Raw genomic sequence first — 57,671 nt, 5'->3', positions numbered from 1 at the left:
TTGCTGTCTAAAATCCGGTCCGGTATCTATTACGATGCTCTTCCCATCCACATCCAAATGGACAGATGTGCGTAATCTCTTGTCTCTAAAATCTAAAGAAGAACACACTTCACAATGGCAACCTATTACGGGTACCCCTTGTGAAGTGCCGGTTCCTAAGAATGTTATCCTCAAAGTTTGAGCTCAGTTTGTTGGAGTTCGCTAAGGAAGTCCTGGTTTTTTTTGTTGGAAAAATCCTTAGGATTAAACTTCAGTTCTCTGAGAATATCCAAAAGGGTATTAATTTTTCCCTCAGTAGTATAGTATTTGTTGACGATGACAATGTTTGTGTCATTGAGTATACAGTAACCTGATTTGAAATTTCCTTTCTCATATCGGAGTATGAAATCGGATTCCGCAAAGAGGTTTTCCAACTTGTCAAGGTAGGATTTGGTATACTTTACGGCCATTAATTACTTAGAGATGTGCTTTTTGACAGTAGCCAAAAGGTGGTCATAATCTAATGGCTTTTGCACATAATCATTTAGACCTGCCTGTTTAAAGTCATCCAGGGTGTAGTTTTTATAGTTTCCAGTGATGGCAACAATAGGTACATTGGATTTGGATTTGTCCGGCAAGGCTCTGATGGCTTTGGTACATTCAATTCCGTCCATTTGAGGCATATTAATGTCCATTAAAATCAGGTCAAAATCTTCATTTTCCAACTTGGCCAATACCTGCTTACCGTTTTTAACAGAAGTAATGTGAAAATTTTCAAACATTAAGACGTTTCTAGTCAAATTTATGATGACTGAGCTATCCTCTGCTACCAATACTTTTTTAATATCGCTCATTCTTTAATTCCTATTATTTATAAAATGGATTGCTTGTCACTAAAATAATCCCGAAAGTTATCCAACAATTGTTTAAGCTTCAAGTGTTCTTGTGAAATATTATCAAAATTAGAAGTTTTGATGTTCTTTTCAAAAGATGCACTGAAATGGTAAATCTTATTGGCTCCTAAAGTCCCGGAATTACCCTTAATTATATGCAATTTTTCACCTATTTCCTTGTAATTTTTACTATCTATTAAATTTTTAATGTCAGAAGTCAGATCTTCCGCCTCTTCTATAAAATCAAGATATACTGTTTTGATGTTATCAGGAGTATTATATTTCAACAATTGTTTAACGATTTTCTCATTAAGTTCCTCAGGTTCTTGAGGTGCTACTTCTTCTTCCTGAACAGTTGAATGCGAGGAGATGGCCCCTTCAGGCTGAAGGTGCTGGAATATGGTTTCCAATAGATTTTTAGGCTTAATGGGTTTTGCAATAAACTCATCAAAGCCGGTTGCAATAAAATAATCCCGATCACTTTGGTCCGAGTATGCGGACACCGCAATGATGGGGGCTTCCGATAAATGTTCGTTCTTGATTACCTTTAATGTGGATATACCGTCAAGCTTGGGCATCTGAATATCCATCAGAATGATATCAAATTCCTTTTCTCTAAGTTTATCCAATGCCACTAAGCCATTTTCGGCTGTTTCAAAAAGGTAATTATGTCGGATGATGTTCTCGAAAACCTTTCTATTTAAAGCATTGTCATCAACAATGAGCACCTTTTTATCTTTCATCATCTAGTTTTTGTAATTTTGCGGCAGAGTTTCATAAAAATAATTTATACCAATTGATAGATACCGCCAAGTTTTTAATTGTCGTAGCTGGTCCGACTGCCGTTGGTAAAACGGATATGTGCATAAAAATAGCCAAAAAATTTAATACTTCTATTATTTCATCCGATAGTAGACAATTTTTTAAGGAAATGGAAATAGGAACAGCCAAACCTTCCAAAGAAGAGCAAGCGCTTGTCTTTCATTATTTTATAAATTCCCTATCCATCCATGAGTCCTATGATGTCAGGAAATTTGAGCAAAATTCCCTAAAACTTTTAGAAGAATTATTTGAAATAAATGACTGTGTGGTCATGACCGGTGGGTCGGGGCTGTATCTGGATGCTGTATGTAAAGGATTTGATGAAATGCCAGAAATACCCTCTGAAATCAGGGGGAACTTGAATCAACTGTTTCAGGATAAAGGAATAGAAGTACTTCAAAAGATGCTGAAGGAAGTGGATCCCGATTATTATGGAACAGTCGATCTCCATAATCCTCAACGCCTGATTAGGGCATTGGAGGTCTACCAAGGAACGGGCAGGCCTTTCAGCAGCTTTCGCCAGAAAAAGACTGTCGATAGACCTTTTAAAATCATAAAAATTGGTCTGGAAAGGGATAGGGAGGTCCTGTATGAGCGAATTAACTTGCGAATGGACCACATGATAGCGCAGGGGCTTTTTGAGGAGGCTGAAGAGCTTTTCCCCTTCAGGCATTTAAATGCCTTGCAGACCGTTGGGTATTCGGAAATCTTTCGGTTTTTGGAAGGGGAATATGACAAAGAGGAGGCAGTTCGTCTTTTGAAAAGGAATTCTCGCAGATATGCGAAAAGGCAGTTGACCTGGTTTAAGAAAGATCCAGAAATGGTGTGGTTTTCTCCTGATGATTTGGAGGGGATTTTAAAATATATCGACCGTCAAATGGATTGACGGCCGCTTATTTTTGCCACAAAGCTGTAGGGCTTTTTTTTCAAAAGCCTATTATACTGATAAAGGAAAAGCTTGGATTGGGAGAGATACTGCTTGGCTTCGCCCCTTCGATCCTTCTCCTGTTTGAGGTAAAGGTCTTCCATGCTTACCAAATTTGCCCTCGTTGGCTTCATAGGTTCTTTGATGGCCAACTGCTCCTTGAGTAAATAAAACTGCTCTTCGAAAGCCTTTTGCTTGTTTTTAAGACTGTTTTCTACAACCATGAAAAACAAAAAGATAAATCCTGCCAATGTCAGGAAAATAGGGATAAAGCCCATAGGGTAATTTAGATGCTTAGGATTTCTATTAATTTAAGATAATCTTTTTTCAGTGGTTTGTCTTTAGTTATACAGTCGTTGAAGTCGGTATAGACCACCTCCTCATGAATAATTCCGGCCATGCAGTTAGTTTTGCCTTGCATGAGACCTTCCACAGCGGCCACTCCGCACCAGCTGCCCAAAATTCTGTCTTTTGCCGTAGGATTTCCTCCCCGTTGAATGTGGCCCAAGGTAGTCACTTTAAAGTCTAGATTCTCATTGTTGATGTCTTTCTTGACCTTTTCCATGATTTCGGCAGCCCCTCCTTCTTCATCGCCTTCTGCCACCACCACAATACTGGAAGTTTTGGTTTTTCGAAGTCCTTTCAGAGATTTGACAACATCTTGGATGGAGGTTTTAGTTTCAGGAACCATCACAAGTTCTGCACCACCGCCTATGCCGCACTCCACGGCGATATAGCCACTGTCACGGCCCATCACCTCAATAAAGAATATTCTGTCATGAGCAGCAGCCGTGTCCCTAACCTTATCAATAGCTTCCAATGCAGTATTAAGTGCAGTGTCAAATCCAATCGTAAAATCAGTTCCGTAAATATCATTATCAATTGTACCAGGGCACCCGATCACCGGTATACCGAATTCCTTACTGAGTATCTGTGCACCAGTAAAGGTACCGTCTCCACCTATGGCAACCAGACCTTCAATGCCATGCTTTTTTATTTGCTCGTAAGCCTTCTTTCTCCCTTCCCCGGTTCTGAACTCTTCACTTCGAGCAGACTTTAATATGGTACCTCCCCGTTGAACTATATTGCTTACCGAGTGAGTGTGCATTCTCTTGATGTCTCCGTTTATCATGCCGTCGTAACCGTACATGATTCCATATACTTCCAAGTCGTGATATATTCCTGTCCGTACAACGGCGCGGATGCATGCATTCATTCCTGGTGCATCTCCTCCGGAGGTAAATACTGCGATTTTCTTCATGCTTAATAGGTTTTCTAAGCTTAAAAATAAAGATTTATCCTTATTATAAGTAGGGGGGAGACGAAAAGTTTTAAGCTACGAAGCTATAGTTGATTTCTCACAAGTGGTTATTTAGTATCTTTGAGTATGCAAGAATTAAAAAAGGTTCTTATCATCACTTATTACTGGCCGCCTAGTGCCGGTTCGGGTGTTCAGCGTTGGCTAAAATTTTCCAAATATCTGCCAGATTATGGTTGGGAGCCGGTAATTTTTACTCCAGAAAATCCAGATTTTGAATTAAAAGATACAAGCCTTTTCAAGGAGGTGCCAAGGAATTTAGAGGTTTTGAAGTTTCCGATTTGGGAACCTTATGGCATTTTCAGAAAACTGAAAGGCGGATCAATTAAAGACCCTTCCAAAATTTTGGAAAAAGGGGATAAGGGAATTGTGGACCGGATTTCAATTTGGATGAGGGCCAATTTGTTAATTCCCGATCCCCGCATGTTTTGGGTAAAACCATCCGTGAGTTATCTTACCGATATTTTAGGGAAAAATAAAATCGATACGGTCATCACCACAGGACCACCGCATAGCCTGCATCTGATTGGGAGAAACCTGAAAAGAGCAACAGGGGTGAAGTGGGTGGCGGATTTCAGGGATCCTTGGAGTAGTTGGGAATTCTTGGACACTTTGCCCATGACTCCCTTTGTAAGAAAAAAGCATGAAGAGTTGGAAAGGTCAGTTTTGGAAGAAGCTGATCGGGTAATCACCATATCTCCAACGTTTCAGGAAGAGATCAAGGCCATCTTCCCCAGAGGAATTGATCTTATAACCAATGGTTTTGACCAGACGGATTTGCCTCGTGGTTTTACGACAGCACCTGCAATTTCCAAAGGGCTAAAAATCGTATACACCGGAATTATTGATGCTATTCGAGATCCTTTACCATTTTTGAAAGCCCTGAGAGCGGCTTTTGATGGTTCCGCGATTCCGGTGGAATTGACCCTCGTGGGAAAGGTCAGCGATAAGGTCGTTCATTTTGTTGAGTCGGATGACTGGTTGGCAACTCATGTGCATTTGGCCGGATATGTAAGTCATGAAGAGGTGTTTGAATATTATGAAAAGGCCAATTTGCTATTGCTGATTTTAACCAAAACAAAAAATGCCAAGGGGAACATTCCCGGGAAGATTTTTGAATATATGGCTACGGGACGACCGGTAATTGCTATAGGTGACCCCAATGGCGACTCGGCCCAAATTCTAGAAGCAGCCAAAGCCGGAATGGTCTTTTCCCACGAGGAAGTAAAAGATATTGAAAGCTTCTTGATCAAATTTGCGCAAGGAGATATTGATATCCAAGCGGGCGGTGAAGTGAAGAAGTATGACCGAAAGGAATTGACGCATCAATTGGCTGGTTTGCTGGATGAGCTTTAAGGTTTAAGCCTTCCCAAAGCATTCAAGATCATGTTTTTCCCTTCAGGGGAAGGATTGAACAACAATATTCCTACAGCATAAATTGCAGTAATCACAACAGACCTTATCACCATATCCAATAAAACGTTTTCCAGGGTAGGCAACAAAAACATTGGCAGGAAGTAAGCAATTAAACCGACCACTATAACTTTGGCCAAGTCCCAAGTAAAGGGTGTAAAGTGAAGCTTGACCTTGATGTAATAATATTTCAACAGGTTGTAAAAGAACATAGCCACAAAGGAGGCAAATGCGGCCCCCTCGATCCCGTAGGAGGGAATCAGCAATAAGTTGAGTAAAATTACCACCAAACTCATCAGTAGGGTGGAGGTGATGTTGAATAGATAATATTTACTGAAGACAATGATTTCTCCGTTTACAGAAAAGATCACATCCGAGAGCTTGCCTAATCCAATGAGCAATACTACCCATTTGCCAGCTTCATAGACCTCACGCTTTGGTACAAAATGATAAAGGTTGTCGATGTTGGCCCAGAGGCCGATGAAAAGCAGTAGGCATATGATCAGCTGGTTGACAGCTACTTTTTTGTACAGTTGATGAATCTGGTCCAGTCTTCCCCCTGCAAAACTTTCGGCGATGACGGGCATTACCACTTGGCTGATAGCCCTTCTTGGCATTTCTATCACCACAGCTATAGAAAATCCGATGGTATAAATAGCATTGGCATCCAAGCTGATCATGGCAGCAACCATTAAGCTGTCAATCTTCATGATCAGGATTGCACCTGCGGTTCCCAAAAATGTGATCAGGCTGTATTTTAGAAACTCACCCTTGAAGGCCTTCGAAAACACCCCGAAGTTGAATTTCAGCTTGAACAAGTTTCTTTGCAACATATAAATTACCATGAATCCCACGGCAATCAAATAAAGCAAACCTAGTCCCATCATTAGCTGGTCAAAGGTGATCCAGCCTAAAACAAACATGACTACCCATCCACTTACCAGAATTCGCACCAGAACTTCTCTAATAAAAGTAGGTACAGCCACCTTCATAAATGATCGCATAAAGGCATCCAATATCGTATGGATGACAGAAAAAAGCGTGATCATCAACACCACTCCCAGATAATCGATCACCTCAGGGGAATTGACAGCATAAGCCCGAATTACATCGTCTTTGAAAATTAAAAACAAAAAGGCAACGGCAACAAATCCTACTATGCACCAAATCAGGCTATAGGTAAAAAATGTAAATCGATATTTTTTGACCTGCGGATAAAAACGGGTAATACCATGTCCGAGCCCCAATTGTGCGAAGGGCACTAAGAGCAAGGCCATATCTTGAATCGTACGAAATGCTCCAAATTGGCTGGGGGTGAAAGCAAATGGTAGTAACCAAAGGATATTCACATAGCCAATCAGCACTCCAATATAGGAGCTGATGGTGGTCAGAATACTTTGCTTGGCGATTTTACCCATGGGAAAATAAAAAGTTAAAGATAAGCAGCTTCACCGGAAAACCTGAAGCAGGGCATTTTTTCGATCCTCATAATCATAATGGGTTTTGACCCTCAGTGGGGCCAATAGCCGCAAGGTTTTCCAGTCCGAAAGGTTTGCCGCGTCCACTAATTTAATGAGGGCCGCGGTATCTTTTTTCTCCAAAATAAAGCCCGTATCACCAATGATCTCGGGAATGGCACCCACCGCAGACCCGATAGGGATGCACCCGCTAAGCATGGCTTCTGCCAAGGCGTTGGGAAATCCTTCCGACATGGAAAGTTGCAGATAGAAACGGTGCTTGTTATAAAGGTTGTGGAGTTCTTTTTGGCTTAATTTTCCTAGCACCTTGATGTTGGGCAAATCAGTTTTGTAGGCTGAATCACCCACCACAGTGAAGGTGGCTTCTGGATAGCGTTCCGCCAATTCTTCAATCAGGTCTATCCCTTTGATCACAGCCCGATTGGTTTTGGAAATGCCTGTGGCCACAGTAATGTATGTTTGGGGGTTCCGCTCAAAGCCAAAGTCTTTCCAAAACTCGCTAGAGAAACCATTGTGGATCACTTTTATCGGAGTTTTAAGGCCTGGAATCAAATTTTTCAACCCCTGTGCATGTGGGATTAAAGGTGAATATTGATAATTCTGTTTGACCAGACCTTCGGCTACCGGTAATATCTTCGTGCAATTTCTGAAGCTATACTCGGTGAACTGTCTCAGGATGTTTTTTCGATAATTCCCATAGTTAATAGCCGGCATGTTCATGGCATCCGTTCCTCCGCATTGGATAAAAACCTTTTTGCGGAAAAGCTTTCCAAAAATGACAGGTAGATAACTGTGGTACCCTGCGAAAAAACAGAGATAGTGGGTCGTCTTGGGTAAATAAAATAACAGCTGCAAAGCCTGCCAGACAAAGTAGAAGGGTAGTTTGACTGGGCTATCTGTAAATTTAAGTGGCTTGATGGAAAAATGGGGCTCAATCATTTCCACATCTCTTTCGGTAAATGCGGTCTTGACCGGATAAGTATAAATAATCATTCTTTAAAGCTCAGGCAAAAATTCAAAATAACAATACCATCACAGCCAGCAAAGAAAGGATCAACATCGCAATGAAAGCCCATATGAACATGGTGGTCTGGGCTACCTCTTGCCGCCTGTCGTTTTGCCAATCTTTTAATTCCTCGTATACTTCCGATGTACCCGAAAAATGCCGGGCATCCCCTCTGTAGGCTTGGTCTTTATAGGGTGTTCTGATTTGTCTCAGTTTGCGGTTGTCATCAAACTGATCTTTACCCTGCTTGGCAAATCCGGCTCCTCCTGTCATAAAAAATTAATTTAGTCCGTTTCTGATCTTTATGCTTAGTCGTTCTCTAAAAACCGACCATTTGTTTCTCAATGTAGCTTTTTCTAGCGGTTTTTGCGACCTCAATACAAAATATTGATAATCGTTTTCCTCATAGAAAATACTATAGGTTTCCATTTTTTCCAAATAAAAACCGTTTGCACTGATGTTTTTGATCAATTCTCCAGTATCCAAAGGTTGATCGATCACCTGGAGCTTTTCAGGTTCATTATTCATCATCCACTCCAAAAAACGCGGGGCGGGGATGTTGATGAAAATCACTGAATCCTTATGGCTATGCCTTTTTATGGTTTCAAATAATTTGAAATGCTGATCCACTGGGATATGCTCCAAAACATCGGGGAAGACAAAAAAGTCATACAGGTCCTCCTTTAGAAAATCCTTCATATCGGAAACTTCAAAGGTGAGATTCTTGCAATCCGCCCAGAGTTTTTTTGCTTTTTCGATACTTTCCGGACTTATATCCACGGCCAGTACTTTTCCTTTATTTACTTTTTTGGCAATCAACTGGCTTACCGTCCCGATACCACAGCCGACTTCCAAAACCTTATGGTCGGTTTTCAATCCAGCAGAGACGAGTTTGTCCAAAATGTGCAGGTGGCGGGAGTTTACACCCCTTTTTTCCTGTTCTGTGACAAACTGATCATAATAGCTAACTATTTTATCTTTCTCTACCATGAGATACCATAGGTTTAATTGTCAAAAATATTCCAACTACCAGCAACATAATGATCACATATTGGAAGATGATCATAAGCGGTTTGGTAGTGTAGTAGGAGCTAGGCTCAAATTTGAATCTAACCTCAGAATTGCCCTCTGGCAGGTTAATAGCCCTTAAAACATAATTTGCCCTTAAGATTTCGGTCTCCTGACCATTTACAAAAGCCTTCCAACCTTCTGGATAATAAATTTCTGAAAAGATTGCAACTCCAGGTTGGTCAGCGTCCACATTGTAAACAAGTTCATTCGGGCTATAGTCAAGAAGCTCCACTGAACCTGATCCCGCATTAAAAGTGCCAAACTCTTGGGAGTTAATGACGGCCGTATTACCCAGTTCGGAATTCTGAAGCGCACCTAATTCATCCCGATTGGAGGTGACTGGATAAACTGTTTCAGGGAACCAAGCGGCCCCTTTGGCAAAGTCATTTCTGAACACCTGATTTTCTGAAGCGCCAAAGTAGAAGTATTTGGCATTAAGCATATTTAAGGCATTCAGGCTTTCAAAATTGAAGTTCCCTTCTTGGGCCTGCTGGATAAAGCCCTGCATCTCATAGGACAATACTTCATCAATTAGATCCTGATACCTGCGCATTTTGGCTCCATGATACCCACCGATACTGTTGAATCTGTAACTGGTTCTTGCTTCGTTGAAAGGATTTTCCAGGTTTAATACCCTATAATATCCTTCATCCGCCATTATCCGGTTATCAGCAGGGGTAGGCTGGAAAAATTCCGCACTTGGGTCGTTGACAAAGCTGTCGTTGTCAAGATACCTTTTATTGATGAGCCAAATGTCTGCCAGGATTAGAAAGGCTATTCCAGTGGTGGCATAGACTGCCTGAATCTTGCATTTCAAAAAGGCAAAAACCAACCCTGTAGATAGGGCGATGAATATAAAACTTCTCCAAGCATCAGCACTCAACATGTTTTTTCGGTCTTCACGGATAGCATCAACTAGCCAATCTGGTAAATACTGATCAGAAGGGGATCGGAAATCAAATATACCTGGGAGTAACGCAAATAGTAGCGCCAACCCTCCTGTGACTCCAAATGCGAAAAACAACTTAGGCACAACCTGTGGATGTTCCCGGTTGTTCATATAGGACTCAAGCCCCAAAGCCCCCATCACAGGGATGGAAAAAAGTGCCATTGACAAGGCCATAGTTACAGCCCTGAACTTGTTGTAACCAGGGAAGTAATCGAACATGGTGTAATTGAACCAAGCCAAGTTTTTTCCCCACGCTAGCATGAAAGATAAAATGGTAATGACAAGAAAGATGTATTTGAACCTTCTGGGACCCCATACCATACCCATGACAAACATGAAAATTAAAATGGCCCCTCCATAAATAGGTCCGCCAGTGCCCGGCTGATCACCCCAATAAGTTGGAGCATTTCTCACAAAATCCCGTACCTGGCTACCTTGAGCACCTTGTCTTCTAAGAGCTTCTTCCGAGGCGGAACCTTCACCGAGGTCTTCTCTGCTGCCTCCTCCATAGAAATTCGGAACCAAGAAGGTTAACGTTTCCAGTTTTCCTTGGGACCAATTGAAGGCGTAATCTTTTCCCAAGCCAGAACCTGTGGCCTCAGCCGTTTCTAGGGTTGCTTGGCCTCGGATGGAATAATCCCCGTACTCATAAGTTGTTGCAAGTCTTCCCGAATTGGCCAGGATGGCAAAAAGGGCCCCTACTATTAAAAAGGCCATTGCTTTACCAAGCGCGGGTAGCTGTTTTGTTTTGATAAAAGAGATTATCTGGCCAAGTCCATAGATCAAAACAATCAATAAAGTATAATAGGTGATCTGGAGATGATTAAACTTAAGCTGTAACATCAAAGCCAAAGCGAACAGTGCTGTACCAAGGATAATCCGCTTGGTAAAAGCCATGTGTATACCTGCCAAAATTAGCGGGATCAGGCAAATGGCCCATATTTTAGCATTATGCCCAGCTTCTAGACTAATGATATGAAAGGTATTGAAGGAGAAGGACCAAGCTCCTCCAATGCTGATGCTGGAACGGACCCCAAAACTTAGGAGAAGTATGTACATCCCGACCATTCCCATGAAAAGTGAATTGATAGGGTGGGGTAAGCCAAGGGTCAAAATTTTAGTAACCACATTGGTGATATCTCCTGGAAATTCGGTGCTGATCAGATAAGCAGGCATACCGCCAAACATGCGATTTGTCCAAAGGGCATCTTCCCCAGTGGCTTCTCTATATTCCAAAACCTCCTTTGCAGACCCTTCCCACTGCAAGATGTCGTTTTGGAACATCATTTTACCATCAAAAACAATGGGGGAAAAATAAACAACTACTATCAGGTAAAAAGAAATGATACCCAGCAGGTGGGGCAGCACTTGGTGTTTGAAATCAATCTGCATGCAGGATTAGTTTTAATGCTTTTGGCGTAATAAGCATGCAAATTAATCATTTCAGGGTATTTTTAATAGGGATGATGGGGAAAGTAGAATTATAGCCTCTCTTCTTAAAAGCAAAAAAGCGCAGAAATTAGATTTCTGCGCTTTTTTGAATTAGGCCTTTACATGCCTTTTATTCATTTCATCCACCAGTTGGCGGTTAAGTTTTCTTTCTCTTTCGAGGGTGTTTTTTCGGTGTTGCTCAAACTCCTCTTTTGTTTCTTCTAATGTCCTGAGTGTTTCCGAAGTGACCTTATGACTTTTATTGAATTTGAAAAGGAAGAACAAAAGGGCCATTCCCAAAACACCTACTATTCCCCACATCAGGTTGTTGTAATTTGATTTGTGAATAGGCATGCCCAAAAATGCAAAATTGTCTTTGGCGTCGATGGCTGCGTTTTTCTCAGCCTCTGCCGTGACCATCTTTTTTTCCATCTCAGCTAATTGGGTCTTCTGAGTGGCCAATTCCTTCTGCACGTCCACGATCTGCACTTTATAAAAATCTAAGGAGTCGGTGATGTTTTTCTGAATTTTATCAAGGTTTGTTTTCTTGACCACTTTGTACTCTTGGTAATTGTTTGAAATCGAGTTCAAGTATTCAAACTGACTGGAGATTGTACCGCTGGTAAGGCTTCCTTCCTGTTCGGACTCCTGCGCTACGGCCACAGATGCCATCATACAACAAGCTAGGGTGAGGTGGGTAAATTTTTTCATGCTAAATATTTTGAGGTGTTTTCTTAAAGGACTTATTAAGTTTTAACACGAGTTTAACCCATTTATTGCTTATTTAAAAAAAAAGAAAGAGAAAAATTGAGCGTTATTTTGAGGACTAAAGTTTTGTATGATTTAACCGTGAAATTGCTGTTTTTTTTCGATACAGTTAATGGGTCAAAAAAAGTAAGGCATATACAAAAAAGCCTCATTCTTTTAAATAAAAAAAGTTTTTTGATCCCTGACCGACGGCGAAGGGTTCAAAAAACTTTTATGAAATAGTTTTTATTTTTCTGAGGTTAAGTATAAAAATCAGTTAGCTACACTGTCCGAGTAGCCACCATATTAGTGCAAAAATGATAAGTGTACTGATGCAACCTCCTCCAAGCTTGCTGGCGCCCCATCCGGCTAGTAGTCCTTTAAATAAATTACCCATAGGTTAAACGTGTTTTAGTGGTTTTATAAAAGTTTTAAGAAAAACATTCCTTTATATAAGAGGAGCTACCGCGTTTTTGTTTTAAGAAATTTGAGAATTTCGCAATTCCTTAGGACGCTAATGATATTTCTCCCGTATAGGGGTCATAATTCTATAAGGCTTTCTAAAAACGGTCTTACTAGAGGGTGTTAGTTTTTTGGTTTTTTCGATCAATTCTCACTTATTTTTTAGGGCCACCTTTTGGGGTGGCTTTTTCTATTTCTATCTTTGTCCAGAAAAGTTAGCCTTTTATGGCCCCGAATGAATATATATTTTTATTTTTGCAGTAAATAGACTAAATCAGCATGTTTGATAACCTCAGTTATAAATTAGATAAAGCTTTTAAAACCCTAAAAGGGTCCGGTACCATCACCGAAATCAACGTAGCCACTACTGTAAAGGAAATCAGAAGGGCGTTGATAGATGCGGATGTCAATTATAAAGTAGCCAAAGAAGTAACTGATTCAATCAAGGAAAAAGCACTTGGTCGTGATGTATTGATCTCTGTGTCCCCTGGTCAGCTTTTGGTGAAAATAACACAAGAGGAACTGACGGATTTGATGGGTGGCTCTAAGGAGGATATCAGCCTAAAGGGTGATCCTTCCGTGGTGTTGATTTCTGGTCTTCAAGGGTCAGGTAAAACGACTTTTTCAGGCAAGCTTGCCACGCATTTGAAAAAGCAAGGACGTCAAGTACTTTTGGTGGCCTGTGATATCTACCGTCCTGCGGCCATCGACCAGCTGAAAGTGCTCGGTGAGCAAATCGGTGTGGAGGTTTATGCCGAACCGGAAAACAAAAACGCTTTAGAAATTGCCGAAAGAGCAATTGCATATGCCAAAAAGTCGGGCAAAAAGACGGTAATCGTCGATACCGCGGGTCGCCTAGCTGTGGATGAGCAGATGATGAACGAGATTTCCGAACTAAAGGAGAAACTCAACCCATCTGAAACATTGTTTGTAGTGGATTCCATGACGGGTCAGGATGCTGTTAACACTGCCAAGACATTCGACGAGCGCTTGAATTTTGATGGGGTTGTGTTGACTAAGTTGGATGGTGATACTAGAGGTGGTGCTGCCATTTCCATCAGACACGTAGTCAATAAGCCGATCAAGTTTATCTCTACTGGTGAGAAAATGGAGAACCTGGATGTTTTCTATCCAGATAGAATGGCTCAGAGAATCTTGGGTATGGGAGACGTCATTTCCCTTGTGGAAAGAGCTCAGCAGACTTTTGATGAGGACGAAGCCAAAAGAATCAACGCCAAGATCAGGAAAAATCAGTTTAATTTTGATGACTTCCTTTCGCAATTGGAACAGATCAAGAAAATGGGTAACCTTAAAGATCTGATGGGAATGATTCCGGGTATGGGTAAGGCTATCAAAGGGCTTGATATTGACGATGAGTCTTTTAAGCCAATTGAGGCAATCATCAGAAGTATGACACCTGCGGAAAGAAATCAGCCAGATCTGATTGACGGAAGCCGTAGAAAAAGGATTGCTGATGGTAGTGGCCGCAGTATTCAGGAAGTTAACAACCTTATGAAGCAATTTAGCGACATGAGGAAGATGATGAAGCAAATGAACAAAATGGGCGGAGCCCAAAATGCACTCAAAGCATTGAATCCCAAAATGGGGAAAAGATAAAGAATTAAAAAAGGCCAATCGTGAGATTGGCCTTTTTGTTTTTATTGTGCTGGAACTTCTTCAGCATTTTCCTCAGGGTCATAGTATATGTCAAAGTTCAGGTCCGCTTGGTCCACTTCCATTAGTTCAACGGCTTCTTCTTCCGTAACCGCTCCTCTTTCTACCAATTCGGCCATGATGTCCATCTGCTGCTCGTAGGGAGCCAAATCCTGATGTAATTTGTTAAACTGCTTTACCAACTCTTGATCGGAATACTCGGCATATCTATCCTTACGTGCCTGTTTGATCTTGTTTTTTTGTTCTATCATCAGAGTTTCCTTTCTTTCCATCATGCGGTTATTGTACCGCTCCAAAAACTCATCTGCAGCTTCAGTTCCATAAAATGGGGTTTCTTCATATGTTACAGTTTCCTGTTCGCCATCAGGGTGGATGACCACATAAGAATCTTGGTCGTCGATCATATATTCATCCCCAGTCTGGGTATCCACAATTCTGTCGTTTTCATATTCAAACCTATCCTCTTCCGATTGTTGTTGAGCACAGGAAAATAGTATGGCAACACTGAATAGGCTCATTATAATCTTCTTCATTTTAGTTTCTGTTTAGGGTTAATAAATTGTTTTATCGTTTTTTTCCTGCCATAGGTTAAATGCCTTGTTAGCATCATCCATGGTAACTTTGATCATGGGAATACTTCGGCTGGAAGGTTCTACTTCTAGTTGTTCGTAAATAAAGGCGTCATCGAATCCGGCTTGAGCAGCATCAAACTTGTCGTTAGCAAAATAAACGCGGTCCGGACGTGCCCAATAAATGGCACCCAAACACATTGGGCATGGCTCACATGAGGTGTAAATGTCACAACCATTTAACTGGAAATCGTTTAGGTGCTTGCATGCTTCTCGGATGGCCACTACTTCGGCGTGGGCGGTGGGATCGGTAGTTGAGGTTACGCTATTGCTCCCTTCGCCGATGATTTGTCCGTCTTTGACCACTACACAGCCAAAGGGGCCACCTTTACCGGACTCCATGCCTTGTTGGGCAAGATCCAGCGCATATTGCATAAATTTCTGTTGTTCTAATGACAAACTCATACTTTAACTCTTAGATATATAATACCAATATAATTGAATTTTGGTTGCAAATATCATTTAAAGTGGTCGGAATATGCTTTTACCGCAGCATTATAACCACACATGCCGTGAACACCACCACCGGGGGGAGTGGAGGATGAACAAATATATACCTGCTTGTTAGGTGTGTTGTAAGGTGAAAAACTTGCCACAGGGCGTGTGAAGAGCTGGCTGATGTCTTGAAGTCCACCGTTGATATCTCCACCGACAAGGTTAGGATTCCAGGCCTCCATTTGGGAAGTAGTTTGGGCGTTTCTCGCCAAAATGATATCCTTAAATCCAGGGGCCGCTTTCTCAATTTGCGCTTCAATAAATGGGGTCATATCGGTTTCGTCCCCGTTGGGAACATGGCAGTAAGCCCATGCAGTATGTTGACCTTTAGGTGCTCTAGAGGAATCGAAGATGGTGTGCTGGGCCAGTAAAACGTAAGGGTCAGGAGAAACATAACCTTTTGCACCTCTTCTGGCGCTGTTTTCCATTTCTTTAGTTGAGTACCCAAAATGAATAGTCCCGGCCTTTCTGCATTCCTCGCTCAGAAAAGGAATAGGCTCGCTTAATGCCCAGTCAATTTTGAATACTCCTTTTCCATATTTATAATTTTCCAGCCTTTTTCTATAATCCTCGCCCATATTAGTTCCCTTGATTTTTAGCAACTGTTTTGGAGTAAGGTCGAAAAGGTAAGCTTGTGCACGCGGAAGCTCCTCAATATATTCAATAAGACTGTCCCTGAAAATTATTCCACCCAAGGACCTGTAATAAGCTGCTAAGCTTTCCGCAATGTTTTTTGCTCCACCCCTTGGAAAGGGCCACCCATACTTATGTGCGACTCCATGTAGCACAAGTCCAAATGATGCAGATGCCAGCTTGGTCAAGGGTAATGTGGAGTGTGCTGCGGCCCCGTAGAAAAAGGCTCTTGTTTTTTCTTCTTTGAAAAACAGTTTTGAAAACGTTGTTACCGGCAAAAGGGCACTCATACCGAAGCGGGCCATTTTGATAGGGTGATTGGGTATGTTCAAAGGGCTGAGGATGTCCTCCTCCAGATCTGCCCAGTTTTCTGTCAACCAACTCATCATATCGAAGTAAACCTCTTGGTCCCTTCCCAGCTGCCTTGCGGTCTGATCAATGTCTTGATAAGCTGCCACGCTCGTTCCATCAGCAAACGGATGAGCGAATGGAATATCCGGATAAACCCATTCCAATCCATACTCATCTAAGGGTAAAGTTTTGAAGAAAGGGGAGGCCATGCCCAAAGGATGGATGGCAGATCCCAGGTCATGGATGAACCCCGGGAGGGTGAGCTCTCCCGATCGGGTGGCACCGCCTACCTCGTCTGCCTGCTCGTATATAGCTGTTGAAAGTCCTTTTTGTTGGAGATAGATTGCGGCGGCCAAGCCATTGGGACCGCTACCTACTACTATTGCATCCAGATGTTTGCTCATGCTAAAATGTTTTTCAGAAATGTTGTTCAAAAAAGCCGGGCAATTTACAAATCCCCATTAAATCGAACATTCGAAAGGTACGATTGTTTGAATAGGAAAAAGAGCAATATGACTTTTCAAGATGTAGACCAGGATTTGACAACCGATGTGTTGATAATTGGGGCTGGTGCTGCGGGCATCCGTACAGCTGTTGCCCTCAAGCAAGCAGGGGTGGATTGCCTTTTGGTTTCCAAGCGGGAATTTGGCGACGCCCATACCAAAATGGCCGCCGGAGGAATCAACGCCTCACTTGGCAATCTCGACCCGGAAGACAGATGGGAGATCCATGCTGCCGACACGCTCAAGGAAGGACACTTTGTAAATGATCCCAAAGCCGTTGAGCTAGTTTGCAAAAATGCACCCCAAGCCATAGAGGAGCTTGCCCAATGGGGCTGCCCATTTAATACAACTGAAGAAGGGAAAATCAATCAACGTTTTTTTGGAGCGCAGTCCTTTAGAAGGACCTGCTATGTGGGAGATCATACAGGAAAAGCCATTTTAGATACCCTAGTCCAGAAAGCCAAAGATATGGGGATTAAATGCCTTGATGGGAAATATGTTTTTGAACTTTTAAAGGAAAATAACAAAATCATAGGTGCTTTAGCGCTGGATCAGAAAGAAAAGCAACTTATCAGGTTTGCCAGTAAATACACTGTCATAGCGGCTGCGGGGTATGCGTCTATATATAGCCGTTCCTCTTCCCGAAAGGATGAAAACCTTGGAGATGCCATGCGGCTTGCTCTTAGAGCTGGAGCGAAACTCAAGGACATGGAAATGGTGCAGTTTCACCCCACCGGCATGGTAAAGCCAGAAGAGTATGAAGGTAAGCTTGTAACCGAGGCAGTCAGAGGAGAAGGCGGACATCTGCTCAATGCGGATGGTAAGAGATTTATGGAAAACTATTCCCCAGAAATGATGGAGTTGGATGCCCGTGACGAAGTAGCCCGAGCAATAGCAAAGGAAATAGCCAAAGGAAATGGAACAGAGGACAAAGGGGTTTTTCTTGACATTTCACATAAAGAGGAAGATTTCATCAAAAAGAAACTGCCTGATATGTACGAAAGATTTGAATCTCTTGGAATCAACATAGCGGAAAAAGCTATGGAAGTGGCGCCCACTAGTCATTATTCTATGGGAGGGTTGGTAATTGATTTTGAAAACGGTTATACAGGTGTTCCGGGACTTTATGCTGTAGGGGAGGCTGCTTGTGGATTGCATGGGGCTAATAGGCTTGGTGGTAACTCTCTGATTGAAACTGTGGTGCTAGGAAAATTGACAGGCGAGGGGCTCAGTAGAAAAATTCTGGAAGAGAGTAGTGAGCAGAAAAACAATTCGGTAAAAGAAAAAAACTTCAAGCCAAGTAGTTTTCCTTGGCAAACCCAGCCAGAGGAGATTATAGAGGAAATCAAATTGTTGATGTGGGAACATGCCGGCATTATTAGAACAGAGGAAAACCTTAATAATGGCCTTCAAAAACTAGAAGAGATAGAGATAGGTATGAAAGAGAATGCGGTGGAGGCCAAAAGTCTTGATTTTCAAATTAAATGGAAAAATCTGGACCTGTTTACCGTGCTGGAGGTTTCCAAATTGGTAGTAAAAGCTGCAAAAGAAAGAAAAGAATCACGAGGTGCCCATTACCGGGATGATTTCCCTGATAAATCGGAAGATTGGAAAGTGAACCTTATATGGGGATTAGATGAGGAAGGGGGGCTTCAAATGCAAAAAGCAGAAATTCCATCCATTTCTAAAAAGGTTCAGGAGGCATTGGATGAAGGGCATTCGCTAGACTATCATCAGTTGGAATAAAAAAAAGCCTTGGGTCATCCCAAGGCTTTTTTTTATTTGTAGCAGACTTTTTTGACTGCCTCTATAGTTCTCTTCACATTTGGTAAGGTAGCTTCAATGTATTGCGCTGCGTAGCTCAAAGGTATATCCATGCTGTTTACCCTCAACACAGGGGCATCTAAATAATCGAAGGCACTCTTCTGAATGTTGAAAGCCAAATCAGTAGCAAGCGAAGCAATTGGGTTAGCTTCTTCAACTATTACACATCTATTAGTTTTCTTCACAGATTCTATGATAGTGGCATAATCGATAGGTCTCACCGTTCTTAAATCAATTACTTCTGCCTCGATGTTGTCTTTTGCTAGTTCTTCTGCAGCTTCCAATGCCACTTTCATCATTTTTCCAAAAGAGACAATGGTTACATCTTTACCTTTTCTTTTTACTTCAGCTACGCCGATTGGAAGTAGGTATTCGCCTTCAGGAACTTCACCTTTGTCACCATACATCACTTCTGACTCCATAAAGATCACAGGGTCATTGTCCCGGATAGAGGCTTTAAGAAGTCCCTTGGCATCATAAGGATTGGAAGGAACCACTACTTTTAACCCTGGAGTGTTAGCAAACCAGTTTTCAAAGTTGGAAGAGTGTTGAGCACCCAATTGGCCAGCGCTTCCGGTTGGTCCGCGGAATACGATAGGACAGCTATATTGTCCGGCTGACATGGAATAGATCTTAGCAGCAGAGTTGATGATCTGATCAATTGCTACTAAAGAAAAGTTGAAGGTCATGAATTCGATGACAGGCCGGAGACCGTTCATGGCGGCGCCTACACCCAACCCAGCAAAACCAAGTTCGGCAATAGGGGTGTCGTACATCCTTTCAGGACCAAATTCGTCCAACATACCTTGCGTCACTTTATATGCCCCGTTGTATTCAGCTACCTCCTCGCCCATGACAAACACATTTTTGTCACGTCTCATTTCTTCGGACAAAGCCTCTCTTAATGCTTCTCTAAATTGTATTTCTCTCATGTAACAGCCAAAATTTATGGGCGTAAAAATAGAAAGTTAATCGGCAATTCACAAGTTAATTTCAATTTCCATAGCCTTTTTGAGGCATTTATGTCAATCTGGGAATTACCTTGGCTTTCTATGAAATCAAGATTGGGTAAATGATACTGTTTTGATATTGACAAACTCCTTGATACCCAATTCGGCTAGTTCACGCCCATATCCAGATCGCTTTATTCCACCAAAGGGCAGGTAAGGGCTGGACGCCACGAGTTCATTAATAAAAACTGCACCGCTTTCAATCTGTCCTGCCAATTCATCTGCTTTGTCCATATCCGAAGTCCATAGAGACGAACCCAAACCATAGGGAGAGTCATTAGCGATCTTAATAGCTTCTTCTTCTGAATTTATTTTAAATATTGTGGCAACCGGACCAAACATTTCTTGGTGATATGCAGGCATGTCCGGAGTGATATCTGAAATAATATAAGGTTTAAAAAGTGCCTTTCCCTCTTCTGGTCTACTTCCTTCTAATATAACTTTAGCTCCCATGGCTATACTTTTATTGACTTGAGCAAAGAGTTCCTCCGCCAGGTCAGGTCTTGCCATGCAGCAATAATCAGCATTTTCATCAAACTGATCTCCTTGTTTCAATCCCTCAATTTCCTTTTTGAAAACTTCCACAAACTTGTCATAAACCTTCTTATGAATAATAAATCTTTTGGCCGCAATACAGCTTTGCCCAAAATTTATCATTCGTGATTTCGCTGCTGTTTTTGCTGCTTTTTCCACATCAGCGTCAGCCAATACGATAAAAGGGTCGCTTCCGCCCAGTTCAAGTACGGTCTTTTTCAACACCTCCCCAGCATGGGAGGCAATAATCTCTCCGGCTTTTTCGCTTCCAGTGAGGGTCGCGGCTTTTACAGAGGGGTGTTGGAGGATTGATTTGACCTTGTCGGAAGAAATCAGAAGTGTCTGAAAACAGCCTTTAGGGAATCCCGCCTCCTCAAATATCTCCTCAATAGCCAATGCGCATTGAGGAACATTGGATGCATGCTTGAGAATTCCTGTGTTGCCGACCATCAGGTTTGGTGCGGCAAATCTGAAAACCTGCCAGAAAGGAAAATTCCAAGGCATTACTGCTAAAATCACTCCCAAGGGATTGTATTTAAGCTTAGCTTTTTTGTCGTCCGGGAGGTCCAATGGTGAGTCGGCTAAAAACCCTTCAGCTTTTTCCGCATAATATCGGCAAACCCATGCGCATTTCTCAATTTCAGCTACTGACTCCTTCAGCATCTTCCCCATTTCCAGTGAAATGAGCTTGGCATAATGCTCTTTCTTACTTTCTAGAATATCAGCAGCTTTATTAAGAAAATGGGCTTTTTCTTCAAATCCGATTTTTTTCCACATTAAAAATGTGTCTTGGGCCCGTTCTACGGTTTCTTTTATTTGATGGTCACTGTGAGGGTTGTATATTTTTAAAGTTTTTCCGGTGTAGGGGTTGATGGATTTCATATTATTAGGTTTGTGGGTGAATGATTTTTTTGCCTTGCTGATGCCAATGCTTAATTCCTCCTTGTAACACGAAGACTTTTTTGAAGCCCATGGTTTTCATGAGTCTAGCTGTCGGTATAGTTTTATCTGCAGACCCGCAATAAATATAATAAGCAAGATCTTTTCGAAGGTAGGCCAATTGCTCCTCAAAATGCTGGTCATGGTAATCTATAAAGATTGCGTCTTTTAAATGTCCATTCTTCACCTCCTCCGGAGAACGTATGTCGATTAGGATAGATTCTGGATGCTTTGAGTAACCGATTTCAAACTCATCGGGGCTGAGGATTTTTTCTTGGCTCATAAAGCCCGAATGACATCCGCCGATAAGCAGAAGCAACATAACTGTATAAGTTCCAAGCCAAGTTTTCATGGTTAATCGGTAAAAATTGTGAGCAATTGTATTTTAAGTCAGCGGCAGCTAGATAGGAGCATAAATAATTCCAAATATCCCCGATTGCTCCTTCAATAAGGAATATTTCCAAATAGGGCGAAAATATAATTTCAGCATATATTTATAACTTGCGGATAAACCAACATTGTTTGAAAATGGGTAAATTAATTGGATTGATTTCGGATTCCCACAGCTATATCGATGAGGCGGTTTTGAGGCATCTAGAAGATGTAGATGAGATATGGCACGCTGGAGATATCGGGGACTTGAAGGTAATTGAACAATTGCCGAAAGGGAAGGGGTTGAGGGTTGTGACTGGTAATATTGACGATAATTTCACTAGAGCGGCATATCCTGAAGAGCAGCTTTTTGAAGTGGAAGGGGTTAAAGTCCTTATGATACACATTGGCGGGAAGCCGCCCAGGTATGCAAAAGGGGTCAAACCTAGGATCAAGCAAACCGCTCCGAAACTTTTTGTTTGCGGACATTCCCACATACTCAAAATAGAATTTGATCAATCGTCAAATGTTCTCTTTATGAATCCCGGTGCAATTGGTATACAAGGTTTTCACCAAGTCAGGACGCTTCTTAAATTCGAACTCTCGGAAGGACAGATAAAAAACTTAAGGGCAGTGGAGCTAGGGAAGAGAGCTCAAGCCCGAATTAATCAATAAAAAAGGCGACACCTTAGGTACCGCCTTTTTTATATCTTTTTTACAAATAAAGCTTATTTGTCGAAATCTTTTTTCAATTCTTCAATATCAACATTTTTGATTACTGGCTTAGCATTCAATTGTTTGATCTTGATAACTCTCGTTTTTTGAGATTGTCTCTTTCTTTTTAGTTTTCTTTTTAAAGTAGTAACAGCCATATCGATATCTGTTTATGAGTTTCCAAATTTGAGGTGCAAAGATAAGAATATCTATCAAACAATGAACGGATATGCCCAAATAAATCAGGGATTTTCATTAGCTAGTGGAGAAAAATGCCTGAATTCATCTTTATCTCACAATTCCAGCTTTAAACACCAACATAGCAAAACGAATATTCTCCTTCAATTTTCATAACTTTGGGCAAAATAAACGACAAATGAGCATTCAAAAACCGACTTTGCCTAAAGGGACCCGTGATTTTGGGCCTCAAACAATGGCTAAAAGGAACTATATACTGGAGACAATTAAATCCACTTTCAAACTTTTTGGGTTTCAACAACTAGAGACTCCAAGCATGGAGAATCTATCGGTCCTGACCGGAAAATATGGAGATGAGGGGGACCAGCTTTTATATAAAATTCTAAATAGCGGAGATTTTTTGAAAAAGGTATCTGCCGAAAAACTCGCCGAAGGACCTAACACAGTTCTTCCTTTGGTTGCAGAGAAGGGACTAAGGTATGATCTTACCGTCCCTTTTGCCCGCTATGTGGTTATGAACAGGAATGATATCGTTTTTCCTTTTAAAAGATTCCAAATCCAGCCTGTATGGAGGGCAGACCGTCCACAGAGAGGGAGATATAGAGAGTTTTATCAATGTGACGCTGACGTTGTAGGTACAGACAGTTTGGTATGCGAAGCCGAAATCATCCTAATGATAAAGCGGGTTTTTAGTGCGTTACAACTCACTGACTATAGCATTAAAATCAATAACCGAAAGATTCTGACCGGCATATCTGAAGTGATAGGGGAGCCTGGACGAGAAAGCGACCTTTGTGTTTCAATAGATAAGTTGGACAAAATCGGTTGGGAAAAGGTACAGGAAGAACTCGAACAAAAAGGGTTTTCTAAGGAGTCAATTGATAAATTAGGGCCTATTATCGATATGAATTCCAGGGACAAGTTTGAGTTTTTGCAGATTTTTCTGGCTAGCAGTGAAGTAGGATTGCAAGGCTTGAATGAATTGCGCGAGGTTTTTGAGCTCCTGAAAAGCTTTGGAGAGGATGATGAATTTGTGGATTTTGACGTGGTATTAGCCCGTGGGCTTTCCTATTATACGGGTGCAATTTTCGAAGTAAAGGTCAACAATGTATCCATTGGCTCCGTGAGTGGAGGAGGGCGTTATGACAATCTTACGGGGGTGTTTGGTCTTGAGGGTGTTTCTGGAGTTGGTTTTTCTTTTGGAGTGGACCGACTTTATGATGTGTTGGAAGAATTGGAGCTATTTCCTGAGGAAAGCTTAAAATCCACCACCTTGATGGTCGCACACTTTGGTGAAGATGCCCTGAGTCATGGGCTGAAAGTGCTGACTGAAGCCAGAAAGCTTGGGATCAGCGCTGAAATTTTCCCTGATGATGCCAAAATGAAGAAGCAGTTTAATTACGCGGATAAAAAGAACATCCCTTTTGTAATCATCATCGGTTCGGAAGAAATCAAAAGTGGAGAAGTGACGCTCAAAAACATGCAATCGGGTGAGCAAAGACAGATTGGGCTTCAAGATGCCTTGAAGCAAATAAGTCAATCAATCTAGGAAAAACCAGTTTGTTACCATAGTAAAAAAGCCCTTTTCGATTTCTGAAAAGGGCTTTTTTAATTATGATTAAGCTATTTTTTTCAGTTTACTTCGACTATGGAGTTTATAGGGATATGGATTCCTCCTTTGAGTGTGATAAATTGGTCACCTACCGACCATACGGTGGTCTCTACGCAGTATGCATTCTCTTCACGGTCTTCAAAAATAATGTTAACCTTACTCTGAAGAAGGTTCCCTAGTGTCAGTGCCCTTAGTAGATCCGCTGCACGAAATTTTTTAGACTCGGGGCTGTCCAAGACCTCCCTACGACTAAATCGTAAACCTCTGATGTGCTCCTTGTCAATTTTAGCGATGGTTTTCATGGTGTAAAAGAAATTTTTGAGTTCTATTCCTAATACGTATATAAGTCGATTTTATTGTAAAAAGTTCTTAATTAGATATATTATATTTTAATATTTATAAAATAGATATAATATATTGTAAATCTATGACATTTCCTATGATAGGAAAATTGTGTGTAGTAAAATCTGATGTAAAAACAATTATCTTTGTAAAAAAAGCAGATAGGATATGTTCGACTTTATGAATATCATGAATAAGGTGAAAGAGGCCCAGGCGAAAATGAAGGAAACGCAGGCCCAATTGGTCAACGTGACCGCAGAAGGGGAGTCCGGGGCAGGTATGGTCAAAGTCACCGTCAATGGTCATCGAAAGGTAATTGACATGACCGTGGATGAATCCCTTATCAATCCACAGGACAAGGATATGCTCAAGGATTTAATTGTGGCAGCCACCAACAAAGCTTTTGAAGCTATAGATGTGAAAATCAAGGAAGAAATGAAAAATGCCACGGAAGGCATGATGCCAAACATCCCAGGAATGGATTTCGGCAATATGTTTTAATGAAGGCGGCTATTGTTATTCTTAATTACAATGGGAAGGAGATGCTTGAGCGTTTTCTTCCCAATGTTATAATTAATTCCATTTTCCCCATCATAGTGGCAGATAATGCTTCAACTGATGGTTCCTGTGATTTTTTAGCTAAGTCTTACCCTGAGTTAGAGATTTTGAATAATAGTCAAAACCTCGGATATGCTGGTGGTTATAATGCTGCTTTAGAGCAACTCAAGGGGAGGTTTACTTACTATATTCTTTTAAATTCTGATGTTGAGGTAAACGCTGGGTGGGACTGTAAGCTTATTCACTTTTTAGACCAAAATTCCTTGGCAGCAGGGGTCCAGCCTAAGATATTATCACATCAAAATCCAGAAAACTTTGATTATGCAGGTGCTTGTGGAGGATTTTTAGACAGTCTTGGTTACCCTTATTGTCGTGGAAGAATACTTAACACCATTGAGAAAGATGAGGGGCAGTACGATGAAATTCTAGAGGTGGACTGGGCATCCGGAGCCTGTTTGGCAATACGAACCAATGTTTTTGAAGAGTTTGCTGGATTTCGAGCTGATTTTTTTGCCCACATGGAGGAGATTGAACTATGCTGGAGAATCCGAAAAAAGGGAATGAAGCTATACTGTCTTCCTCAAAGTACGGTTTACCATTTGGGCGGGGGGACGCTTAGTAAAACCAATGCGTACAAAACCTATTTAAATTTCCGCAACAGTATTTTAATGTTGTATTTGAACCTGGACAGAAAAGGTTTTCGAAACGTTTTTTGGAAGCGATTACCTTTGGATATGATTGCTGGGGTACATTTAATGTTTAGCCAAGGATGGGCACATTCCCTGGCAGTATTCTGGGCTTACCGAGATTTTTTCAAAATGCGGCGCAGAATGGCCAAAGACAGCCTTTTGGCATCAAAATTGGTAAAGGGAAGTTCGGGAAGAAAAGTCCTTTCCATAATTTTGACATATTATTTTCAGGGAAAAAAGAAATTTAGTCAGTTGGGATTAGTCAAATAGCACTGGGTTGTTCATCTTGCGGAAATACTTTCGTACTTTCATTAGCATAGCCATGGATACGTAAAAGATTACTGGGGAGCCTAATGTGATAAATGAGGAGTAGATGAAAAACAGTCTTATGCTATCTATTGGGAAATTCAGCCTTTCACCTAACTTAGAGCAAACCCCAAATGCTCGATCTTCAAAGAATATCTTGATTTTTTCCATGATAATAATGGTCTGATTATAATAAATCAATTTGATTTTATCGGGAATATAATAAATAATCGAATAAACCAACAACAATGTTTATGAAAAAGGCAACTTTTTTGACAGTGATGGGTGGGGCTATTGTCCTATCCGCCTGCACCAACGTGCAGTCCGTCATCAAACGCTCAGCGGATCAGCAGCTCCAAGTCCAACCTAATCCCTTGGTGCTAGAAGGCGACTCTGTCAAATTTGATATGGAAGCCCAGCTTCCTCCTAAAATGCTGAACAAGAATTTTAAATATACCCTCCAACCGGAATTTCAATACCAAGGTAAAATTCAGCCCATATCCGACAATATGGAATTTGACGGTGCTGAGATAAACAATAAGGAACAGAATGCTCAACAAAAATCATTTGCGTTCCCATACAAGGATGGAATGGAAACAGGAACCCTAAAGGTGGAAGGTCGTGCGACACACAAAAAGAAAGGTGGGTCTGCTTCTACTGAAGGAGTCAGGGTGGCTGAGGGAATCATTACGACCTCAAGGTTGGCCAGAATCGGTCAGGTGACAGAAGAAGGGGGAATCCCAAATATGGGGCTCTACATGGGGCACGATTACGAGGCAGCCGATGAACTTGAACCCACTGAGGTGGAGTTTTTCTTCCAACAAGGCAGCGCCAACCTTAGATCAAGTGAGGTTAATTCTGACCGAGGGAGTTATCTGAAAGCTTTCATCGCAGATAACAATGTGACTAAAACGGTGACAATCACCGGTACCCACTCTCCTGAAGGGTCAGAAAGGGTGAATAGGAACCTTTCCAAAAACAGAGCCGAGGCAATTGAGCGTTTCTATAGAAGAGAGATGGAAAAATTCGATTATCGTGACGAATCCAAAGATGTACAGTTTATCCTTAAGCCTGTGGTGGACGATTGGTCTGATTTCAAATTGCTGCTAGAAGATTATAATCAATTAAACGAGAGTCAAAAAGAGGAGTACTACGAAATTATCGATGGATCAGGTGACTTTGACAGCAAAGAAAGACAAATGCGTCAATTGTCAACTTACAAAACTGTTTTCAACGATCTTTATCCAAGAATGAGGATAGCGCAAACAGAGATCTTGACGACTAAAGATAAAAAGTCAGAGGCTGAGATTTCGATCTTAGGTTCCAGAATCTCCAGAGGGGATGTGCAGACGGATACCTTGTCAGAAGCTGAGCTTGCCTATGCTGCAGAAATCAATCCAAGTTACTCTGCGAAGGAAAGCCTATACAAAGCCCAAGTAGAAACCTATGACAGTCCAATGTCGCACAATAACCTTGGTGTGGTTTACTTGAACCTTGCAAATAGATCAGCATCCAAATCGGAAAAGGATGAATATCTTAGAAACGCGATTAGAGAGTTTGAAGCAGCAAATGCAGATGAAGAAAAAGCATATGCTATGCATAACCTTGGACAGGCTCACCTCATGTTAGGTGATTACGAAACGGCGTACAAATATATGTCTGATGCTTCTACCAAGGATCAAAGCGAGGAATTTACTCATATAAACGACGCCACACGCGGTGCTGTCGATATCATCAATGGAGATTACAAATTGGCAACCATCAGGTTGAACAATGCTCCTGAGAACGAAACTAACCTGTTTAATAAAGGGTTGGCCTACCTATTGACTGAAGACTACAGAAATGCGGTAAATGCCTTTGAGGAAAGCGTCATGGTCAACAGAGATTTTGGGTATGGTTTTTATGGCTTGGCAATTGTCGCAGCCCGAAGTGGCAATGAGGAGGTGATGTACGAAAACCTTCAAAAAGCTTCAGAAAGAAGTAGCGATTTGAAAAGAAGAGCAGCCACGGATCCTGAGTTCAGAGCTTACAGGGATAATTCTTCCTTCAGAGAAGCGATCAGATAAAGAGATAACTAAACCAAACAATGTAAACCGACAACCCCATGGGTTGGCGGTTTTTTTTATTAATAATGTTTGGGGTTTAAAGTTTTTTCAAAAAGGGGATTTTGAATTATATAAGATTATATCTATATTAAATATTCAACTTAAAAGAAAAACGAAATGGTAAAAAGTTATCAAGGAGTTCGAGTAGTTGAGGATAAGAAAAAATCCCTTCAGCCTATTTATGTGAAAGATTACATGACCACCAACTTGATCACCTTCAATCCTGAGGACAGTATTGACAAGGTGGTGGACATCCTTACTTCCAAAAGGATTTCAGGGGGACCAGTGGTGAATGATTCAGGCAAATTAGTTGGAATAATTTCCGAAGGTGATTGCCTCAAGCAAATTATTAAGGGAAAATATTCCAATACGCCAGACTTGGGAGGAAAAGTGGCCGACCATATGTCAACAGAAGTGTTGACCATGAGTCCTGAGCTTAGTATTTTCGACGCAGCTCAGAAGTTCCTCACCCTTAAAGTAAGAAGATGTCCAGTGATGAGAGACGGAGATTTAATCGGTCAGATCAGTATTAGTGACATTATCAAGGCGGTTCAGGATTTAAAATCTACCACTTGGTAAATAAGTGAAGAGGGGATGGGCTCAAATATATCCTACCAATTTATAAACGAATAGTCCAGCCCATTCCTTAAACATTTTTTGCCAAACCATCAACGAATCGGGTGCAGGCTGAAAGATAGATTTAAAGTTGGCCCCGCTATCCGAGCCGTAATAATCCACCGGATAGGTTTCAGTGATGAGTCCTACCTTATCAAAACATTTTTTTGATCTAGGCATGTGAAAGGCCGAGGTAATCAATAAGTAGGTTTTGTTCACATCATATCCTTTTTCTATCAGGGTTTCCTTTGCAAAAAGGGCGTTTTCTCTAGTGTTGACCGCTTGGTTTTCTATTATTACGTCTTCCCTGGGGACTCCTGCCGTATACATGAAGTTGGCCAAAAGATCGGCCTCCCGGTTGCTGTTGACATTATAGAATCCCTCTCCACCAGTGATTAATATTTTGTTGATTTTGCCCTCCTTGTAAAGTTGCATGGCATGTGTTGCCCTATCTGCTCCCCGGTCAAAAAACGTCCGGTCATTTGCCGTCTTGTTGATATTGGTGACACCTGTAAGTACAATTCCCACTTCGTAGGTAGGTAGCGTGGCAATTTCTTTGAATTGGGGCTCCCAAGCATTCATCATTTTATTGGATAAAAACCGGTTGCTCATCAACAACAGTAAGAGAAGGGAGGCCCACAACAGTTTTCGACCAATTGGTTTTTTGACCCAAACCATTCCCAAGATAAAAAGAATGAGAATGATGGTGAGCGGAAGTATGAGGAAGCTGAAAATTTGGGATAAAAAGTAAACCATGCCTATATTTTTTGTGCAAAAATAAAAAATTATCTCAAGTTCTGATTTAATAATACGGCAACCAAGGATTTTATTCACCGCCAAATAAAATTAAACAAAGTCATCTAGTTGTGGTGTAGCGATTTACTTCACTTTTTTGTAAATTTATGGAATAATCGGATACGTTATGCATGAACTGGATTTGCCACCATTTATATTGATGGGATGGAAGATTGCCGGAGGGATTATCCTGATATTTTTTATCATAGCTCTAGTCATGATTCTCAATAATAAATCCCTGCCCACTCGGGAAAAAATGCTTTGGATGTGGGGCTCCTTCCTTTTACCGATCTTAGGACCATTACTCTTTATCGTATTGGGTAGGTATGGGAAATGAATTATTGAGACATTGACTGTCTCGACGAATGACAATCCTCGCGAATGGGAGAGAATTTAATTAACTTCGACATTCAAATTTATCAGGAGTTCAATGTCGGAGAAGCCATTCATCATTTATAAATCCTCTGCTGGATCGGGGAAAACCTACACCCTAACCAAAGAGTACCTTAAACTTGCATTAGCCCACCCTTATGCCTTCAAATCCATCCTGGCCGTAACCTTTACCAATAAGGCTACTCAGGAAATGAAAGAAAGAATCTTGGAAGTTCTTTCCAGAATGAAAATTGAAATCCGGCCTGAAGAGGATCTAGACAGAACATTGCTAACTCACTTCCAAATCAATGCTCCCGAGCTACAAGAAAGGGCAAAGCGAACCTTGCTGGCTATTCTGCACGATTACGGCAGCTTTTCAGTGAGCACCATCGACAGCTTTTTCCAAAAGGTGGTGAGGTCTTTTGCCAGAGAAATTGACCTTCAGGCCAAATTTGACGTCGAGCTTGATCAGGATGCTGTTCTTTCACGAGTTGTGGATAGGATTATTACCAAGGTGATGGAGGACCCGCTATTGCACAAATGGCTGGTGGATTATGCCCATGAGCAGGTGCAGGAGGGTAAAAGTTGGGACATTAGGACTGGCATACAAGGTCTGGGAAAACAGTTGTTCCAAGAAGGATTCAAGCAATACCAGCAGGATATTAAGCTTTTTCTCTCCAACCCCCAAAATGTGGCGGATCTGAGAAAGTTTATCCATGCCCAGAGGGGAAAGCTTGCCGAGTATTGCTGTGAGTTGAAAGAGGAGGCTACCCGTATCCGCACCGAGAATGGCTTGGAATGGACGGACTTCAATGGGGGTGGGCGCTCCTTTGCCCGAAGATTTGAGGATTTAGGCGCCAAACCATGTCCCGTTCCAGTTTTGACAGATGCCCAGTCGAAAATGATTGACAACCCAGATGCCTGGGCTACCAAAACCAGCAAACAAAAAAATGCTATAGAGACTGCCTTCCATGCTGGATTGGGAAGAATCCTCTCCGAAATTAATACCCTAACACGCAGCTGGAATACTCTAGAGGCGGTAAGGAAAAATTTTTATGTATACGGGATTTTCAAAAATCTCCTTGAAGAGTTGGTTGAACTCAAAAACGATGAGAACATCTTGCTCATTTCTGATGCTAATGACTTTTTGAAAGAAATTACCAAGGAAAATGAAGCGCCTTTCATCTATGAAAAAGTCGGTAATCAATACCAACATTTTCTAATTGATGAATTTCAGGACACCAGTGGCTTCCAGTGGGAGAGTTTCAAACCTCTATTGGAGAATTCACTTGCCGAAAATAAAACCAACCTTTTGGTGGGGGATGTGAAGCAGTCTATTTATCGCTGGAGAGGTGGTGAATTAAGGTTACTTTTGGAGGAAGTGGAGCGACAAATCGGATCTGTTAAAATCAGGGTGGAAAATCTCGAAACCAATTTCCGTAGTCTTCCCAATATCATCAATTTCAACAATACAGTATTTTCCCAATTGGCCGGCATGCTTAAGTCGACCTTAGAGGAAAAGTATGGGGTAGAGGCGGCAGGGATTCTCGGCAGAGCCTATGAGGATGTAGTTCAGAAAGTGTCTGACCGAAAGTCAGAAGTGCCGTTTAAAGGTAAAGTTCGCATGGAGTTCATTCAGGAGGACAAGGAAGCCGAAGAAGGGGGCAGCGAGGCTCAGATGCTTCAAAAACTCCCACAGGTGGTGATGGAGCTTCAGGATAGGGGCTATGCTTTGAAGGATATCGCTTTTCTTGTCAGAAGAAAATCAGAGGGGGAAAGAATTGTCCATAACATGATGCAGGCCGCCCAAGATTTTCCGGAATATAGATTTGACGTTTTATCCGATGAAGCCATGTATTTGGGACAGTCCGCTTCCGTCAAGGCACTGGTTGCCGGTATGAGGTACATTTTTGATCCCGAGGATATGGTAGCCTATACTTCGATGTGGTATTTTCGCGGGGTGATTTTTGAGAATGAGGTTTCTCATGAATTGTTTAGCGTAGAAGATTTGCCCTCCGAGCTTGAGCCCAAGGCAGCACAATTGGGCCAGAGGATGCCTGAATTTTTGCAGATGCCGTTATCCGAAATGCTGGAAGAACTAATCCAAATCTTGGACTTGGCCCAGTCCGGCAAGGAGAAGGCTTATATTTCTGGGTTTAAGGAAGCTGTATTCGATTTTGTAGGAAAAAATAGAGCTGACTTAGCAGGCTTTTTGGAATGGTGGGAGGAAAACCAACAGAAACGGACGGTAAAGATTCCCGAAAACCATGATGCCATGCGGATTTTGACTATTCACAAGTCCAAAGGTCTTCAATATAAAGTAGTCTTAATGCCTTATTTGGACTGGACCATATTTGATACCAGCAAGGATAACATTCTTTGGAGTCCATTTGAGTTGGAAGGTCTTCCATCCACGATTATACCACTTTCTCTCAAAAAAGAATTGGCCAATTCGGCCTTCGAGCAAGTCTACGCAAATGAGGAAATCATGGCCTACCTCGATACGCTAAACATGGTATATGTCGCCTTGACAAGGGCCGAGGAAGTCTTTTGGTCTTTCACGGCCTATAAGGAGGTAAAGAAAACGACCTCCTTAAACTCACTGGGCATTAATTTGCAGCTTCTTTTGGAAAATGGCAGCATGAAAGACGCAGCAGTTGACCTTCCAGTTTATTTTGACGGAGAGTCAAAGGTTTTTGAATTTGGTGAATGGGGTGATAAAATCAGTTCTCCCACCATCAAAACCGCTCCTTCAGATTTAAGGTGGGACTATACACCATGGCAAACTCTCTTGAAAGTCCGTCAATTGGACCAAAACCTAGAAGGCTCTGATCTTTTGGACCAAAAAAGAAAATATGGTTTGCTGATCCACCGATTATTGGAAAACTCCAAAACTCGGGAGGAGGCTTTGCAATGGATCGACGCCTATTGGTTCGAGGGGGAAATTACCCAAGATGAAAAGGGAATACTCCAAAACCAGTTGAACACACTTTTTGGCCAGGAGCTTTTCAAAGGGTGGTTTCAAGGTGAGGGGGTGCTTTTAGCCGAGCAAGGTATTATTTTGCCAGGCGGAGAATTGCGAAGACCGGATAGGGTGATTCTAAAGGATCAAGAGGCCATTGTAGTCGACTTTAAAACCGGAGAAAAGAAAAAGTATTACCAAGACCAGGTACAGGCTTACATGGAGCTTGTCAGTGAGATTACCAAGTTGCCAACAAAGGGTTACTTATGTTATCTGGAGTCCGGAGAAATCATAGAAGTTACACTCGTCGGAAAACAAGGGCAGCTTTTCGGTTAATTAGCCCAATTCATCAAAAATTTATGCACAGTTTCTTAAGAAATACAGCTCAAGATATATTACAGTCTTACCCTTCACTTAAAGAGGTGACCGTGGTGCTTCCTAATAGGAGGGCAGGACTTTTCTTTACCCAACATTTGGGCAAAATAATAGATAAGCCTCAATGGCTGCCAGAGGTCAAAACTATCGAGGACCTTTTTTACGGATATGCTGGCAACAGACCTGCTGACAACCTAACCTTGATTTTTGAATTATATAAGGTCTACAAGAAAATCCATCCGGCCCCCGAGGACTTTGACAGGTTCTATTATTGGGGAGAAATGATCCTCAAGGATTTTAATGATCTAGACCAGTTTCTCGCTGACGCGGAAAAACTGTACCGTGATCTTTCTGAAATTAAAGTCATTGAAACTGATTTAAGCTATTTGACTGAAAATCAAATTCAGCTTATAAGAGAATTTTGGAAATCTTTCAACTTGCAGGACAAAGGGCATCAGGATAAGTTTTTGAAGTTTTGGCAAATGCTTCATGGATTATATTTGGCTTTTAAGGAGGAGTTAGACCAGAAAAAGCTTGCCTATGGAGGGATGCTTTATAGGCAAGTCATAGAGTCTCTGGAAAGCATACCCAAACCTGAAAGACAATTCGTCTTTGTTGGTTTCAATGCATTTACGAAAACTGAAGAAGTACTGCTGAAGCACTTTATCAAAAAATTTGATGCCAAAATTTATTGGGATCTGGACGCATACTATATCCAGGACCAGCATCAGGAGGCAGGGTTGTTTTTTAGGGAATATATGAAGGATCCGGTATTTGGCCCAACATTTCCAGACACCCTTCCAAGTGAAATAGCCAGCAGAAAAGCCAAAATCAAAACCTATGCGATACCATTGAAGGTAAACCAGTCCAATCTGGTAGGGAAAATTTTGGAGGAAATCAGCGGTGAGGAATCGCTGGAGGAGACCGTGGTGATATTGCCAGATGAGCAACTGCTCTTTCCGACCCTACACGCCATGCCGCCAAATATCGACAAGATTAACGTGACGATGGGGTATCCAGTTAAGAACGCGCCAGTTTACGCATTTTTGGAGGGAGTACTGGATTTACAGAAATACACCAAAATTGAGGATGAGAAGATTTTGTTTTACCACAAACCTGTTCGGGATCTATTGGCCTCACCCTATCTTCAGCATGAAAATACCAAAGAGGTTCAGGAGTTGCTCAAAAGCATCCAAGAAACCAACTTGGTATATGTGCCGCAAGACCTTCTAGCCAAAGTCAACAGTTTTTTCAAAATGCTTTTTGTCAAACTGACTCCTCCAAAAATATTTTCCTATTTGGGAGAGGTGATCAAGAGATTGCACAAGCAGGCTACCGAGGAGGCATTGCAGAAAAGCTACTTGATGCAAACTTATAAGCAGCTGAACCGATTGGGCGAGATTCTTTCCGATCAGCAAGATGTGGAGGTAAGCATAGATTTTTTCATACGGATTTTCCGTCAGGTGTTTCGAGAAGTCAAGCTCCCCTTTGAGGGCGAGCCTTTGGCAGGTTTGCAGGTGATGGGGGTACTTGAGTCAAGAAACCTTGATTTCCGCCGAGTGATCATTTGCAATATGAATGAGGAAAGCTTTCCTCCAGGTGGGGGAATGAACTCCATGATACCGTTTAATCTCAGGAGAGCCTTCGGGCTGCCTGTACAGGAGCAGAATGACGCCATTTACGCATATACCTTCTACAGACTCTTGCACAGCGCAGAGGAGGTTCATATGATCCACACCACAGCGGGGGATCAGGGGAAGGCTGGAGAGAAGAGCCGGTATATTCAACAGATGGCAGAAGAAATGGATTGGACCAACAGGAGTATGGACGAAGAGGTAGTATTTGTCCCAGTCGATCTTTCCAAATCGCAGGTCATCTCCATTCCCAAAAATGAAAAGATCTATCAAGCTCTGGAAAGGTATGTCTTGAAGGGTGCCGGTGAAAGGGTCACCGCCTTTTCACCGTCTGCCCTGAATGTGTGGTTGGACTGCAGACTGAAATTCTACTTAAGGTACATTGCGGGAATGGATGAAAAGTCCGTGGTGAATGAGGAAGTGGACCCTGCGGTTTTTGGCAACTTGGCTCACCTTAGTCTTGAGATTCTCTACCAAAATTATATCGAAAGGAAAAAAAGCGCTGTAATAGAAAAATCAGATTTCGAAAGATTGAGGGAATTGGTGTTCCCGTCCATCGAAAAGGCCATACGCAAACAGTACTTCCTTGAGGATAACGCCGAGGTCAAGCTCAACGGTCAATTAGCTATAGCCCGCGATGTGCTTCAAAAGTATGTGTTGGGAGTCTTGGCCATCGATGAGAGTACCGCGCCGTTTGAAATCATTTCCCTTGAGGCAGAAAAGAAGTATAGAACAGCCGTGGTAATCCAAACACCGTCAGGTATAAGAAGTGTGGCAGTTGGCGGAATCATTGACCGCGTGGATCGGGTTGGGGAAACGGTCCGATTGATTGATTATAAATCGGGAACGGATAAGAAAAGCTTTCCCGACATTCCGTCGCTTTTCGATAGGCAGCTGAAGAATAGAAACAAGGCGGCCATGCAGACCTTGTTGTATGGGCTTCTATATAATTCTAAATTTCCTACAGAAAGCAAACCCTTGAAACCGGCAATTTTCAACTTAAGAGAAATCTTCAAACCAGATTTCAATCCTTACCTCCAAGTGAAGGCGGGGAGAGGCCAGGGGTACGAGCTTAACGATTATCGAGAATACAAAGAAGAATTTGATACAGAATTGAAAAAGCTTCTGGAGGAAGTTTACGATCCCCAGGTTCCTTTTGACCAAACCCCACATGAGGAAAAATGCAGATACTGTCCCTATCAGGAAATCTGCGAAAGAGGATGAAATAACAAAAAGGCCTTTCCAAAAATGGATGGGCCTTTTGATTTTTAGAAGCTTTTTTTCTGGACTTTTTTACTTAGCTCAGGGATGGCCATTAGTGCGGCTGAACCATACCATTGAATTAACTCCATTCTTAATACTCCGGCTTTTATAGCGGGGTCTCGTGAGGTAAGCTCCTCGGCTTCTTCTATGGTGGCTACATCGAATAGGAATATCCCCCGAAGGTCATCCCCGTCTATGAAGGGGCCGGCCAAAACCAGCTTGCCTTCCGCCGCTAATTGACTGATGTTTTCCATATGTCCTTTTTGGATTTTCGTTCTTTCCTCGGGGCTATATTTTTCCACTTTTTCACCTCTTTTGAGAAAAGCCATCACATAGGTTTTCATTCCATAGTCATCGGCCTTGTATTGCTCGGCCAGCTTCTGATCATAGGTCTCTTGAGCAGCTAGGTTTTGGCAGAAAAGAAGGGGCAGGAGAAGGAAAGCTAATCCCAGGATTTGTCTTTGAGTCTTCATTGATCTTTTAAGTTTAGAAAGGCAATTTACTCAATTTTTTCTGGTCCCCTGGCTATCTAATTAACAAGAGTCATAGATGGTTTTCCTTCAGGGAAAGGCAGCGGAAGGGGTGAACCTAGGTAAGGGGGGGCTTACTCTAAGGAGCATAAGTCCCCTTCTATTATTCAAATCTACTAGTTCAAAGCGAGCGAAGTCCCCCAATTTCTTAAATGCCCTGGAGAAGGCAGAGGAAAAGTGGCAGGGTGATAAATTACTTTATATTAGATGATTTAAGTTATACGTTTTTAATGTGTTAAGAGTTTTTTAGTCTTATCTAAATTAGTCTAGACTAAATAATTACGGTTAGGCTAAATCAAGTTTTTGAGCATTTTTACCACATTTGAGGCCAAATTTTCCTACATTCGGTTTCGTATTAGTTCGAGTCAAAATCACATTATGAGTTCCGATAAAATCAAGACAGTGGTCATTGTCGATGATGACAAAGTGCAGCACATGATCAACAGGAAAATCCTTTTGCGGAGCAGTCCCGATTTGCAACTCCAGTTTTTTGAAAATCCCCTAAAGGCGTTGGAATGGTTGGCCACAAATCAGGCAGACCTTTTGCTTTTGGATATCAATATGCCGGAAATGAAAGGCTGGGAATTTTTGGAGATTTTGGAATCCAAAGCGATTGAGCTGGATGTCAAAATGCTTACCTCCAGCATGGATGTCGACGACGTGGAAAAGAGTAAAAAGTATAGGTTGGTCAGCGGTTTTTTAATCAAGCCATTGAACAAAAATGAAGTAGAAGTGCTTTTGAATTGAGAAAGACAACTTTTATGCTTTTTTAAGAGACTTCTAAGCATGAGATTTAGTAGTTTCGCATTTTGATTTGTATTTAAAAGATGGCAGGAAACACAGCTGAGAGAAATTACATTATATCCAAAAAAATAGATCAATTCTTCATTGAACTGGCGAGTGTCTTCAGGTTTATGAAGCGCTTTTTTGTGGAGGTATGGTTTCCTCCCTACGAGTTTAGAGAAGTGCTACGACAATGTTATGAGATCGGGGTAAAATCACTTCCATTGATATCCCTTACGGGTTTCATTGTCGGAATAGTTTTCACAAATCAATCTAGACCTTCGTTGACAGAGTTTGGGGCTACCAGTTGGTTGCCTGCATTGATCTCAATTGCGATTGTGAGGGCTATGGGGCCTTTGGTGACAGCACTGATTGCTGCGGGAAAGGTAGGATCGAGTATAGGAGCAGAAATTGCCTCCATGAAAGTGACCGAGCAGATTGACGCAATGGAGGTATCGGCTACCAACCCATTCAAGTATTTGGTAGTTACCCGGGTGTTGGCTTCTACCTTTATGATACCGCTACTGGTGATGTATGTGGATTTTGTAGCCCTTATGGGGGCTTTTATCAATGTGCATCAAAACGAACTCACCAGCCTTACAACCTTTTTTGTAGAGGTTTTTGAGGCTTTGACTTTCTTGGACATCTTTTCATCTCTGATAAAATCAACCGTTTTCGGCTTTACCATAGGAATTGTAGGCTGCTATAAGGGCTACACATCCTCTAAAGGAACGGAGGGTGTGGGCAAGGCTGCAAATGCGGCGGTGGTGATGGCCATGTTCCTCATTTTTATCGAGGAGCTTTTAGCATTGCAGATTGTTAATTTCTTTAGATTTAATTAAGCGATGAGGGAGAAGGTAATAGAAATAAAGGGGCTTAAGAAATCTTTTGGAGACCTGCATGTACTCAAGGGAGTAGATCTGGATCTTTACAAAGGGGAGAACCTTGTAGTATTGGGAAAATCAGGAACGGGTAAGTCGGTATTGATTAAAATAGTGGTCGGCTTATTGGCCCAAGATGAGGGCTCATTGACGGTTTTTGGTCAGGAGGTAAACAGCCTTCCTACAAAAGAATTGGATAAACTGAGGCTTAAGATAGGTTTTTCCTTTCAGCACAGTGCACTTTATGATAGTATGACGGTGCGGGAAAATCTTGAGTTTCCTCTAGTCAGGAATGTGAAACACATTTCTGAGAGTGAAAAAGATAAGAAAATCCGCCGTGTTCTGGAATCGGTAGGCCTTAGCCAAGCTATTGACCAGATGCCATCGGAGCTTTCTGGAGGGCAGAAAAAGCGAATTGGTATTGCCAGGACATTGATCTTGGAACCTGAAATTATGCTTTATGATGAGCCTACGGCAGGGCTTGACCCCATCACCTGTGGTGACATCAATGAGTTGATCAATCAGGTTAGAGACGAATATAAGACCTCCTCCATAGTGATTACCCACGATCTAACATGTGCAAAAATGACGGGAGATCGGCAGGCGGTCTTGTTGGATGGCAAATTTGGGGCAGTTGGGGAGTTTGAACAGGTGTTCCACTATACTTCTGATGATAGAATAAAGGCGTTTTACGATTATAACTTCGTTAATTGATGAAAAGTGAAAATAAAAAATCTGTTATCGTAGGCATATTCACGCTGATCGGGATAGTAATTCTCGTGGCGGGGATCATGACCTTGGGCGGTCAACAAAAGAAGTTTGTCAAAAGCTTCCGTGCAAAGGCCGTGTTTGATGATGTAGCAGGGCTTCAAGTGGGTAACAATGTGTGGTTTTCCGGTGTGAAGATAGGTACAGTGCGAAAGATCAATTTCTACGGGGATTCCCAAGTAGAAATCGAGATGAACATCGAGGAGAAAACACGGGATTTTATCCGTAAGGACTCAAAAGCTACCATCAGCTCCGATGGTCTTATTGGTAACAAAATCATTGTTATATACGGTGGAACTACTCAGGCGCCACCTATTGAAAATGATGATAGATTAGTATCGGTGATGCCACTTGATACGGATAAGATGATGGAAACGCTGCAGGAGAACAACAGAAATCTAGTCTCCATTACCAATGACCTAAAAAATCTAACCGGCAAAATAAGCGAAGGGGAGGGTATCATAGGAGCGGTACTTACTGACAGCTTACTTGCTGACAATTTCCGTAATATGCTCAGTAATCTTGAGAACACCACTATAAACAGTAATAAGATCACCTCGGATCTTTCCAGTTTTGCCTCAAAGATGAACCAAGAGGGGACCTTATTAGATAACCTTGTGAAAGACACTACTGTGTTTAAAAGCCTTCAAGCTACTGCAAAAAGCCTAGAAAGCACTACGAAAGAAGCTTCTGCTGCCGCGACCAATTTCAATTTGGCCAGCGAGAAAATAAAGGAGACTGATAATGCTTTGGGAATGTTGCTCAATGATGAGCAATTTGCCCAGTACCTAAAAGGAACCCTAGAAAATCTTGAATCCGGTACAGATAGGCTGGATGAGAATTTGGAGGCACTTCAGCATTCATGGTTGCTTAGAAGATATTTCAGAAGGCAGGCCAGAGAGCAGGCAGCTCAGGAAGAGAATTAAAATAAACTGCAATTCATTTGACTTAAAATACATTTCAAGTATTAAATGTCACGGTTAAGTCAAAAAGGCCCAAAGTTTGAAATCTTTGGGCCTTTTTCTTTTACCCTTCCTTGTAAGCTTATCAGTTGTGCTTGTTAACAGTTTAATTAAAAATGTTGGGAAGGGGAATAGAGCTTAAACCTTCTGTAATTATTCAGCTGAGAGGCTTTGCAGAGTATAGATAAGTTTCTATTCATTTATCTTTAAATCATTAGCTATCGATAAGTAATACCTTGAAAAAGGATACCAAAAAGGTGATTGTAAGTTTTTCATATGAAGTGGATCATTCTGGTTGTCAATTTAGATAATTCTGGGACTCACTTTATTTACAATACCCTCCAATTTACTCCTATTTGGTTAGCATTTATGATTAAGTGAAGATTGAGTTAATTGGGTATAGTATAATATCCATCAACTGTTTATATCTCTTTGCGAGAGGTGATTTTTGAATTAGAATAAGGGATATTGAAGTTTGTCTAATTTCTTCAAACAAAGCTTAATGAGGAAGGTTAAATTTCTGCCGGCTATACTTTTTTCTCTCCGGTCATTAAATCATCTTTTAACCTACTTCAAATCATATGTCATTGGATCCATATAATATTAAGAAAACTCTTTCCACTGCTCAAGGCGGTCTCGATTATTGGAGTCTTACAGAGCTTTGCCAGCAGGGCAAAAGCCTTCAGAAACTGCCATTTAGTATCCGGATCCTTTTGGAAAATGTCCTTCGCAATTTCGATAACTTTGCCATTACCAAAGATAACATAGAGACCATCCTCAACTGGGCTCCGCAACCTTCTGATAAGGATATACCCTTCAAACCTGCTAGGGTTTTAATGCAGGATTTTACCGGCGTTCCGGCAGTGGTGGATATTGCATCCCTCCGTGCAGAAGCCGTCCGCAAGGGTAAAGATGGACAAAAGATAAATCCACTTATCCCCGTTGATTTAGTGATAGATCACTCAGTCCAAGTGGACTATTTTGGAACCAACTATTCCTATAAGAAAAATGTGGATGTTGAGTATAAAAGAAATGGGGAAAGGTACCAGTTGCTAAAGTGGGCCCAAACTGCATTTGATAATTTTTCGGTAGTTCCTCCAGGGATGGGTATCTGTCACCAGGTCAATTTGGAATATCTGGCTAAAGGGGTGATTGTTCGGGATGGGGCGATTTTCCCGGATACGCTTGTGGGAACGGACTCCCATACACCCATGGTGAATGGAATAGGTGTAGTAGGGTGGGGAGTCGGTGGAATCGAGGCTGAAGCTGCCATCCTAGGTCAACCGATTAACTTTATCATGCCAGAAGTTGTGGGGCTTAAGCTTACGGGCTCCCTTCCCCTAGGCACTACCGCTACTGATATGGTGCTTACCATAACTCAGCTTCTCAGAAGTCATGGGGTGGTGGGTAAGTTTGTGGAGGTATTCGGCTCAGGCCTGGATACCCTTTCTGTGCCGGACAGGGCCACCATAGCCAATATGTCTCCTGAATTTGGCTGTACAGTAACCTATTTCCCTATTGACGACCGTACGTTGGATTACATGGCCAAAACCAATCGAAGCGAAGAGCAAATCAAGCTAGTCGAGCAATATTGTAAAGAAAACATGCTTTGGAGAAAAGATGAGGAGCAAATTGAGTATTCTAGTGTTGTAGATTTGAACCTTGATAATGTAGAACCAACGGTAGCGGGACCAAAAAGGCCACAAGACAAGATTTTGCTTAGGGAGTTTAAGAGTAAATTTGGAGAAATACTCCACGAAGTGCATGGAAGGGAATATATTCCCATTGACAAGAGAGATGTGAGTCGATGGTATGAAGAAGGCGGAAGCAGCCAGCCGACTGAGCAGTCTCCAACCGTTCCATCTGAAGTGGAAATTGAAACCAAACTTCGCGATGGTTTGAAGACAGTGGTTGTAAAGTTGCATAATGAAAAATTTGCCCTTCATGACGGCTCAGTGGTAATAGCGGCCATCACCTCGTGTACCAATACCTCCAATCCCAACGTAATGATCGGTGCTGGATTGGTGGCCCAAAAAGCTCGTCAAAGGGGCTTGGATGTGAAGCCTTGGGTCAAAACCTCCCTTGCGCCAGGTTCAAAGGTTGTTACCGATTATCTGATCAAAGCTAACCTCCTTGACGACCTAGAAGCCTTAAGGTTTCATTTAGTTGGTTACGGATGTACTTCTTGTATTGGCAACAGTGGGCCTTTACCTAGGCATATCGCGCAGGCTGTGGAAGATAATGACTTAGTAGTGGCTTCAGTGCTTTCTGGAAATAGAAATTTTGAAGCAAGGGTACATCCCCAAGTTAAAATGAATTACCTGATGTCCCCCATGCTTGTGGTGGCCTACGCTCTAGCTGGAAGGGTTGATATCGATTTAAATTCCGAACCAGTGGGGTATGACCCTAATCTGGAGCCGGTGTATCTAAAAGACATTTGGCCTAGCAATGAAGAAATATTTGGCTTGGTAAGCCAAGTTCTTTCACCTAGCGATTTTGACAAGAATTACGGAGAAATTTTTGAGGGAAATGAACAATGGAAAAACCTGGAGGTACCAAAGGATCCGGTTTATCAATGGGATGAGAAATCAACTTATATCAAAGAGGCACCATTTTTTGATGGGATTTCTGAAGAAATTTCCGAACCTCAAGATATTAGAAGTGCGCAAGTTCTTTTAAAACTCGGAGATAGCATCACTACTGACCATATCTCCCCAGCAGGAGCGTTTTCGGAAGTATCTGCCGCTGGAAAATTCCTTTTAGAGAGAGGGGTTCCAAAAGCGAATTTTAATTCCTATGGGTCCAGACGTGGAAATGACGAGATTATGGTTAGAGGGACATTTGCCAATGTAAGGATCAAAAATGAATTGTCTTCAAAAGAAGGCGGATACACGATGCACATTCCAAGCGGGGAGGAGATGAATATTTATGATGCCGCACAGAAATATAAAGAGACCAACACTCCATTGATGGTATTGGCTGGTAAAGAGTACGGAAGCGGGTCCTCTAGGGATTGGGCTGCCAAAGGGACTAATTTATTGGGAGTAAAAGCAGTCATTGCGGAAAGTTACGAACGGATCCATCGAAGTAACTTAGTAGGTATGGGAGTAATGCCACTTCAGTATGTAGAAGGTGAAAATGCGGAAACATTAGGGCTTACCGGTAAGGAGAAATACTCAATTGAAAATATAGAAACAGGCTTGGAACTTGGTAAGAGGCTTTTAGTAAAGGTGGAGAGTGAGGATGGATCAAGAAAAAGTTTCGAAGTTGTAAGTAGGTTGGATTCTGGCATTGAAATTGAATACTTCAAACATGGAGGTATCCTGAATTATGTTTTTCGTCAGTTTTTACAGCGTGACAATGCTTAAGGGATGTTTTTTTATAAAGTTTATTGATATTTTAATTATTTAAAGGAGGTAAATCATGTTAAGGAAATTTTGCGGTGTAGCCCTATGCGCTATTGCGTTGAGTAGTTGTACATCAGATGACCAAAAAGACTATAACGAAGTCTTTGTCCCAGAAATCCTGGAAATAGCACCAGTGGAAAGAATTCAGCAGCTTGAAAGAATGAATTTTATTATGCATGAGGGTAAAACCCCACCTCAAGTGTCAGGATCATTTAAAGCCAGTCCCTATTATATGACTGCCAGTAATGAGCAAAACTGGACTTATCAATCAGGGGAAAGGGTAGAGGATTACTATTATAGATTTAGAGAACAAAATATGTCTGACCTATCTGTGGTAATGGACGTAAGAGGAGTGGATCCGGAGTTTGATAATATCGTTTATGATTCCCCGAATGAAAAAAGATACATGTCAGGAAACGGTAACAAGTTTTCCGCGTTTTCAATAGTGGAAAATTATTATGTTTATCATGAAAGAGACAGAATAGATACAGCAAGATTTAGAAGTCTAGAAGTAGTGAGTGCTGAAGTTTCGGATGAGGGTTTGAGAAACTATCAGTATGCTTTTGTAATGCTAGATAATTACGGGGATCCCCTTAACAAGCTGGCACAAAATGATGCTACCAGAATTTTTTATGATGGTGACCGATTAGCAGAAGCACATCCCTTTCATGAGGGAGAAATGGAAGATGACGAGCTTGGAGTGAGAAGAAAATTCAGGCCCTTGGAAAGACAGGATATAGATCAGTTTTAAAATTTTGAAACAAGCCACTTCGCAAGAGTGGCTTTTTTTAGTGTGCCGTGCATGGCAATCAACTAGGTGGTGAAAGTCCACTGTGGGGGTTTGTAATCGCCAACCACTAGCCAAGAGCAAGGGTGTCCACCGCGAGGTGGAATCTGAAGGAAGCTGGAGGCAAAACTCTGCCCCGAGGAACACGAACCTCATCAGGCATATCCGATGGGATGAGGCTGCTAAACAAGTCAAAGTCCAAAGATTACACGGACATCGGGGTGTAAATGAGTCGGGGACATGGAGTGAAAGTGGGTTGCCTTCCCACGGGAGGTCTCATGGACGTGCGGAAACGGAGTATGAAGCACGGAGTAAAGCTTGCCATGAGAAGTCAGCAGAAGCCATAGTAGGAATGGACATGAGCCATGAGAATCCATGGAGGTCTCACAATTTCCGAAGGGCTGAACCTTGCCGCTTGACAGTAAATGAATGTTACCGGTGTAAAGCTGTTAGATGCTCAAAAAGAGGCTCCTTATCATAAAAACAGGGCGGAACCCGAAGAATAGATAAGAGTGATATGAGTACATTGGACAACTGAAAACAACGTCAACACGTTCTCTTAGAGGATGTAAAGCAAGGAACCGCCGTATACCGAACGGTACGTACGGTGGTGTGGGAGGTCGAAACGGGAATTAATCCCGTTTCTCCTACCCGATTTGGGGATTAAAACCTTATTTTTATGCCTTTAAACCATTAAACCAATCTTAAATGAAAAATATAAATCCCACCCAAACACAGGCCTGGAAACAGCTTGACATTTTTGCTCAAAACAAACAAGAGCAAACCATTCAATCCCTTTTTGCCCAAAAGGATAGATTTCAAAAATACCATATTCAGTTCGAGGATATTCTGGTTGATTTTTCCAAAAACAGATTGGATGATGATATCTTCAAGGGTTTGCAGGAGCTTGCTGAGGAAGTTGACCTAAAGTCAGCTATAGAGGCGATGTTTACCGGTGAAGCTATTAATAAAACTGAAAACCGTGCTGTGCTGCACACTGCCTTGCGTAATCGCTCCAATTCCCCTATCGAGGTGGACGGTAAGGACGTGATGCCGGAGGTGAATGCTGTGTTGGAGAAAATGAAAACCTTTGCTGATAAAGTGGGGGCTGGACAGTGGAAGGGTTATACAGGAAAACCAATTAAGTCCCTTGTGAACATTGGAATCGGCGGTAGCGATTTAGGTCCCGTGATGGTGACAGAGGCATTAAAGGCTTATAAAAAAGAGAATTTGGAGATATTTTTCGTTTCCAACGTAGACGGAACCCACATGGCCGAAACTTTAAAAAAGGTTGACCCAGAAACTACCCTCTTTTTCATCGCCTCGAAGACTTTTACTACTCAGGAAACTATGACCAATGCACATACAGCAAGGGATTGGTTTTTGTCTATAGCAAAGGATAAGGCTGCTATTGCAAAGCATTTCGTGGCACTTTCTACTAATTCCAAAGCTGTAGGTGAATTTGGCATCGACACTGAAAATATGTTTGTTTTTTGGGACTGGGTAGGAGGAAGGTATTCCCTTTGGTCCGCAATAGGATTGCCGATTGCTTGTGCGATTGGTTATGACAACTTCGAAAAGCTACTTGAAGGTGCTCATGCCATGGACAAGCATTTCAGAAATGAGCCTTTCGAGAAAAACATTCCCGTCATCCTTGCCCTCATCGGAATTTGGAACACTAATTTCCTTGGTGCCACCTCTGAGGCAATTTTGCCCTATGACCAATATTTACACAGATTTGCCGCTTACTTCCAGCAGGGAAATATGGAAAGCAATGGTAAATACATCAGTCGGAACGGAGAAAAAGTCGAATACGGTACTGGCCCGATCATCTGGGGAGAACCAGGCACCAATGGTCAGCATGCGTTCTATCAATTGATCCATCAGGGGACTCACCTGATCCCATGTGATTTCATAGCTCCAGCAATTTCCCACAATCCTATCGGAGATCATCACATCAAATTGATGTCAAATTTCTTTGCCCAAACGGAGGCCTTGATGAACGGTCAGAGCTTGGAAAAAGTGATGAGTGAAATGGAAAAGACTGGCAAGTCAAAAGAAGAAATCTCTGTCATAGCCCCTCATAGGGTTTTTGAAGGAAACAGACCGACAAATTCAATCTTGGTTAAAAAGCTGGATCCATTTACCTTAGGAGCTTTGATTGCTATGTATGAGCACAAAATCTTCACCCAAGGTGTTATTTGGAACATTTTCAGTTTCGACCAATGGGGAGTAGAGCTTGGTAAAGTTTTAGCCAAGGAGATTCTTCCTGAGTTGGAAAGTGAGGGTAACATCGATTCCCATGACGGTTCTACAAACGGTCTCATCAACGCCTTCAAGGAAATGAGGAAATAAATATAAAAAAAGTCTTGCAGCGGATCTGCAAGACTTTTTTATTTCTCTTTTAATAAAAACCTAATCGCATCATTAAATTCCCTTGCCCAATACCACTCTTTGTGCTCCCCATCTTCATGGATTTTAGAATAATATTGACTTTTGGTTAAGTGGGAATTAAGCGTGGAATCCACCTTTTTTTGATCTTCAGGAAAGTTTATTTCTCCATAGACCTCCTTTGCTCCACTGATCATATAGATCCTTGACCTCGGCTTGATTTGAGAAAGGTAATATTGATCCATAGTTTGAGGGTTGAACCAAAAGGCAGGGGAGAAGACTCCTGCCATTGAAAAAATCTCAGGAAACTCAACCATTGCCTGTATGGAGATCAAGCCTCCTAGACTACTACCAAAGATTCCAATTCTTTCTTTATCAATATGAAAAGTAGATTCGATTTCAGGCATGACTTCTTCTACAATGAAATTTAGATAGTCCCTGCCTTTCCCAGAGGAATGATCAGGATTAAAAAACCAGGACAACTCGGCCATGCGTTTCTCTCCTCCATTAGCAATACCTACGACAATGAATTTAAGCCCCTCTTCCTCCAACTGCAATAGGTTGTTTTTTAAATCCCAAGTTCCCGCAAAAGCCAGAGAATCATAAGCCAAATTCTGGCCATCATGCATATAAAGCACAGGATAGGAATTGATTGAATCATAATCAGAAGGGATAGTGATCCAGACATCCCGCATTTCCCCCAGATGACTGCTGACAATTTTCCTATGGAAAGTTTCCTGAGACCAGCTATCAATAGCGATCAGCATACAGAGTATAGAAAAGAGGTATTTCATTATTTCAATAGGTTGCTTGAATTATGTTCAAATTTCAATACTAACCAACGCTAATTATCCGATTGTGTGGGTTGATTCACTGTCATTACAGACCTGCTAAGACAAAAGACAATTGAGTATTTATAGTTTTACTTCTCATGTAAAATATAATTACTCCTAAAAATACACCTTACATATAAGAAAAGTATGATTTTAGGACAAAAAGAAGGAAATTAGGCATCTGAAGAACCAATCTTATCAAACCTATTTGCCATGCGATTACTTTATCTATTATTATTACTTTTTCCCCTAGGCCTGTTTGCCCAAAGCTCATCTAGTACTTATATGGATGAATCGGGCATAATCAGATGGTCCGAGGATGATTCGGAAGTCCATGGATTCGGAGTCAATTACACAGTACCATTTGCCCATGCGTATCGGACGGCGGAAAGGTTAGGGATTAATCAAAAAGAAGCCATAGATAATGACCTTTATCACTTTATCCGCCTTGGCTTTGATCTTTATAGGGTGCACGTATGGGATACGGAAATTAGCGACTCTTTGGGGAATCTTCTGCAGAATGAACACCTCGACCATTTTGACTACCTCATACATCGTCTAAATGAATTGGAGATTAACTATGTGATTACTCCAATTGCCTTTTGGGGCAATGGTTGGCCGGAACCAAATGAGGATACACCTGGGTTTTCGGAAAAATATGGAAAGGATGAATGCTTAACCGATCCAAACTGTATCAAAGCGCAGGAAAATTACCTAACACAATTTATGAACCACACTAACCCCTACACGGGAATAGCTTATAAAGCTGATCCTCGTTTAGTTGCCGTGGAGGTCAGCAATGAACCCCATCACAGTGGGGAAGCTTCCGAAGTGTATGAATTTGTGAAAGGTATGGTTGACGCGATCAGGGCTTCGGGTACGGAGAAGCCGATATTTTATAATGCTAGCCATGGTACTCACTTTATCGACAAGTATTTTGAAGGAGGAGCGCAAGGCGGGACTTTTCAATGGTATCCAACGGGCCTTGGCTATAAGAAAGAAATTCCAGGAAATTTGCTTCCAAATGTAAATGACTACAATATCCCTTTCTCGGAGGCATTTGATAGACATACCGGTGGAAAGTTGGTGTATGAGTTTGACGCTGCCGATGTAGGAAGGACATATATCTATCCTGTAATGGCAAGATCTTTCAGAACAGCTGGAATCCAGATCGGGACGCATTTTTCTTACGATCCTACTTTTATGGCTGATGTCAATACTGAGTATGATACGCATTACATGAATTTGGCCTATACTCCAGGTAAAGCCATTTCCCTTATGATTAGCGGTGAGGTTTTTAGAAATGTACCTATGGGGACCGATTTTGGGAAATATCCAGATAATTTAGAATTTGATGATTTTAAAATTGACTATCATTCAGATTTAGCTCTTTACAATTCGGAGGAAAAATACCTTTATACCAATTCGCATGATGTGGAACCGAAAAATTCAAATCAACTCCAGCAGATAGCTGGGGTGGGTAACAGTCCCTTGGTGAAATATGGTGGGACTGGAGCCTATTTTTTAGACAAACTGGATGAGGAGAATTGGAGGCTGGAAGTAATGCCTGACGCAATTTGGGTAGAGGATCCATTTGGAAGAAATAGCCCAAACAAAATTCTCGCGGTGATCAATTGGGACAAGCATCCCATAAATGTCAATCTTTCTGAGTTGGGTGAAAATTTCCAAATCAAAGGGATCAATGAAGGAAACTATGTGGATCTCAAAGCACGTGGAAAGACATTTGATATTGAACCTGGAACCTATATAATTCAAAGTGCCAACTCCTCAAAATCTTGGAAAGCCGAGGATGAATTTGGAAAAGGTAAGCTTGGGGATTTTTACGCTCCTGAGAAAACCGTTGAAAAACCCTATTTGGTGCATACTCCCGTGCAAGCTACCTCGCTTGATCAGCCTTTGAAAATTGAATTGAGATATGTCGCTTCAGAAAAACCCGAATCCATCAAAATCCTCCCTGGATTCAGAGATCCTATTGAAATGGAGGAAATAAAGGCTTATCATTACAAAGCGGAAATTCCAGCAGACTTATTATATGAAGGCCTATTTGAGTACTATATTAAAGTAGAAGGCCAGGATGACACGAATGTAACCTACCCAGCTAAAAGGGAAGGAAGTCCATCCGATTGGGATTTTTACAATCGTGATTCTTACCAGGTCAAAATTACACCAGCTGAATACCCCATTCATCTTTTTGATGCAAAGTCAGATTCAGAATGGTTGGTAAGACAGTGGAGAGAAGGTTTTCGATTGGCCCCCACAGAGCATGCGTCGGAATTTGAATATCAAATGCCGATTGAAAGTTTATTTGTAGAAGACCCTGAAAACCTGAATGCGGAACCGATTTATGACTATAGCTTCAAGCATTACATCTTGGATGCTATCAAGGGAAGGAGAGAGGACCTTTCGGGCAAATCGACTTTGGTTATCAAAGGTAGGTCTTTGGAAGAAAACCCGCTGAAAATTCAAGTGGCTTTTGTGCTGGATGATGGAAGTTCTTATGGAGGTATGATAGAAATTGAAAGCGAAATCGGAGAGTATAAGCTTGATCTGGAGTATTTAAATCCCGTAAAAACCGTCACGCTTCCAAGGCCATATCCCAGCTTTCTTCCCTATCATTTTGAGCATAATCTGCCTGAAGACTTCGATATTAGTCGAGTGGAAAGTTTGCAGTTTTCTATTGGACCAGAACTTTCGGAAGAAGAAAAGCAGCAATCTTTTGGATTAGGGTTGATTTCCATCAGGTTGGAATAGTCAGTTTTTCTTCATTTCATCCATTATATCAGAAAAACCAGAAGCTATCACGGCTGCCGAAAGACCAAACAGCATGATAGCCATAAAGGCTATTAGGGAGACGATGATCCTTCCTAAAATGGTCATCGGGGCAATTTCCCCGAATCCAACGGAGGAGATAACTCCCATCACCCACCACATGGTTTTGGGAATGCTTGAGAATGCATCCGGTTGGGTGCTATTTTCGGCATAATAGAGCAATATGGAGGATAAGATCAGGAAAAAGAAAGTGAACAGGCTGAAAATAACCAAAAAGCTTATCCTCTTTTTATAGACCTTGTACATAAAGTCAAGTGAATCAGTAAATCTTACAAGGCGTAGGATTGTGAATATGCGAAAAATTCGCATAATTCTAAAAAAGCGAAGATCCAACCCGAGAAATGGAAGGTAAAAAGGCAAAATGGCCATTAAATCAATGACCATCATTGGAGAAGTGGCAAACCTGAAATTACCTAAAGGTGCCTTGGGGTAATCAGGATGGAGGTTGCCTGTCCAAACCCTTGCCAGATATTCAAGGGTAAAAACCAAAATGCTGAAAACTTCGAAACCGTCAAATAACCCTGGCCACCAATCATAGATAAAATCTACGGAGCGGAGGATAATCACCAAGACATTCAAAAAAATAAGAGTAACGATGAACACATCCACCCACCAATTGGCTGACCCTGAGTGATCAGGGGGAGAAAGTAAGTGATATGTTTTTTTCTTCAGGCTGTTCATGGGTGAAAAAGTGAGTACTGCCCATTCCTATTCGATAAAATATTGAAGCAGGCTATAAAGGAATAATTTGCAAAATCAGAAAATAGCTATTAATATTCCTACTTGTATAAAGCCAAAAGCGACTCAAAAGTTTTTTGGTTTGTGTACCTTGATCGGGTTCGGAATTTCAAAAATCATTAACATTTAGAAAATCAATCAAATAAAGTGGGTGAATTTATAGTCAATTTCAGTAATTGGATTTGGGATACCCCCATGCTCGTCTTATTGATGGGTGGGGGATTAATTTTGTTGGCCTATTCAGGCTTTTTGCCTTTTCGAAAATTAGGCCATGCCATGAAGGTGGTGAGGGGGAAATACGATGACTCTAACATGCCTGGTCAGATCACATCCTTTCAGGCACTTTCGGCCGCTATTGCAGCTACTGTAGGACTCGGCAATATAAGCGGAGTTGCCATAGCCATCAACATGGGAGGGCCTGGCGCCATCTTTTGGATGTGGGTATCAGCTTTCGTGGGGATGGCCACCAAATTTTTTACCTGTAGTCTTGCTATTATGTATAGGGGTAAAGATTCTGCTGGGGTGATTCAAGGGGGGCCTATGTATGTGATCGAAGAGGGCATGGGCCGAAAATGGAAATTTCTGTCCATCATCTTCTGCATTGCGGGTATATTGGGCCTTTTGGCCATTTTCCAAGCCAATCAATTGACTGCTACTTTCAGGTTTGTAATCTTGGAGCCGGCAGGATTGGACGCTGGAGCTCCAACAAGATGGATCATCGGGATTACCATGATGGTGATTGTCGCTGGAGTGATTTTGGGGGGTATCCAAAGGATTGCTTTAGTGGCATCTAAGTTGGTTCCATTTATGGTGGGACTATATTTCGCTACTGTTTTATTAATCGTATTCAAATACATTAATAATGTGCCTTCCATGCTGTGGCTAATCGTGGAGGACGCCTTTACTGGCAACGCTGTGATGGGTGGTGCTGTAGGAGCTGTGATTGTGACAGGAGCGAGAAGGGCAGCTTTTTCCAATGAAGCAGGTATAGGAACTGCCCCAATGGTTCACGGAGCATCCAGAAACAATGAACCAGTTAGAGAAGGCCTTATCGCTATGCTGGGTCCATTCATTGATACTATAGTAGTCTGTACTTTGACCTCGTTGGTGATCCTTCTGACGGGGGTTTGGCAAACCACTGAAAATGACGGAGTGAGATTGACCTTGTCGGCATTTGAGATGGCCCTGCCAGGATTTGGAAAATATTTGCTTATGGTTGCAGTGTTGGTTTTTGCCTTCTCGACCATGTTTACTTACAGTTATTACGGTCATAAATGTTTTAATTACCTCTTTGGAGCTAAAAGAGCCGATTATTATAATTATTTTTACTTAATAACCATTGTAGCTGGTGCTGTGGCTTCTCTTGAAGTGGTTATCAGTTTTGTGGACGGTATGTACGCTATCATGGCGATTCCGACCATGATCTCAGCCATCTACCTTTCACCAAAAGTCAGGGCAGCCACCAAGGATTATTTTAAAAGGATGAAAAAACTGGATGTATGAAAATCTTGATCGCACCGAATGCATTTAAAGGTACCATGAAAGCTCATGAGGCTGCTGAAATCATTCGAACTGCGATCAAAGAAAATCATCCGGAACATGAAATAAAAATATGTCCCATTGCCGACGGAGGTGATGGGACATGTTTGTTAATGACCCAGGCTATGGGGCTCGAAAAAAAGGAAATGCTTGTCTTAGATCCACTGGGAAGGCCCATCAAAGGTTTTTATGGTTGGGATGGGCCTAACCAAAAGGCTTTCGTGGATGTATCGACCGTCTCAGGGGTGGGCTTACTCAAAGCTGAAGAGAGGGACCCTTTTACCTCCTGTACTTATGGAACTGGAGAACTGATTCGGACTGCCTATCAGAATGGGGCAAAAGAAATTGAGTTGGGGTTGGGAGGAAGTGCCACCATTGATATGGGGGTGGGAATACTCAAAGCACTAGGATTCAATTTCCTCAATCAGTGGGGAAGGGAAGTGGCCATGTTTTCACCTTATTTTTTGGACAAAATCAAACTCATCCAAAGACCCCTTGAAAAATTTGAATTAAAATTTACCTTACTTTGTGATGTTGATAACCCATTCCAAGGGACGGAAGGAGCGGTGCCTGTATTTGGTCCCCAAAAGGGCCTTGAAGCGGAAGGGTTAGAGGAATTGCAGAATATAACCAACCGTTTTTTCGAACTTCTCCAAGATAAAAGTCCATTTGACCTGGAAGATAAACCTGGTTATGGAGCTGCTGGTGGGATTGCAGTTGGTCTGAGCGCCTTTTTTCTTACAGACTTAGTTAGTGGCCCTAAATATTTCTTTTCAAAAGTAAATATGGAAGATAAGGTAAAATGGGCAGACCTTGTTATCACCGGGGAGGGCCGCTATGATCTGCAGTCCGCAGCGGGAAAGGGAAGCTACAAACTTATGCAATTGGGGAAAAGCCATTCGAAACCAATTTACCTTATCACTTCTGGGGATGTTCCGGGGCCTGGCTTTGAGGAAACAATATTTCTTCCCCCGCTTCCTGAAAAAGGAGACAGCGATTCGGCCAAAAAGTTTTTGTTTGAAGCTGTAAAGAATTTTTTTGAAAAATGAAGTGAGATACCAAAAACTAAATTTCCGATGTACGAATAAAAAAAGGTCTCCGAACCGGAAACCTCTTTTTTAACATAAGCCCTTATTAAATGTATTGAAAACATGAATGCATGTTCAATTCTTTATACGTAGAGAAGGAGCCAAACGCTACAATAGTTTCAATTAAAACCGTTAAAAAATCTTAACTACTTGATAAAGTAAACTTCAGCGATCTTTTCGCCCTTGATTTTGTAGATGGCAATGGCTTTTGTCGGCTCTTCCCCACGCACTCTCGTAACTTCCTCTTGATCAATTACGGTGTTGCCTTGTACGATCCTGTTGATCAGCTTGCAGTATAGGTCAGGGGTCATAGCAAAATACCTAGCGTAATTTTCCCGCATTTTTTCTTTTCCTTCATATAGCAAGGTTTCTGGAAACTGAAATACCTTTACATCATCGCTATAGGGGGTTAAGAAAGCATCAATATCCCGATTATTGTAGGCGTCCAACTGTTCCTGTGCCAATCTACGACCGGTGCGCTCTTCTTGGTTCAATTCCCTTAACTCTTCCTGTGCCATTAAAGGCAAGGAAAATCCAAAGGCCATCATCAATAGTATAAATCTTTTCATGTCTATATTTAATTTTTAAAGTATTTTACGAATTTACCAGCAAAAGTTTGCCTATATGGTTAGAAGACTCCAGCAACTCATGTGCGGCCGAAGCTTCTGCCAATGGGAAAGTCTTAAATATCACTGGCTTTATTTTTTCATGGAAAAAAGGCCAAATCTTCTCTCTAAGTTTATCAGCAATTTTTCCTTTATATTCAATTGTTTGAGGCCGTAGGGTAGAACCCGTCAAGACAAGTCTTTTTTTCATGATCTGAATTAGGTCCACATTAGCATCTTTGCCTTTCATGGCATTGATCATGACGATTCTGCCAAAAGGATTCATCAACGCAATATTTTTGGGAGTATATTCCCCGCCAATCATATCCAGCACAATGTCAACACCTTCAATTGATCCAGAGTTTTTCACCTCCTGTTCAAAATCCTGAGTTTTGTAATTTATGGCCAAGTCAGCTCCAAGGTCAATACAAGCCTGACATTTTTCATCCGTGCCAGCAGTGACTACCACTTTTCCTCCCATCGCCTTAACTATCTGTATAGCCGTCACGCCAATACCACTACTTCCTCCGTGGATTAAAACCGTTTCTCCAGATGTAAATTTCCCGATATCAAACACGTTGTTCCAAACCGTGAAAAACGTCTCCGGAAGAGATGCCGCCTCTTCCAAAGTAGCGCCGGCAGGAACTGGCAGGCATTGCTTCCAAGGAGCGCAGACATACTCCGCATAGCCTCCCCCTGATATTAAGGCGCATATTTCTTGGCCTATAACTTTCTCCGAAACATTCTCCCCAACTTGCTCAACAATTCCAGCTACTTCCAGTCCCGGAATATCTGCAGGTGCATCTTTTGGGGCGGGATACCTGCCTTTGCGCTGTGCAATATCGGGCCTGTTAATTCCAGCTGCTTTCACACGAATAAGGACCTCACCCATTTTGGGGATGGGCTTGTCTTTCTGCACTAATTGTAGAGCTTCCGGACCTCCTGGCTTAATTATACTTATTGCTTTCATATTTCTATAGCTAAAACGAGAGACTTAAAGATAAGAAAATTACCCTTAGGGCAGACTATAGACCTATTCAGTTGCAGATTACGTGAAATCAATCATTCGTTTGTGTATATTCATTGAAATATCAATTAAAATTCGTTATATAGGTTTTTGTGAAAATAATGGTCATTTATTTGTGGAATTTTCAAAATATATGATATTTTTTTATTGATTATTCAACAAATAAGGCGGTAAGTGATTATGGGTAGTGATGATATTTTGTATTTTTAACCTATTACCAGCATATTAATTGTCAGATACGTGATAAATAATATATTTGTTAAAGTAAACTAACACTATTAATCCACTCAATATGGAACAAATCTTTACGTATGCGGTCCCAGCGATGGGTATTATCGGTCTAATCGTGATGGCCATAAAGTCTGCTTGGGTCACCAAACAGGACTCCGGAGATCAAAACATGATAGAGCTTGCTGGACACATCGCCAGGGGAGCTATGGCTTTCCTCAAAGCTGAATGGAAAGTTCTCATCTATTTTGTCATCATTGCAGGTATTATCCTCGCATGGTCCGGAACCTTGGTTGAAAATTCAAGTTGGATCATTTCCATCTCATTTGTAATTGGAGCTGTACTTTCAGCATTTGCAGGTTATGTTGGGATGAACATTGCTACCAAGGCTAATGTAAGAACCACCCAGGCTGCTAAGACTAGTTTGAGGAAAGCTCTTCAAGTATCCTTTACAGGTGGTTCCGTTATGGGACTTGGGGTTGCAGGCTTGGCTGTCCTTGGGATGGGCTCCTTATTTATAGTATTTTATCATATGTTCGTCCTTTCCGTAGGGGGAGATGTTAATGGAATGGAGATGGAAACTGCCTTGGAAGTTTTAGCTGGTTTTTCTCTTGGCGCTGAATCTATTGCCCTTTTTGCTAGGGTAGGGGGCGGTATTTATACCAAAGCTGCCGATGTGGGCGCCGACCTGGTAGGAAAAGTGGAGGCTGGAATTCCAGAAGATGATGTAAGAAACCCAGCCACTATTGCGGATAACGTTGGAGATAATGTGGGGGATGTAGCCGGTATGGGAGCTGACCTTTTTGGTTCTTATGTGGCTACTATTTTGGCATCCATGGTTTTAGGTCGTGAGATTATTTCCAATGACAACATGGGCGGGATTGCTCCAATCTTGTTGCCTTTGGTGATTGCGGGTGTTGGACTGTTGTTTTCCATCGTGGGTACATTCTTCGTTAAGATCAACAAAGAAACAGACAGCGTGCAGGCAGCCCTTAATATGGGCAACTGGGTTTCCATTTTGTTGACCGTTGGTGCTTCCTATTTTATAATTGACTATATGTTGCCAGCGGGGGAACTGAATCTGGTAAGAAACCCTGAGGTTACGTTTACCAAAACTGGTGTATTCGGAGCAGTGTTTATTGGTTTAGTTGTGGGAGCACTGATGAGCATCATCACGGAATACTATACTGCTATGGGCAAACGACCTGTAAATTCTATAATAAAACAATCCTCTACCGGACATGCTACCAATATTATCGGCGGATTGTCAGTAGGTATGGAGTCTACTGTACTTCCTATACTTGTATTGGCTGGTGGTATTTACACTTCTTTTCTAGCGGCCGGACTTTATGGAGTTGCCATTGCGGCAGCAGGGATGATGGCAACCACAGCCATGCAGTTGGCAATCGATGCTTTCGGACCGATTGCTGATAATGCAGGTGGTATCGCAGAAATGTCCGGACTTCCAAAAGAAGTGCGCGAAAGAACAGATATCCTAGATGCGGTGGGTAATACTACGGCTGCGGCTGGTAAAGGCTTCGCTATCGCTTCAGCAGCATTAACCGCTTTGGCATTGTTTGCAGCTTATGTAGGACTTGCTGGAATTAATTCAATTGATATATATAAGGCAGATGTATTATCAGGCCTTTTTGTGGGGGCAATGATTCCGTTTATCTTTTCATCGCTCTGTATTGCGGCTGTGGGTCGAGCGGCCATGGATATGGTAAACGAAGTTAGAAGACAGTTTAAAGAGATTCCTGGGATTATGGAGTACAAAGCCAAGCCGGAGTATGACAAATGCGTGGAGATTTCTACCAAGGCATCCATACGAGAAATGGTAGCACCTGGGGCAATTGCTCTTTTAGTGCCAATCATAGTAGGATTTGCATTTGGGCCTGAAGTGCTAGGTGGGCTTTTGGCTGGAGTGACCGTGTCGGGCGTATTGATGGGTATTTTTCAAAACAATGCAGGGGGAGCTTGGGATAATGCTAAGAAGTCTTTCGAAAAAGGAGTTGAAATTAATGGTGAGATGTATTATAAAGGATCTGAACCTCATAAGGCCTCTGTCACTGGGGATACTGTGGGGGATCCGTTCAAGGATACCTCTGGTCCTTCTATGAATATCCTCATTAAACTCATGTCAATTGTTGCCTTGGTGATCGCTCCGCACATTTCTATTAATCCTCATCACAACCTTCCCGATGATGCGGTGATGGCTATTGAAGTGGAAATGGAAACTGTAGCAAAAACACTTGA

General features: G+C 41.8%; 51 protein-coding genes (2 of these 51 running past the window's edge). 24 read left to right on the top strand and 27 right to left on the bottom strand.

Translation table 11 applies throughout. From position 1 onward, the window contains the following. The 4 genes in view from FPL27_RS14480 to FPL27_RS14465 are tightly spaced (at most 17 nt apart) and all read right to left on the bottom strand, a layout consistent with a single transcriptional unit that may run on beyond the window. Window positions 1–174, bottom strand: the beginning of a protein-coding gene (locus FPL27_RS14480) for an MBL fold metallo-hydrolase (protein WP_143961771.1). The gene continues 588 nt to the left of window position 1, outside the view; 174 of the gene's 762 nt are visible here — the first part of the coding sequence; the start codon lies at window positions 172–174; its stop codon lies off the left edge, out of view. Continuing rightward, entirely contained in the window at window positions 171–449 is a 279-nt protein-coding gene (locus tag FPL27_RS14475; RefSeq protein ID WP_143961770.1) for a hypothetical protein, read from the bottom strand. Before FPL27_RS14475 ends, FPL27_RS14480 begins: the two co-directional genes overlap by 4 nt. A 3-nt stretch (window positions 450–452) precedes the next feature. Then, entirely contained in the window at window positions 453–833 is a 381-nt protein-coding gene (locus FPL27_RS14470; protein WP_143961769.1) for a response regulator, read from the bottom strand. A 17-nt stretch (window positions 834–850) separates the two neighbouring features. After that, the gene (locus FPL27_RS14465; protein ID WP_317129448.1) at window positions 851–1,618 is read right to left on the bottom strand and encodes a response regulator; all 768 of its coding nucleotides are present in this window, start codon (window positions 1,616–1,618) and stop codon (window positions 851–853) included. A gap of 50 nt (window positions 1,619–1,668) precedes the next feature. Here FPL27_RS14465 and miaA point away from each other — a divergent pair, with 50 nt between their 5' ends. After that, window positions 1,669–2,580 carry a tRNA (adenosine(37)-N6)-dimethylallyltransferase MiaA gene (gene miaA, locus FPL27_RS14460; protein WP_143961768.1) on the top strand — a complete coding sequence of 304 codons (912 nt, stop codon included), beginning with the start codon at window positions 1,669–1,671 and terminating at the stop codon, window positions 2,578–2,580. Here the strand turns inward: miaA and FPL27_RS14455 are convergent. Then, window positions 2,568–2,897, bottom strand: coding sequence for a hypothetical protein (locus FPL27_RS14455; protein WP_143961767.1), 330 nt, complete (start codon window positions 2,895–2,897; stop codon window positions 2,568–2,570). The genes miaA and FPL27_RS14455 overlap by 13 nt on opposite strands. A gap of 8 nt (window positions 2,898–2,905) precedes the next feature. Further along, window positions 2,906–3,880, bottom strand: coding sequence for a 6-phosphofructokinase (gene pfkA, locus FPL27_RS14450; RefSeq protein WP_143961766.1), 975 nt, complete (start codon window positions 3,878–3,880; stop codon window positions 2,906–2,908). 126 nt (window positions 3,881–4,006) lie between these two features. On the opposite strand from pfkA, the gene FPL27_RS14445 reads away from it, so the two are divergent. Continuing rightward, window positions 4,007–5,293 (top strand): glycosyltransferase family 4 protein, encoded by a 1,287-nt coding sequence (locus tag FPL27_RS14445; protein WP_143961765.1) that lies wholly within the window; start codon window positions 4,007–4,009, stop codon window positions 5,291–5,293. On the opposite strand, the gene FPL27_RS14440 is transcribed toward FPL27_RS14445, so the two are convergent. The 6 genes from FPL27_RS14440 to FPL27_RS14415 all read right to left on the bottom strand — a co-directional run bounded on the left by FPL27_RS14440 (window position 5,290) and on the right by FPL27_RS14415 (window position 11,996). Further along, a complete protein-coding gene (locus FPL27_RS14440; RefSeq protein ID WP_143961764.1) occupies window positions 5,290–6,768 on the bottom strand; it encodes an oligosaccharide flippase family protein in 1,479 nt (492 codons plus the stop codon). The two genes, FPL27_RS14445 and FPL27_RS14440, sit on opposite strands and share 4 nt — an antisense overlap. Before the next feature lie 30 nt (window positions 6,769–6,798). Next, on the bottom strand, window positions 6,799–7,821 hold the full coding sequence (locus tag FPL27_RS14435; RefSeq protein WP_143961763.1) for a glycosyltransferase family 4 protein: 1,023 nt from the start codon (window positions 7,819–7,821) through the stop codon (window positions 6,799–6,801). Window positions 7,822–7,843: 22 nt separating this feature from the next. Next, on the bottom strand, window positions 7,844–8,107 hold the full coding sequence (locus FPL27_RS14430; protein WP_143961762.1) for a hypothetical protein: 264 nt from the start codon (window positions 8,105–8,107) through the stop codon (window positions 7,844–7,846). Window positions 8,108–8,113: 6 nt separating this feature from the next. Further along, a complete protein-coding gene (locus FPL27_RS14425; RefSeq protein ID WP_143961761.1) occupies window positions 8,114–8,824 on the bottom strand; it encodes a class I SAM-dependent methyltransferase in 711 nt (236 codons plus the stop codon). Continuing rightward, a complete protein-coding gene (locus FPL27_RS14420; protein WP_143961760.1) occupies window positions 8,808–11,246 on the bottom strand; it encodes a YfhO family protein in 2,439 nt (812 codons plus the stop codon). Before FPL27_RS14420 ends, FPL27_RS14425 begins: the two co-directional genes overlap by 17 nt. Before the next feature lie 150 nt (window positions 11,247–11,396). Beyond that, window positions 11,397–11,996, bottom strand: a complete 600-nt coding sequence (locus tag FPL27_RS14415; protein WP_143961759.1) for a hypothetical protein — start codon at window positions 11,994–11,996, stop codon at window positions 11,397–11,399. 777 nt (window positions 11,997–12,773) lie between these two features. Between FPL27_RS14415 and ffh the strand changes: the two genes are divergently transcribed. Then, on the top strand, window positions 12,774–14,111 hold the full coding sequence (gene ffh, locus FPL27_RS14410) for a signal recognition particle protein (protein WP_143961758.1): 1,338 nt from the start codon (window positions 12,774–12,776) through the stop codon (window positions 14,109–14,111). 41 nt (window positions 14,112–14,152) lie between these two features. Here the strand turns inward: ffh and FPL27_RS14405 are convergent, their stop codons facing one another. From FPL27_RS14405 to FPL27_RS14395, 3 genes are read right to left on the bottom strand one after another with little or no spacing between them, the layout of a single operon-like run. Then, entirely contained in the window at window positions 14,153–14,701 is a 549-nt protein-coding gene (locus FPL27_RS14405) for a hypothetical protein (RefSeq protein ID WP_143961757.1), read from the bottom strand. Between the two features lie 18 nt (window positions 14,702–14,719). After that, window positions 14,720–15,202 (bottom strand): nucleoside deaminase, encoded by a 483-nt coding sequence (locus tag FPL27_RS14400; protein ID WP_235893445.1) that lies wholly within the window; start codon window positions 15,200–15,202, stop codon window positions 14,720–14,722. A 53-nt stretch (window positions 15,203–15,255) separates the two neighbouring features. Beyond that, the gene (locus FPL27_RS14395; RefSeq protein WP_143961756.1) at window positions 15,256–16,680 is read right to left on the bottom strand and encodes a phytoene desaturase family protein; all 1,425 of its coding nucleotides are present in this window, start codon (window positions 16,678–16,680) and stop codon (window positions 15,256–15,258) included. A 108-nt stretch (window positions 16,681–16,788) separates the two neighbouring features. On the opposite strand from FPL27_RS14395, the gene FPL27_RS14390 reads away from it, so the two are divergent. Further along, on the top strand, window positions 16,789–18,525 hold the full coding sequence (locus FPL27_RS14390; protein WP_143961755.1) for an L-aspartate oxidase: 1,737 nt from the start codon (window positions 16,789–16,791) through the stop codon (window positions 18,523–18,525). A 32-nt stretch (window positions 18,526–18,557) separates the two neighbouring features. On the opposite strand, the gene FPL27_RS14385 is transcribed toward FPL27_RS14390, so the two are convergent. The 3 genes from FPL27_RS14385 to FPL27_RS14375 all read right to left on the bottom strand — a co-directional run bounded on the left by FPL27_RS14385 (window position 18,558) and on the right by FPL27_RS14375 (window position 21,438). After that, the gene (locus FPL27_RS14385) at window positions 18,558–19,535 is read right to left on the bottom strand and encodes a pyruvate dehydrogenase complex E1 component subunit beta (protein ID WP_143961754.1); all 978 of its coding nucleotides are present in this window, start codon (window positions 19,533–19,535) and stop codon (window positions 18,558–18,560) included. 126 nt (window positions 19,536–19,661) lie between these two features. After that, window positions 19,662–21,029 carry an NAD-dependent succinate-semialdehyde dehydrogenase gene (locus FPL27_RS14380; RefSeq protein ID WP_143961753.1) on the bottom strand — a complete coding sequence of 456 codons (1,368 nt, stop codon included), beginning with the start codon at window positions 21,027–21,029 and terminating at the stop codon, window positions 19,662–19,664. Window positions 21,030–21,033: 4 nt separating this feature from the next. Beyond that, a complete protein-coding gene (locus tag FPL27_RS14375) occupies window positions 21,034–21,438 on the bottom strand; it encodes a rhodanese-like domain-containing protein (protein ID WP_143961752.1) in 405 nt (134 codons plus the stop codon). A gap of 176 nt (window positions 21,439–21,614) precedes the next feature. Between FPL27_RS14375 and FPL27_RS14370 the strand changes: the two genes are divergently transcribed. After that, a complete protein-coding gene (locus FPL27_RS14370) occupies window positions 21,615–22,133 on the top strand; it encodes a metallophosphoesterase family protein (protein ID WP_143961751.1) in 519 nt (172 codons plus the stop codon). Between the two features lie 53 nt (window positions 22,134–22,186). Here the strand turns inward: FPL27_RS14370 and FPL27_RS19845 are convergent, their stop codons facing one another. Then, window positions 22,187–22,330 carry a hypothetical protein gene (locus FPL27_RS19845; protein ID WP_185974383.1) on the bottom strand — a complete coding sequence of 48 codons (144 nt, stop codon included), beginning with the start codon at window positions 22,328–22,330 and terminating at the stop codon, window positions 22,187–22,189. 218 nt (window positions 22,331–22,548) lie between these two features. On the opposite strand from FPL27_RS19845, the gene hisS reads away from it, so the two are divergent. Next, the gene (hisS, locus tag FPL27_RS14365) at window positions 22,549–23,919 is read left to right on the top strand and encodes a histidine--tRNA ligase (RefSeq protein ID WP_143961750.1); all 1,371 of its coding nucleotides are present in this window, start codon (window positions 22,549–22,551) and stop codon (window positions 23,917–23,919) included. 83 nt (window positions 23,920–24,002) lie between these two features. On the opposite strand, the gene FPL27_RS14360 is transcribed toward hisS, so the two are convergent. Beyond that, on the bottom strand, window positions 24,003–24,284 hold the full coding sequence (locus FPL27_RS14360) for a hypothetical protein (RefSeq protein ID WP_143961749.1): 282 nt from the start codon (window positions 24,282–24,284) through the stop codon (window positions 24,003–24,005). 208 nt (window positions 24,285–24,492) lie between these two features. Here FPL27_RS14360 and FPL27_RS14355 point away from each other — a divergent pair, with 208 nt between their 5' ends. Both FPL27_RS14355 and FPL27_RS14350 read left to right on the top strand, forming a co-directional pair. Further along, the gene (locus FPL27_RS14355; protein ID WP_143961748.1) at window positions 24,493–24,825 is read left to right on the top strand and encodes a YbaB/EbfC family nucleoid-associated protein; all 333 of its coding nucleotides are present in this window, start codon (window positions 24,493–24,495) and stop codon (window positions 24,823–24,825) included. Further along, complete coding sequence (locus tag FPL27_RS14350; RefSeq protein ID WP_143961747.1) at window positions 24,825–25,841, top strand: glycosyltransferase family 2 protein; 1,017 nt, start codon at window positions 24,825–24,827, stop codon at window positions 25,839–25,841. The genes FPL27_RS14355 and FPL27_RS14350 overlap by 1 nt, the downstream gene beginning before the upstream one ends. On the opposite strand, the gene FPL27_RS14345 is transcribed toward FPL27_RS14350, so the two are convergent. Further along, the gene (locus tag FPL27_RS14345; RefSeq protein ID WP_143961746.1) at window positions 25,830–26,048 is read right to left on the bottom strand and encodes a PspC domain-containing protein; all 219 of its coding nucleotides are present in this window, start codon (window positions 26,046–26,048) and stop codon (window positions 25,830–25,832) included. The genes FPL27_RS14350 and FPL27_RS14345 overlap by 12 nt on opposite strands. Before the next feature lie 83 nt (window positions 26,049–26,131). Here FPL27_RS14345 and FPL27_RS14340 point away from each other — a divergent pair, with 83 nt between their 5' ends. Both FPL27_RS14340 and FPL27_RS14335 read left to right on the top strand, forming a co-directional pair. Further along, a complete protein-coding gene (locus tag FPL27_RS14340; RefSeq protein ID WP_185974382.1) occupies window positions 26,132–27,943 on the top strand; it encodes a tetratricopeptide repeat protein in 1,812 nt (603 codons plus the stop codon). A gap of 156 nt (window positions 27,944–28,099) precedes the next feature. Continuing rightward, window positions 28,100–28,561, top strand: coding sequence for a CBS domain-containing protein (locus FPL27_RS14335; protein ID WP_143961744.1), 462 nt, complete (start codon window positions 28,100–28,102; stop codon window positions 28,559–28,561). 21 nt (window positions 28,562–28,582) lie between these two features. Here the strand turns inward: FPL27_RS14335 and FPL27_RS14330 are convergent, their stop codons facing one another. Continuing rightward, a complete protein-coding gene (locus FPL27_RS14330; RefSeq protein WP_143961743.1) occupies window positions 28,583–29,353 on the bottom strand; it encodes a YdcF family protein in 771 nt (256 codons plus the stop codon). A 166-nt stretch (window positions 29,354–29,519) separates the two neighbouring features. Between FPL27_RS14330 and FPL27_RS14325 the strand changes: the two genes are divergently transcribed. The 3 genes from FPL27_RS14325 (at window position 29,520) to FPL27_RS14315 (ending at window position 35,959) form a co-directional block, all read left to right on the top strand. Further along, a complete protein-coding gene (locus FPL27_RS14325; protein ID WP_143961742.1) occupies window positions 29,520–29,729 on the top strand; it encodes a PLDc N-terminal domain-containing protein in 210 nt (69 codons plus the stop codon). Between the two features lie 93 nt (window positions 29,730–29,822). Continuing rightward, on the top strand, window positions 29,823–33,062 hold the full coding sequence (locus FPL27_RS14320; protein ID WP_143961741.1) for a UvrD-helicase domain-containing protein: 3,240 nt from the start codon (window positions 29,823–29,825) through the stop codon (window positions 33,060–33,062). 23 nt (window positions 33,063–33,085) lie between these two features. Then, a complete protein-coding gene (locus tag FPL27_RS14315; RefSeq protein ID WP_143961740.1) occupies window positions 33,086–35,959 on the top strand; it encodes a PD-(D/E)XK nuclease family protein in 2,874 nt (957 codons plus the stop codon). A gap of 44 nt (window positions 35,960–36,003) precedes the next feature. On the opposite strand, the gene FPL27_RS14310 is transcribed toward FPL27_RS14315, so the two are convergent. After that, on the bottom strand, window positions 36,004–36,471 hold the full coding sequence (locus FPL27_RS14310; RefSeq protein ID WP_143961739.1) for a YciI family protein: 468 nt from the start codon (window positions 36,469–36,471) through the stop codon (window positions 36,004–36,006). A 435-nt stretch (window positions 36,472–36,906) separates the two neighbouring features. Here FPL27_RS14310 and FPL27_RS14305 point away from each other — a divergent pair, with 435 nt between their 5' ends. The 7 genes from FPL27_RS14305 (at window position 36,907) to pgi (ending at window position 46,471) form a co-directional block, all read left to right on the top strand. Next, window positions 36,907–37,275, top strand: coding sequence for a response regulator (locus tag FPL27_RS14305; protein WP_143961738.1), 369 nt, complete (start codon window positions 36,907–36,909; stop codon window positions 37,273–37,275). An 80-nt stretch (window positions 37,276–37,355) separates the two neighbouring features. Then, entirely contained in the window at window positions 37,356–38,153 is a 798-nt protein-coding gene (locus tag FPL27_RS14300) for an MlaE family ABC transporter permease (protein ID WP_143961737.1), read from the top strand. Between the two features lie 3 nt (window positions 38,154–38,156). Further along, on the top strand, window positions 38,157–38,906 hold the full coding sequence (locus FPL27_RS14295; protein ID WP_143961736.1) for an ABC transporter ATP-binding protein: 750 nt from the start codon (window positions 38,157–38,159) through the stop codon (window positions 38,904–38,906). Beyond that, complete coding sequence (locus tag FPL27_RS14290; protein WP_143961735.1) at window positions 38,906–39,886, top strand: MlaD family protein; 981 nt, start codon at window positions 38,906–38,908, stop codon at window positions 39,884–39,886. The genes FPL27_RS14295 and FPL27_RS14290 overlap by 1 nt, the downstream gene beginning before the upstream one ends. A 617-nt stretch (window positions 39,887–40,503) precedes the next feature. Beyond that, window positions 40,504–43,290 carry an aconitate hydratase AcnA gene (gene acnA, locus FPL27_RS14285; protein ID WP_143961734.1) on the top strand — a complete coding sequence of 929 codons (2,787 nt, stop codon included), beginning with the start codon at window positions 40,504–40,506 and terminating at the stop codon, window positions 43,288–43,290. 55 nt (window positions 43,291–43,345) lie between these two features. Beyond that, window positions 43,346–44,080, top strand: a complete 735-nt coding sequence (locus FPL27_RS14280) for a hypothetical protein (protein WP_143961733.1) — start codon at window positions 43,346–43,348, stop codon at window positions 44,078–44,080. A 744-nt stretch (window positions 44,081–44,824) separates the two neighbouring features. Further along, window positions 44,825–46,471, top strand: a complete 1,647-nt coding sequence (gene pgi, locus FPL27_RS14270) for a glucose-6-phosphate isomerase (protein ID WP_143961732.1) — start codon at window positions 44,825–44,827, stop codon at window positions 46,469–46,471. Window positions 46,472–46,509: 38 nt separating this feature from the next. Here the strand turns inward: pgi and FPL27_RS14265 are convergent, their stop codons facing one another. Beyond that, window positions 46,510–47,301 (bottom strand): alpha/beta hydrolase, encoded by a 792-nt coding sequence (locus FPL27_RS14265; RefSeq protein WP_143961731.1) that lies wholly within the window; start codon window positions 47,299–47,301, stop codon window positions 46,510–46,512. A 252-nt stretch (window positions 47,302–47,553) separates the two neighbouring features. Between FPL27_RS14265 and FPL27_RS14260 the strand changes: the two genes are divergently transcribed. Continuing rightward, window positions 47,554–50,112: a hypothetical protein gene (locus FPL27_RS14260; RefSeq protein WP_143961730.1), complete on the top strand. Its 2,559-nt coding sequence runs from the start codon at window positions 47,554–47,556 to the stop codon at window positions 50,110–50,112. On the opposite strand, the gene FPL27_RS14255 is transcribed toward FPL27_RS14260, so the two are convergent. Next, a complete protein-coding gene (locus FPL27_RS14255; RefSeq protein WP_143961729.1) occupies window positions 50,113–50,871 on the bottom strand; it encodes an ion transporter in 759 nt (252 codons plus the stop codon). A gap of 204 nt (window positions 50,872–51,075) precedes the next feature. Here FPL27_RS14255 and FPL27_RS14250 point away from each other — a divergent pair, with 204 nt between their 5' ends. Together FPL27_RS14250 and FPL27_RS14245 are read left to right on the top strand one after the other, a co-directional pair. Further along, window positions 51,076–52,431, top strand: a complete 1,356-nt coding sequence (locus FPL27_RS14250; RefSeq protein ID WP_143961728.1) for an alanine/glycine:cation symporter family protein — start codon at window positions 51,076–51,078, stop codon at window positions 52,429–52,431. After that, complete coding sequence (locus FPL27_RS14245; protein ID WP_143961727.1) at window positions 52,428–53,516, top strand: glycerate kinase; 1,089 nt, start codon at window positions 52,428–52,430, stop codon at window positions 53,514–53,516. The genes FPL27_RS14250 and FPL27_RS14245 overlap by 4 nt, the downstream gene beginning before the upstream one ends. Before the next feature lie 185 nt (window positions 53,517–53,701). On the opposite strand, the gene FPL27_RS14240 is transcribed toward FPL27_RS14245, so the two are convergent. Both FPL27_RS14240 and FPL27_RS14235 read right to left on the bottom strand, forming a co-directional pair. Continuing rightward, window positions 53,702–54,124 (bottom strand): nuclear transport factor 2 family protein, encoded by a 423-nt coding sequence (locus FPL27_RS14240; RefSeq protein ID WP_143961726.1) that lies wholly within the window; start codon window positions 54,122–54,124, stop codon window positions 53,702–53,704. A 25-nt stretch (window positions 54,125–54,149) separates the two neighbouring features. Next, window positions 54,150–55,130, bottom strand: a complete 981-nt coding sequence (locus FPL27_RS14235) for an NAD(P)H-quinone oxidoreductase (protein ID WP_143961725.1) — start codon at window positions 55,128–55,130, stop codon at window positions 54,150–54,152. A 349-nt stretch (window positions 55,131–55,479) separates the two neighbouring features. On the opposite strand from FPL27_RS14235, the gene FPL27_RS14230 reads away from it, so the two are divergent. Continuing rightward, window positions 55,480–57,671 carry the 5' portion of a sodium-translocating pyrophosphatase gene (locus FPL27_RS14230; RefSeq protein WP_143961724.1) on the top strand. The gene runs 16 nt beyond the window's last position, so only the first 2,192 of its 2,208 coding nucleotides appear in the window; the start codon lies at window positions 55,480–55,482; its stop codon lies beyond the right edge, outside the window.

This window comes from Litoribacter populi, assembly GCF_007483685.1.
Classification (GTDB): Bacteria; Bacteroidota; Bacteroidia; order Cytophagales; family Cyclobacteriaceae; genus Litoribacter; species Litoribacter populi.
This window is presented reverse-complemented; position numbering and strand designations above follow the sequence as displayed.

Bases quoted from the DNA above. Each gene is read 5' to 3' on its own strand.
- FPL27_RS14475 (WP_143961770.1), bottom strand. From the start codon at position 449: ATGGCCGTAAAGTATACCAAATCCTACCTTGACAAGTTGGAAAACCTC.
- FPL27_RS14470 (WP_143961769.1), bottom strand. From the start codon at position 833: ATGAGCGATATTAAAAAAGTATTGGTAGCAGAGGATAGCTCAGTCATC.
- FPL27_RS14465 (WP_317129448.1), bottom strand. From the start codon at position 1,618: ATGATGAAAGATAAAAAGGTGCTCATTGTTGATGACAATGCTTTAAAT.
- FPL27_RS14455 (WP_143961767.1), bottom strand. From the start codon at position 2,897: ATGGGCTTTATCCCTATTTTCCTGACATTGGCAGGATTTATCTTTTTG.
- pfkA (WP_143961766.1), bottom strand. From the start codon at position 3,880: ATGAAGAAAATCGCAGTATTTACCTCCGGAGGAGATGCACCAGGAATG.
- FPL27_RS14445 (WP_143961765.1), top strand. From the start codon at position 4,007: ATGCAAGAATTAAAAAAGGTTCTTATCATCACTTATTACTGGCCGCCT.
- FPL27_RS14440 (WP_143961764.1), bottom strand. From the start codon at position 6,768: ATGGGTAAAATCGCCAAGCAAAGTATTCTGACCACCATCAGCTCCTAT.
- FPL27_RS14435 (WP_143961763.1), bottom strand. From the start codon at position 7,821: ATGATTATTTATACTTATCCGGTCAAGACCGCATTTACCGAAAGAGAT.
- FPL27_RS14430 (WP_143961762.1), bottom strand. From the start codon at position 8,107: ATGACAGGAGGAGCCGGATTTGCCAAGCAGGGTAAAGATCAGTTTGAT.
- FPL27_RS14425 (WP_143961761.1), bottom strand. From the start codon at position 8,824: ATGGTAGAGAAAGATAAAATAGTTAGCTATTATGATCAGTTTGTCACA.
- FPL27_RS14420 (WP_143961760.1), bottom strand. From the start codon at position 11,246: ATGCAGATTGATTTCAAACACCAAGTGCTGCCCCACCTGCTGGGTATC.
- FPL27_RS14415 (WP_143961759.1), bottom strand. From the start codon at position 11,996: ATGAAAAAATTTACCCACCTCACCCTAGCTTGTTGTATGATGGCATCT.
- ffh (WP_143961758.1), top strand. From the start codon at position 12,774: ATGTTTGATAACCTCAGTTATAAATTAGATAAAGCTTTTAAAACCCTA.
- FPL27_RS14405 (WP_143961757.1), bottom strand. From the start codon at position 14,701: ATGAAGAAGATTATAATGAGCCTATTCAGTGTTGCCATACTATTTTCC.
- FPL27_RS14400 (WP_235893445.1), bottom strand. From the start codon at position 15,202: ATGAGTTTGTCATTAGAACAACAGAAATTTATGCAATATGCGCTGGAT.
- FPL27_RS14395 (WP_143961756.1), bottom strand. From the start codon at position 16,680: ATGAGCAAACATCTGGATGCAATAGTAGTAGGTAGCGGTCCCAATGGC.
- FPL27_RS14390 (WP_143961755.1), top strand. From the start codon at position 16,789: ATGACTTTTCAAGATGTAGACCAGGATTTGACAACCGATGTGTTGATA.
- FPL27_RS14385 (WP_143961754.1), bottom strand. From the start codon at position 19,535: ATGAGAGAAATACAATTTAGAGAAGCATTAAGAGAGGCTTTGTCCGAA.
- FPL27_RS14380 (WP_143961753.1), bottom strand. From the start codon at position 21,029: ATGAAATCCATCAACCCCTACACCGGAAAAACTTTAAAAATATACAAC.
- FPL27_RS14375 (WP_143961752.1), bottom strand. From the start codon at position 21,438: ATGAAAACTTGGCTTGGAACTTATACAGTTATGTTGCTTCTGCTTATC.
- FPL27_RS14370 (WP_143961751.1), top strand. From the start codon at position 21,615: ATGGGTAAATTAATTGGATTGATTTCGGATTCCCACAGCTATATCGAT.
- FPL27_RS19845 (WP_185974383.1), bottom strand. From the start codon at position 22,330: ATGGCTGTTACTACTTTAAAAAGAAAACTAAAAAGAAAGAGACAATCT.
- hisS (WP_143961750.1), top strand. From the start codon at position 22,549: ATGAGCATTCAAAAACCGACTTTGCCTAAAGGGACCCGTGATTTTGGG.
- FPL27_RS14360 (WP_143961749.1), bottom strand. From the start codon at position 24,284: ATGAAAACCATCGCTAAAATTGACAAGGAGCACATCAGAGGTTTACGA.
- FPL27_RS14355 (WP_143961748.1), top strand. From the start codon at position 24,493: ATGTTCGACTTTATGAATATCATGAATAAGGTGAAAGAGGCCCAGGCG.
- FPL27_RS14350 (WP_143961747.1), top strand. From the start codon at position 24,825: ATGAAGGCGGCTATTGTTATTCTTAATTACAATGGGAAGGAGATGCTT.
- FPL27_RS14345 (WP_143961746.1), bottom strand. From the start codon at position 26,048: ATGGAAAAAATCAAGATATTCTTTGAAGATCGAGCATTTGGGGTTTGC.
- FPL27_RS14340 (WP_185974382.1), top strand. From the start codon at position 26,132: ATGAAAAAGGCAACTTTTTTGACAGTGATGGGTGGGGCTATTGTCCTA.
- FPL27_RS14335 (WP_143961744.1), top strand. From the start codon at position 28,100: ATGGTAAAAAGTTATCAAGGAGTTCGAGTAGTTGAGGATAAGAAAAAA.
- FPL27_RS14330 (WP_143961743.1), bottom strand. From the start codon at position 29,353: ATGGTTTACTTTTTATCCCAAATTTTCAGCTTCCTCATACTTCCGCTC.
- FPL27_RS14325 (WP_143961742.1), top strand. From the start codon at position 29,520: ATGCATGAACTGGATTTGCCACCATTTATATTGATGGGATGGAAGATT.
- FPL27_RS14320 (WP_143961741.1), top strand. From the start codon at position 29,823: ATGTCGGAGAAGCCATTCATCATTTATAAATCCTCTGCTGGATCGGGG.
- FPL27_RS14315 (WP_143961740.1), top strand. From the start codon at position 33,086: ATGCACAGTTTCTTAAGAAATACAGCTCAAGATATATTACAGTCTTAC.
- FPL27_RS14310 (WP_143961739.1), bottom strand. From the start codon at position 36,471: ATGAAGACTCAAAGACAAATCCTGGGATTAGCTTTCCTTCTCCTGCCC.
- FPL27_RS14305 (WP_143961738.1), top strand. From the start codon at position 36,907: ATGAGTTCCGATAAAATCAAGACAGTGGTCATTGTCGATGATGACAAA.
- FPL27_RS14300 (WP_143961737.1), top strand. From the start codon at position 37,356: ATGGCAGGAAACACAGCTGAGAGAAATTACATTATATCCAAAAAAATA.
- FPL27_RS14295 (WP_143961736.1), top strand. From the start codon at position 38,157: ATGAGGGAGAAGGTAATAGAAATAAAGGGGCTTAAGAAATCTTTTGGA.
- FPL27_RS14290 (WP_143961735.1), top strand. From the start codon at position 38,906: ATGAAAAGTGAAAATAAAAAATCTGTTATCGTAGGCATATTCACGCTG.
- acnA (WP_143961734.1), top strand. From the start codon at position 40,504: ATGTCATTGGATCCATATAATATTAAGAAAACTCTTTCCACTGCTCAA.
- FPL27_RS14280 (WP_143961733.1), top strand. From the start codon at position 43,346: ATGTTAAGGAAATTTTGCGGTGTAGCCCTATGCGCTATTGCGTTGAGT.
- pgi (WP_143961732.1), top strand. From the start codon at position 44,825: ATGAAAAATATAAATCCCACCCAAACACAGGCCTGGAAACAGCTTGAC.
- FPL27_RS14265 (WP_143961731.1), bottom strand. From the start codon at position 47,301: ATGAAATACCTCTTTTCTATACTCTGTATGCTGATCGCTATTGATAGC.
- FPL27_RS14260 (WP_143961730.1), top strand. From the start codon at position 47,554: ATGCGATTACTTTATCTATTATTATTACTTTTTCCCCTAGGCCTGTTT.
- FPL27_RS14255 (WP_143961729.1), bottom strand. From the start codon at position 50,871: ATGAACAGCCTGAAGAAAAAAACATATCACTTACTTTCTCCCCCTGAT.
- FPL27_RS14245 (WP_143961727.1), top strand. From the start codon at position 52,428: ATGAAAATCTTGATCGCACCGAATGCATTTAAAGGTACCATGAAAGCT.
- FPL27_RS14240 (WP_143961726.1), bottom strand. From the start codon at position 54,124: ATGAAAAGATTTATACTATTGATGATGGCCTTTGGATTTTCCTTGCCT.
- FPL27_RS14235 (WP_143961725.1), bottom strand. From the start codon at position 55,130: ATGAAAGCAATAAGTATAATTAAGCCAGGAGGTCCGGAAGCTCTACAA.